Source organism: Mycobacterium yunnanensis (assembly GCF_025823185.1).
In the GTDB taxonomy this organism is placed as follows: Bacteria; Actinomycetota; Actinomycetes; order Mycobacteriales; family Mycobacteriaceae; genus Mycobacterium; species Mycobacterium yunnanensis.
Genome location: NZ_JACKVK010000008.1, coordinates 628,643 through 670,295, shown reverse-complemented (window position 1 = coordinate 670,295; position 41,653 = coordinate 628,643). Strand labels below are relative to the sequence as shown.

Below are 41,653 nucleotides of genomic sequence, written 5' to 3'. Positions count from 1 at the left end.
GGCCTCGCGCCAGGCGTAGGACACGTAGGCCGACCCGTTGTCGGACAAGACCCGTTCGACGGTGACGCCACGCTCAGCGAACCACGCCACCGCGCGGCGCAGGACACCGATCGCGGTGACGGCTTTCTCGTCGGACTGAATCTCGGCGTAGGCCACCCGGGAATGATCNTCAATGACTGTGTGCNGGAACGNAATTCCGATCCGGGGCCGCCAATCCCCCGCGCGTTCGCCGGTCCGATGCGCGGTCCGCTGTCTGTTGCGTCTGCCGTGCTCGCGACTCAAGAACCGATGTCCGCCGCCGTCGGGGATGTTGGCGAACTTGGTGACGTCGACGTGGATCAGCGAGCCGGGATGGTCGTGTTCGTAGCGGCGCAGGGGTTCCCCGGTGACCCGGTCAATGTAGGACAGCCGGTTGATNCGGCACCGGGTCAGCACCGCGTGCACCGTGGAAGCCGGCACGCCAAGGCGCCCGGCGATCTGCACCGGACCCAACCGCTTGCGCCACCGCACGTCAACGATTCGTCGCATCACCTGCTGGCTGGTCTTGTTCGGACTGTGGCGCGGCCGAGAACTGCGGTCGACCATCCCCACAGCGCCTTCGGCACGGAAGCGGTCCGCCCATTTCTTGGCGGTTCGTGGGGAGACCATGAACATCTTGGCCGCTGCGGCGTAGGTCCAGCCTGGCGCGGCCGAGAACTGCGGTCGACCATCCCCACAGCGCCTTCGGCACGGAAGCGGTCCGCCCATTTCTTGGCGGTTCGTGGGGAGACCATGAACATCTTGGCCGCTGCGGCGTAGGTCCAGCCNNNCTCGACGACGAACTNAGCGAGCCTCAAACGTGCACGAGGGGTCAAAGCAGCGTTAGCGTGGGACACGAAGGCCTCCTGGTTGATGAAGCGGTTCCTAGACAGCTCCACTTCACAACCGGAGGCCGCGTGGGACACGAAGGCCTCCTGGTTGATGAAGCGGTTCCTAGACAGCTCCACTTCACAACCGGAGGCCTTCTCTGTCACACAGGCTCACCGATACGAATCGGGACAACCTCCCTGGACATCACAAGTAGCGCGGGGAACTTCGGCTGGATGCGGATAGTTGACGGTCGAGGAACGCTACAAAGTTTCTTCATTCGACCCACGCTTGGCTTTTCCAGCAACTCTTGGCATAGTTGTCGGGGGGGCTGACGCAACGGAGTACATATGAAGCGATCGACCTCCCTCCGCACCGCCGGTCTTGGTGCAGCGCTACTCGGCTTGACCACCGTACTGAGATTGGCGCGCTGCTATGGCGACGTCGCGGCGAGCCTAGATGAACGTCGATCAGAGGACGATCTCGACGCTGCAATGGGCGGTCGAGCTGGCGTGAGTCGCTTGCCAGTACCGAAGCAGCAACGCTCGGGTGCAGCTGCGTAGAACGGCGACTTCGAATGCCGACCGTTTCGGCGCAAGCGGCGGCCAAGGTTTTTGAGCGCATTGCCCCGCATAATCGACAGACTTGTCAGAGACCCCTAACCCCAGCAGCACGTCTGCCTGGGCAGCGGCGACCGAGTCGCCAGCTGAGCTCAGCTCACCGGCACGTCCAAGATCGGCCGCGGGTCCTTCGCGCCCGGCCCGTCGAAGTGCCACCACTCCCCCACATATGGGGACAAGCCGCCGGCCTGCATCGCCGCACGCAATAGCGCCCGGTTGGCCTGCTGCCCGGCAGTGAGCCCGTCGGCGGCATAGGCCAGGCTCTTCGGCGTGAAATCGTCGAACCCCGTACCCATGTCGAGAAGCCACCCGTAGTGCCCGTCGGCGACGGTCACGTCGACCGACCGTCCCGCCTCGTGGCTGCGCGCATAATCGCTCGGCCGCGCCACCCAATTCGGGTTCGGCACCTTCTGGAACATCCGAACCTGTACGTCGTGCGGACGGTAGCAATCCCAGAACACCGACCGCATGCCTTGCGCCCGAAGCTGATTCGCCGCCGTCGCCAATCCGTCGGCCAACGACTCGTGCACCAGGCACCGCGCGTCAGCCGGGTAGAGCGCCACGCCGGTGAAGTTGTCGGCCGTCGCGTACCGCAGATCCACCATCGCGTCCGGCACCACCGTACGCACGTCGACCAGACCCGCCGCCTGCGCCAGCGCCGACACCGGCGGCGGATCGGCCCCCGCCGACCCCACGTTGATCATGGCGGCGCACATTACGCCGAACACGGCGGCAATCCATCTTCTGGGCGGGGTCACGGTACGAGTCTGCAGTGCCAGCGCGCCGAGACGCAGGGATACTTGTCTCGACACCGCGTCACTGCACGTGCGGCATGACGCCATTCGAGGAGGAAGCCTGACCACCGCACGTCGCGTCGCCGCCACTTGGCTAGGCGTCGGCCTCCTCCTCGCCGCCGCGGCAGCCCTCGCCGTGAGTTTCACGCCCATCCCCAGCCACCCGGTGCTATACCTGGTCATCGCCGCTCCGTACCTGATGCTCGCCGCACCCGTCGCCCTTCTGGTGCTGGCCTGGGTGCGGCGGTGGGTCCTCGCCGCCGTCGCCGCGCTGCTCACCGCCACGCTGGTCGCCCTTCAGGTGCCGTGGTTCCTCGCCGCCACCCCCGAGCGAGGATCGGTCGCCGTCCGGACGATGACGGTCAACATGCTCTACGGCCTGGCCGAGCCGGAAGCCGTCGCCGAGTCCGCCGCCCGCGACGCGGACGTCCTGATGGTGCAAGAGCTGACCCCGGAGGCGGCCCGCGGCCTGGCCGACGCGGGCATCCGCGACACCTTCCCGTACCAGGCCCTCGACGCGCGACCGGTGGCGGCGGGCGTGGGCATCTACAGCCGGCACCCCATCACGATCTCCACCCTTATCCCGGGCTACCGACTCGCCATGGTCAGCGCGAAGATCCGGGTCCCCGGCGTCGACCGCGACGTCTCGTTGCTCACCGTCCACCTCGACGCCCCCTGGCCGCGGCCCATCAGCGGCTGGCAGAGCGACATCGCGAAGTTCCCGGACGCGCTCAGCCGAGTAGCAACCGAGGCCGGCGACGGAGCAGTCATCGTCGGCGGTGACTTCAACTCCACGATCGACATGCGTCCGTATCGTCAGTTGCTCACCAACGGCTACCAGGACGCCACCGCGCAGTCGGGCTCGGGCCGCAACTTCACCTACCCCGCCGACAAGCCGTACCCGCCGGTGCTCGGCATCGACCATGTCCTGACGCGCAACGCCACCGGTGTCTCCACCGCGACCGAGAAGCTGCCGGGCACCGACCACCGGGCGCTGCTCGTCACGGTCATGGTGCCGGCTGGCTGACCAGACGGACTAGAGGAAGCCCAGGTCGGTGCGCCCGGCGCCCACAGACGGCTCGGGGTCGGCACCTACGGTGTGCACCAGCAGCGTGTGGTAGACGTCGCGAAAGTCGCTGGTGGTCTTCAGGTCTCCGTCGTCCAGGTAGGTCAGGCTGGGCTCGTCACCGTAGAAGCCGCCCTTGACCGGTGCACCGGCGACGAAGACCGGGCCCGCCGTGCCGTGGTCGGTGCCCTGCGAGGCGTTGGCAGCCACCCGCCTGCCGAACTCCGAGTAGGCCATCACCACCACGTCCTTGCCGTGCGGGTCGCCGGCCATGTCGGCCAGGAACGGCGTCAGCGCTTCGTCGAGGGTCTGCAGTTGTCGCTGCTGGGTGCCGCGCTCGTCGGCATGGGTGTCGAATCCGCCGAGCTGCACCATGTAGACCCGCGTGGGGACGACCGCCTTGACGCACTGGGCGACCACGGTCAGCTGCTCGGCCAACGAATTGCCACGGATCGCCGCGTTCTTGGCCTTCCCCGACTCGAAGCCGCCGAACGTCTTGTCGGCGGTCTGCGTGGCGCGGTAGGCCGTCCGCACCATCGACATCGCAGGGGTGTCGTGGGGGTCGTCGACGCCCAGCGCCGCCATGGTCGCGTCGAACTGCGCGGGCGCCAGCCCCGACGGCGACAGCGCTGCCGCGGTGGCCTTGGCCCCGACCGCCAGCGGCGGCAGCACTCCGCCGATGTTGACCGCACGCAACGGGTCGTCACCGGTGGCGTCCAACCACCGTCCGATCCAGCCGGTCGACACCGGCTCGGCCGGGGAGGCGGTCTGCCAGATGTCCATCGACCGGAAGTGGCTGTGGTCGGGCTTGGGGTAGCTCACCCCGCGCACGATCGCCAGCGTGCCGTCACCCCACGCCGTGGCCATGCCCTTCATGGCCGGGTTGAGCCCCAGCTGGTCGTCGAGGTGCAGCACCTCCTCCGGGGCGTAGGCCAGCTCGGGGCGCTTGTCGTGATAGGCGTTGTCCGCGTAGGGAATCAGGGTGTTGAGGCCGTCGTTGCCGCCGTACATCGTGACCAGGACGAGGATGCCGGTGCCATCGGCGAGCGGACGATCGTGGGCCGCCCTCTGCAGTTCGGGCCATCCGATGGCAGCGGCGCCGGACAACAGGCCGGCGGTGCCGATGCTGGCGATGAGGAATCTGCGGCGGGTGAGTTCAGGCATCTCGGTCTCGTCAGGAGGTCAGGTATTCGGGGGTGTTGACCGCGGCGGCAAGCAACTGCGGCGGGTTCTTCGTCATCGGTGCGAGTGCCTTGGCGGACTGGTCGGTCCACGATCCGACGCCGATCAGGTAGCCCGTCGCGTCGAGGCGGTCACCGGGTGCGGCCTCTTCGATGGTGGACAGGTTCCCGGACTTCGCCAAGTCGGCCGCGGTGCGCAGCCGCACACCAGCAGTCGCCGTCGACAGCCACGGTTGGCCGTGGGGCCAGCCGCCGACGTCGGGCGGGTAGAACGGCCGCTGACCCAAGCTTCTCAACGCCGTGGCGACGGTCTTGGCGTGCGCACCGGAGTCGACGGGTACCTTCAGCGTCCGCACCACCCCGACGAGCCACTCGACGGGAGTGTTCACGACGGTGTTGGTGCTGCCGAGGAATTGGGGGTCGGTGAGGATCGTCTTGGTCACCGCCGTCAGGTCGCGGCCGGGACCGTAGGCGGCGACCGCACGATCCAGCGCGGCCGGTGACGGTCCCGCGTCGGCGGCCAGCTGCTGCCACAGGCGACCGACGACGTACTTCGGCGAATTGGGTTGCGCCAGTACGATGTCGCAGTAGTCGGCGGCGCCCAGGTCACCCTTCACACCCAGCAGCGTCTTCTCTGCAGCGTCGTGACGATTGGCGACCAGTTGCGTCGTGCCGTCGTGTCCGATGGTCCAACCGGTCAGCGCCCTCGCGCCCACGCGTACGTCGTCCTCGGTGTATCCGTTGCCGTGCCCCAGGGCGAAGAGCTCCATGAATTCTCGGGAGAGGTTCTCGTTGGCCGCCTTGGCGGTGTTGTCTTGGCCGTCGAGCCAGCGCAGCATCGCCGCATCGGTCAACATCGCGTACGCCAGGGCGCGGAAGTCCCCCCGGTTCAATGTGCGGAGCTTCTGATTCTGCGCGGCCATGAACGCCGCGACCTTTACTTTGGTCGCCGAGGTGGCGAAGTGGTTGTGCCACAACAGGGTCAGCTTCTCGTGCAGCGGTTGCTCCACTGCCACCATGCGGTTCACCCACCACGCCGTCAGACTGGTCGCGTCCTCGGAAAGCTGGTGGTTGTATCGGGCATGGACGTCCTGACTGGCGTTCTTGCCCGGCGGCGTCGGCGGGGACAGCTGTGGCAACGGGGTGGCCAGGGCGCCGGGGTCCTGATCCGGGTCCGACGCCAACGCCGTGTCGAGGTAGGTCGAGAGATCCTGCCCGGTGAGCGCGTCGATCTGCGGACCGCTGGCCCCGAACCCCGCGCGGCGCAGCACGCGGGCCGTGGTGATCCACCGCGGTGACTGCATGCACCCCACTATCGGCACCTTGGCTGACAATTGCCCCCGCGTACCTGGGGAATGCGCTGCCGACCTCCATCGCGGTCCGAATGTCGCAGTGAACCGGCGGTGAAAGCCCGAAACAAGCTGACCAAATTCAAATCTCAACGAACACCTGACACCGCCATCGCCAGCCCTGTGTGCCTCTGCGCGTTGCGGTACTGTCCATCGACAGGCCATAGAGCAGGGTCTGTACCACCGGGGGATTTAAGTTCATGAAATGTCGGGGGGATTTAAGTTCATGAAATGTCGGCTGGAGTCTAGGGGTAGGCCTATGCGCCGCCCGCAATTCTCTGTATGGGGGCCGCATCGCTGCGAAGCCGCAATCCGCAAGGGGCGTCGATGACCAAGCGCGCGCTGATCACCGGAATTACCGGCCAGGACGGCTCGTACCTTGCGGAACTGCTGCTCGGCAAGGGTTATGAAGTCCACGGGCTAATCCGTCGTGCGTCGACGTTCAATACGTCACGAATCGACCACCTCTATGTCGATCCACACTCACCCGACGCCAAGTTGTTCCTCCATTATGGGGACCTCAGCGACGGCGCTAGATTGGTGACGTTGCTCGCTGCCATTGAACCCGACGAGGTCTATAATCTCGCGGCGCAGTCCCATGTGCGAGTCTCCTTCGACGAACCCGAACACACTGCCGACACCACTGGAACTGGCACGATCCGTATGCTCGAGGCCGTGCGGCTCTCGGGCATCGAGACCCGTTTCTATCAGGCATCGTCGTCAGAGATGTACGGGGCAACGCCGCCACCTCAGAACGAGAACACCCCGTTCTATCCGCGCTCTCCCTACGGGGCTGCCAAGCTGTACAGCTACTGGATTACGAGGAACTACCGCGAGGCCTACGGCATCTTCGCGGCCAACGGAATCCTGTTCAACCACGAATCACCGCGGCGCGGCGAGACGTTCGTTACCCGAAAGATCACCCGTGCCGTTGCCGCCATCAAGGCGGGCCAGCAGGACTTTCTCTACATGGGCAATCTCGACGCGGTACGCGACTGGGGGTATGCCGCCGAATACGTTGAAGGCATGTGGCGAATGCTGCAGGCCGACGAACCGGACGACTACGTCCTCGCCACGAACGAGGGATTCACCGTTCGCGAATTCTTGGAGATCGCCTTCGGGCATGTGGGGCTCAGTTGGGAGGACCATGTCCGGTTCGACGAGCGCTACCTGCGCGCCACCGAGGTCGACTCACTCATCGGCGACGCCTCGCGAGCACGCGACAAACTGGGTTGGGTTCCGACTATTCACGGCCGAGAATTGGCGCGCCTTATGGTTGACGCCGATGTCGAGGCTCTCGCGCATTCCGGTAGCCCCTGGATCGACACAGTGCATCTTGAGTCCTGGAGAACCGACGATGTCAGTGTCGGAGCGGCTGAATGACGGTTGCGCACGACTTTTCACCGGGAGAACTTAACCGTGAGGCAACTTTCTATGTTGCCGGCCATCGCGGCCTCGTTGGCTCTGCGATCGTGCGCCGACTCGAATCCGCGGGTTTCGAGAACATCGTCGGTAGGACGTCAGCCGAACTCGACCTGAAGAATCGCGACGCCGTCCTCGGCTTCTTCGCCGAACTCAAGCCAAGATATGTCGTCCTTGCCGCTGCGAAGGTCGGCGGGATCATGGCGAACAGCACCTACCCAGTGGACTTTCTCAGCGACAACATCCGGATTCAGGTCAACGTCCTCGATGCGTCTCGTCAGGTCGACGTCGAACGATTGCTGTTCCTCGGATCCTCTTGCATCTACCCGAAGTTCGCCGAACAGCCGATCCGCGAGGAATCACTGCTCACCGGCCACCTCGAGCCGACCAACGACGCATACGCGATCGCCAAGATCGCTGGAATCCTTCACGTGCAGTCGGTGCGAAGACAGTATGGCTTGCCATGGATCTCGGCGATGCCAACCAACCTCTACGGGCCGAACGACAACTTCTCGCCCGCGGGTTCCCACGTGCTACCCGCACTGATCCGACGCTACGACGAGGCGGTCGCGTCGGGCGCGGCGTCGGTGGTCAACTGGGGCTCGGGTTCACCGCGACGTGAATTCCTGCATGCGGACGACATGGCTGACGCATGTTTGCACCTGCTCGAACACTTCGACGGGCCCGACCAGGTCAACGTCGGCAGCGGAACCGACGTGACGATCCGTGAGATCGCCGAGACTGTTGCGTCCGTCGTCGGTTACACCGGTGAGACCGAGTGGGACACAACGAAGCCCGATGGGACTCCCCAGAAACTCCTCGACGTCTCGAAGCTCGCGCGGGCAGGATGGACCTCGAAGATTCCGTTGTCGGAGGGCCTAGAGCGCACAGTGGCGTGGTACCGAGACCATATCGGCTCGCTGCGTGAGAAGTAACGCGCCGAACGCTTGGTAAACAACGCACGTCAACCCTGCCCGAAGCAAAACCCCCGACACCGCGAGGGTGTCGGGGGCGTGCTCGATGCCGTGAGTTTTACGCCTGGCGGCCTACGCCTCCGCGAAGTTACGCGTGACGGCCGGATCCACCTGGATGCCGGGGCCGGTCGTGGTCGAGACGGTGACCTTCTTCAGGTAACGGCCCTTCGACGACGACGGCTTGGCGCGCATGATCTCGTCGATCGCGGCACCGTAGTTCTCGGCGAGCGACTTCTCGTCGAAGGACGCCTTGCCGATGACGAAGTGCAGGTTGGCCTGCTTGTCGACGCGGAAGTTGATCTTGCCGCCCTTGATGTCCTGCACGGCCTTGGCCACGTCGGGGGTGACGGTGCCGGTCTTCGGGTTGGGCATCAGGCCACGCGGTCCGAGGACGCGGGCGATCTTGCCGACCTTGGCCATCTGGTCGGGCGTCGCGATGGCGGCGTCGAAGTCCAGGAACCCGCCCTGGATGCGCTCGATCAGGTCGTCGCTGCCCACCTCGTCGGCACCGGCGGCCACGGCGGCCTCGGCCTTGTCGCCGACGGCGAACACGATGACGCGCGCGGTCTTGCCCGTGCCGTGCGGCAGGTTGACGGTGCCACGCACCATCTGGTCGGCCTTGCGGGGGTCGACGCCCAGGCGGATCGCGACCTCGACGGTGGCGTCCTGCTTCTTCGACGACGTCTCCTTGGCCAGCTTGGCGGCCTCGAGCGGCGTGTACAGGTTGTCGCGGTCGACCTTCTCGGCGGCTTCGCGGTATGCCTTGCTTGTCTTGCTCATTGGATTCCAATCACGTGCGTTGGGTCGTGGTTAGGTGCGGGCCGAAGCGGGCCCTCCCACGTCTAGCGGGGTACTGCCTAGGAGACCGTGATGCCCATCGAACGGGCGGTGCCTGCGATGATCTTTGCCGCGGCGTCGATGTCGTTGGCGTTGAGGTCTTCCTTCTTCTGCTCCGCGATCTCGCGGATCTGATCCCAGGTCACCTTGGCGACCTTGGTCTTGTGCGGCTCGCCGGAACCCTTCTGCACACCAGCGGCCTTGAGCAGCAGCTTGGCGGCGGGCGGGGTCTTCAGCACGAACGTGAAGCTGCGGTCCTCGTAGACCGTGATCTCCACGGGGATGACGTTGCCACGCTGGGATTCCGTCGCGGCGTTGTACGCCTTGCAGAATTCCATGATGTTGACGCCGTGCTGACCGAGCGCGGGGCCGATGGGCGGGGCGGGGTTGGCCGCACCAGCCTGGACCTGCAGCTTGATCAGCCCAGTGACCTTCTTCTTCTTGGGGGGCATGACGTGTTCTTTCCTGTTCTCGTTGTACTTAGATCTTGGAGACCTGGGTGAAGGCCAACTCGACGGGCGTCTCGCGACCGAAGATCGACACCAGCACCTTGAGCTTCTGCTGCTCGGCGTTGACCTCGCTGATCGAGGCGGGCAACGTCGCGAACGGGCCGTCCATGACGGTGACCGACTCGCCGACCTCGAAGTCGACCAGGATGGTCGGCCGCTCGAGACCACCGGACTCGGCAGCCGCTGCCGTGCTGCCCGAGGTGGACTTGGCGGGCTTCTTCGCCGCGCCAGGCGGGAGCAGGAACTTCACCACGTCGTCGAGCGTCAGTGCCGACGGCTTGGAGGTCGCTCCGACGAAGCCCGTGACACCGGGGGTGTTGCGGACCGCGCTCCACGACTCGTCGGTCAGGTCCATGCGCACCAGGATGTAACCGGGCAGCACCTTGCGGTTGACCTGCTTGCGCTGGCCGTTCTTGATCTCAGTGACCTCTTCGATGGGCACTTCCACCTGGAAGATGTAGTCGCCGACGTCGAGGTTCTGCACGCGCGTCTCGAGGTTGGCCTTCACCTTGTTCTCGTAGCCCGCGTAGGAGTGGATGACGTACCAGTTGCCGGGCTTGGACCGCAGGTCCTTCTTCAGCGCCACGGCGGGGTCGACATCTTCGTCCTCGACCTCTGCCGGCGTCTCCTCGGCGGCGGGAGCTTCTTCGACCTCGTCCACCGCGTCGTCGACGTCGGGGATCTCGGCGACGGCCTCGGCGGTCGACGACTCCAACGACTCCGCCGTCCGGCTCGCGATCACCGTGGTGGGATCGGCGTCCTCGATGCGTGCGTCGGACACAGCCGAAGCCGAAGGCGTGTCGCCCTCGAAGGAAGTCACGTGTCAGTCCTCTCTAGATTCTTTCGCTCGCGTGCGTGGCGGCCTCGTCAGCCGAAGACCAACGTCACGAGTTTGGCCAGGCCCAGATCGACGCCGCCGATCAGCGAGACCATGAACGCCAGGAACACCAGCACCACGGTCGTGTAGCTGATCATCTGCTTGCGGTTGGGCCAGATCACCTTGCGGAGCTCGGCCACGACCTGCTTCAGGAAGTTCACGACGTACAGGAACGGGTTGCGTGACGGGCCCGACTGCTTCTTGTCGGTCTTGGGCTTCTTGACGTCGCCGGACTTGGTGTCGTCCGAGTCCGTCTTCGCCTCGGGCTCGGCGCCGGCGGCGGTCCCGGTGACCGGGCGACGGGTGCGCTTGCCGGTGGGCCGCTGCGGACGGGTCGCCACGGCCGTCTGGCTGCGGGTACCGGTCACGCCGAGCTCTTCGGCAGTCGACTCGACGTCGACGACGTCGGAGTCCGCGTCGTCGACTGGTGAGCCGGCACCGTTGCGATCGTCGCTCACCGCATGCCTTTCGTCGGTTTCCTTGGTGGTCACCTTCCAGTGTCCACGCTTTGGGTCAGTGGAGCAGGGGCGACAGGACTTGAACCTGCAACCTGCGGTTTTGGAGACCGCTGCTCTGCCAGTTGAGCTACGCCCCTTCACAGACGGAACTGTTGGCAGCACCATCCACGTTCCGGGGTCTTACACAATTCACGCGCTCCCCGATCGGTCGATCAGTAACCGACGGACAGCGCGCATGATTGGGCAGAACCCCGAGGACCGAGTGTACAACGGCCCTATTGCGAGTTACTAATCCGCGGTGGCGGTCCGAATGACCTGACCGCTCGCCGCGTCCCACTTCATCGACACCGAATTGTCGCCCTCGTGACCCATCAGCGTGGTGAACGCTTCCATGACGACGGTGCCGTCGAGTTCGGCGCAGACGTTGCGGGTGGTCACGATGTCGGCCCCGAAGCGTTCGTCGACCGACTCGATGTGCATGGTCCCGGTCAGCTCGTCACCGACCCGAATGGGGCGATGGAAAAGGAACTTCTGGTCGACCTGCAGAATCTGCAGCGTCTCCAGTCCGATGTCCACGTGCTGGAAGAAGTGGTTCTGGATCATCACCGCGAAGATGGCCGCGAACGTGGGCGGGGCGATGAGCGCGTCGTGACCGAGTTCCGAGGCGGCGGCCTCGTCGACGGTCGCGGGGTCGTTGGCCTTCACCGCCGAGGCGTACTGCCGCACCTGTTCACGGCCGACGACGAAGGTGTCCGGGTACTTCCAGACCATGCCCCGGATGTCTGTCTTGAGCGCCACGGTTACGCCAACTTCGCCGTAGCGGTCGCCCGCCCGAAGATCTTCTTGCCGCCGGTGGTGGCCGAAAGCGCGATGACGACCGACTTGGCCTCCGGGTCGACCGACTTCACGCGTCCGTTGAAGACGATCTCGGCGCCGACGCCGTCGTTGGGCACGGGGACGACGGCGGTGAACCGCACGTTGTACTCGGTGACCGCGGCCGGGTCACCGATCCAAGAGGTGACGTACCCGCCACCGAGACCCATGGTCAGCATCCCGTGCGCGATCGCGGTGTCGAGGCCGACCTGCTTGGCGATGTCGTCGTCCCAGTGGATCGGGTTCAGGTCACCGGAGACACCGGCGTAGTTGACCAGGTCCATCCGAGTCAGGGGGATGACGCGCTCGGGGAGCTCGTCACCAACCTTGACCGAGCTGAACTCACGTAGCGCCATTGGAAAAGCCCTCTCCACTCTCGTCTGCACGACCAGCCAGGGTCGTGTACGTCTCCAATACGACCTCGTCGTCATCGGTGGTGATCATGGTCTTCAACACGATGATGTCGGTGCCGTGCGCCTGCCGGTAGGAATGTGCGTACACGTCGCAGAAGAGCCGGTCGCCCACCTTCACCGTCTGCAGGAACTTGAACTCCTGGTCGACCTGGACGATCTGCGCGTCGGTGATGCCGACGTTGACGCTCTCGAAGAAGGCGACCTGCGCGGTGTAGCCGAACACCGACATGAACGTCAGGGGCGCCAGCAGCGCCGAATGACCATGCGCGCCTGCGGCACCCTCGTCGTGGTAGACCGCGTCGTCGTTCTTGATCGCGCTGGCGTACTCACGAACCTTCTCACGGCCCACTTCGTAGAAGTCGGGATGACGGTAGTGCTTCCCGACGATCTCTGGAGACAGCGGCACGAATGGGTTCCTTGTCGGTCAACCCCGAGCCAGCGGCCCGGGCGTCGTCCCTAGCGCGATTCCTTGTGCGGACGGTGGGTGCCGCAGTTCGGGCAGAACTTCTTGATCTCGAGGCGGTCGGGATCGTTGCGCCGGTTCTTCTTGGTGATGTAGTTCCGGTGCTTGCACACCTCGCACGCCAAGGTGATCTTGGGCCGTACGTCTGTACTCGAGGCCACGTCAGTCGTCCTTCTTCATTCACTTGCATTGTCGTCTTGTAGCGGTGGGGGGGCTCGATCCCCCGACCTCACGATTATGAGTCGTGCGCTCTAACCAGCTGAGCTACACCGCCATGGGCACCACCCGGGCCCCCTAACGGAATCGAACCGTTGACCTCTTCCTTACCATGGAAGCGCTCTACCGACTGAGCTAAGGGGGCAACCGCCCGCGGCGGTCGGAAATTCCGCGCCGTGGGACTTAGAGAGGGTACAACCCGGGGTCGGGCGTCACCAAACCGCAGCTCCTCGCGGCCAATCCGGCCCGTACTTGCAGGGGACATGCGTCGGGGAAATAGGGTGACCCGATGACCGCCGACCGCCTCTACTTCAGGCAACTGCTGTCCGGCACCGATTTCGCCGCCAACGACGCGATCGCTCAGCAGATGCGCAACTTCGCCTACCTCGTCGGTGACCGCGAGACCGGTGACTGCGTCGTCGTCGACCCTGCCTATGCCGCCAACGACCTGCTCGACACCCTCGAATCCGACGGCATGCACCTCTCCGGAGTGCTCGTCACCCACCACCACCCCGACCACGTCGGCGGGTCGATGATGGGGTTCGAGCTCAAGGGGCTGGCCGAACTGCTGGAACGGGTCAGCGTCCCGGTGCACGTCAACACCCACGAAGCCGAGTGGGTCTCGCGGATCACCGGCATCCCGCGCGGCGACCTGTCCGCCCACGACCACGGCGACACGGTGACGGTGGGGGCGGTCGACATCGAGCTGCTGCACACCCCTGGCCACACCCCGGGCAGCCAGTGCTTCCTGCTCGACGGCCGGCTCGTCGCCGGCGACACCTTGTTCTTGGAGGGGTGCGGGCGCACCGACTTTCCCGGCGGCAACGTCGACGACATGTACCGCAGCCTGCAGGCGCTCTCGCGGCTGCCGGGCGACCCGACGGTCTTCCCGGGACACTGGTACTCCGCCAAGCCGAGCGCCTCACTGTCGGAGGTGCGCGACACCAACTACGTCTACCGGGCCAGCAGCTTGGAGCAATGGCGTACCGCGATGGGGGGCTGACCTCGTGACGACACCACTTACACCGGCCAATTGGTATCCCGATCCGGAGGATCCCAACGTCCTGAGGTACTGGGACGGCTGGGCGTGGACCGAGCACCGGGCGCCGGCACCCGATGCGACGAACGAACTGGCGGCGACGGAGGCCGGCGAGCCAGACGCTGCCCCCGAGGGCGTCCAGGAACAACCCGTCCAGCCCTACGACACCCACCCTCCGGCCGCGGCTCAGCAGACCCTTCTGGACGAGGACGACCCGTGGAACCCGCCGCTGCCGTCGTGGGATTCGCTGTCCACCGAGCCGCTGAAGACCGAGGACCCCGAGACACCGGGTGCTCCCCCGACGTCTGAGATGCCCGAGGCACCTGCCCCCGAGGCGTCGTCGCAACCCGAGGCGACCGCCGTGGAGCCGGCCAACTTCGCCCCTCCGCCGGGACCACCGCCCGGGTACTACCCACCGCCCACCCCGCCCCCCGGCGGCACGTCGAACCGGAAGCTCGTAATCGGCGTCGTCGCCGGGGTCTTGCTGCTGGTCGTGATCGCCGTCGTCGTCGCACTCGTGACGCGGACCGACGAGCCCGCCGCGGCACCAAGCGTGTCGACCTCGTCGTCGTCGGAACCCTCACCTACGCCCCCGCCGTCGGACTCGCCGACCGCCGAAGCCACCCCGACCGAATCACTGACACCGCCGCCACCCGGCGCCGAGGGCAAAGACGGCGACTACACCTTCGCGGTGGCGGGTACCGAAACCGGTGACACCATCACCTCTCCCGCTGGCGACGCGGTGCGGACCGCCGCCGACGGCACGTACTACGTCGTCTACCTCGACGTCACCAACACCGGCGCCGCCCCGCTGACCTTCGTGGCCAATTTTCAGCAACTGAACGCCTCTGGCCAGACCTTCCCGCTCGACGAGGAGGCGACCGCCTTCCTCGGGGGCACCGTCGCCGACATCGTGCCCGGCGAGCAAAAGAAGACCCCGCTCGTCTACGGCGTGCCGGTAGGCACCGAGCCCGGCAGCATCGTGCTGCACGCCGACCCGTCGACCCCCGGCGTGGAGCTCCCACTGCGTTAGGTGCTTGCGCGACAAGGGTTTCACCGCGCACGACCCGCCGATGGATGCTTTAATTGACGCAACTGTCCATACGTGGGAGGGGACCATCTACCAAGTCCGCGGGACAGCGCGGAGCCGTGACAGTGCCCATTGGCCGGGTGTTCGACCAACTGCATCGGCGTAGGTCCCACACCACGACTCGGGCTGCCCCGACATGAACTCGGCCTCGCCACCAGGGGGGGAGGTGGCGAGGCCGATTCATTCGCGAGCCCGGGGGGAGGCTCGTCACTGAATGTAAACGAGGCGTCTTAGTAGACCCCGTGGCGAACCTGAGCGATTCGTGAGAAAAGACGGCCGGGCCGCTCCGCCGAGGCTAGCGCCGCAGCACCCCGGTTTCGTGGTGATCCCGGCCGACGTTGACCTGCCAGGGGTCGACCTCCTCGCCGAAGTACTTCGCCACGCTCTGCATGGCACTCATCATGGCGTGGTCCTGGTTGTCGTAGCGATGCATGCCGTTGCGCCCCATCGGATGAAGCGTGGGATAGCGGCGACGCAGGTAGTCGCGGATGCGACCAACGCTGCGTTCCCGCACCGGGTCGTAGACCGGATACGCACATTGCGATCGAAGCACCATGACCTGCTCGATGCGGGACGCACCAAGGCCCAACGCCCTGATGTCGGCCTCGACGATCTCGCTCAGCGAGCTCTCGTCGGCGGCCATGAGGTCACCGTCTGGCCTGACGAAGTATTCGAATCCCAGAAAGGTCCCGCCCCAGCCCGCCGGGTGCAGGTCCTCCGACCACCGGCCGTAGTTTTGGATGCGACCGCACGAGAATTCGCCGCCCGGGGTGTACACCCAGTTGAACGGGATCTCGTGATGGTCGCTCAACGCGACGGCCACGGTGATGAGGCCCCGGTGGCGCAGCGTGGACGCAGCCACGTGAACCTTTCGAGGTGCCTCCGGCAGCGCCTTGACGAGGGACTGCAGCGGCATGCTGGAGAACACCGCGTCACCCTTGATCACCTCACCACCGTGCAGCTCGACGTACCACGTCCCGCCGTGCTCCCAGAGCCGCACCACCCGGGTGTTGAGCGTTGGCGTCACCCCCGCGTCGACCAGCGCGGCGCCGGCGGCGTCCCACAACTGTCCGGGACCGCGCCGCGGGTACCGGAAGACGTCCTCGCTGGGGTGCCTTCGTGTGCGCCGCACCGCCCAGTCGATGGGCTTGATGCGCTGATTCGCCCAGTCGCTGGCCAGTTCCGCGGGATCGGCGAGCCAGGTCTTGCGGACGTAGCCGTCGAAGAACGTGGTGTACCAGTATCGACCAAACTCGTGTACCCCCCACTCCTCAAAGTTGGCCGGCTGCCCGCCGGGCGAGGTGCTGCGGAGCATCCGCCAGAGGGCGAAACTGCTGAGCCCACGCAACCCACGGCCGATTCCGAGCTTGGTCACGATGTCGCGCCCGACCAGTGGATACTCGACGTACTCCCCGTCGACCAGCATCGCCGAGCTCCGCGGTACCGACAGCCACTGGTCCGGCGGAAGCAACGCGTTCCAAAGGTCCATCACCTCTTCAGATTTGGTGAAGAACCGGTGACCTCCGGGGTCGATGCACCAGTCACCGCTGCGCGGCGTGCGGGCCAGGCCACCGACGTGGCCCGTCGCCTCGAGCAGCCGCGGCGTCACTCCCCGCTGCGCCAACCGCAGGGCTGCGGTCAGCCCGGCGGGGCCGGCTCCGATGACGATCGGGCTACGCCTGGACTCCACAGGGGTCACTTCCCATGGAGCTGCGGCGTTCGTCGGTAATCGGCCACCAACTCGTCGAGTTGCTGGTCCTGCAAGTCGATCAGCGGGGTCGCCAGGAAGCGCAGTTGGGCGTATTGACACTGCATAGGCAGGAAGCCGCTGAGCAGTGGCTCCGGTGAGGTCCTGATGACCAAGTCGACCTCGCCGATGTCGAACGCGTCGTTGACGTCGCACCCCAGGCTCTTGGCCTTGACGAACGCGTTGCGCAGTTCGTCGCGGGCGTCGTACGCGGCCAGCATGTTGATCGTGAAATCCTGGCCATTGAAGGCGTTTTCGGCGTCAAGCGCAGCGGTGAGATAGTTCTCGGGAAGCAACGCCCGATCGCCGTGCAGCCGCACGGCGCACACTGCGGGATCAAACCGGGCGGGGATCAACGTCGTGAAGAATTGCACGGACGCCGCGTAGACGGCCTCCAACTCCTCGTCGCGTCGCGCCAAATTCGCCCGGCTCAGGTTGTAGACCGTCACGGTCCGCACTCCAAGCCGCTGCAGCGCGAGCAGGACGTCGGCCACCCTGTTCGCCCCCATGAGGTAGGTCTCCCCGAGCCCGACCCCGTTGGACGTCGACCACCGCCGCAGCCCATCCGGGATCAAGCCCACGTGAGGTGGTGGGTCGTACACCGTGAACCTCCCCCCGTGACGTCCGCCATGTGACGGACCATGATCAAAGACATTGACGCTCAACAACACTGGCGAGCGACGATCAGTCCTCCACGCTACGCAACACCGCCAAGACGGTCAGCACCAAGACCTTGAAGTCCAACCGCAGGGACCAGTTCTCGATGTAGTAGTTGTCGAACTCGGCACGATCGGCAATGGAAGTCTGCCCGCGGAGGCCGTGCACCTGAGCCCACCCGGTGATGCCGGCCTTGACCCGGTGTCGATCACCGTAGCGCCGGACCTGCATCTCGAACAGCTCGACGAACGCCGGTCGCTCCGGACGCGGTCCCACCAGACTCATGTCCCCCTTGAGCACGTTGAGCAGCTGCGGCAATTCGTCCAACGACGTCTTGCGCATGATCTTGCCGATCTTGGTGCGGCGGTCGACGCCCTCCACCCCACCCGGGGCATCCCCGGCCTTGGGCGCGAAGCCCTCCTCCGACGGAAGCAACGGGCGCATGCTGCGGAACTTCAGGCAGTCGAACACCTTGGCGTCACGCCCAACTCGCTCCTGACGGTAGAACACCGGGCCGGGCGAGGTGACCTTCACCAGGAAGGCAAGGCCAAGGAACAGCGGCGAGATGAGTAGCAGGCCGATGGCGGCCGCCGTGCGGTCGAACCCGTGCTTGAGCGCGAATTGCCAACCCTTGGGGTCCACCCGGGTAAGCGCCAACAACGGTATGCCACCGAGGTGTTCGACCCGGGTACCCACCCCGACGGCGTCGAACATCCGCGGCACGACGAACACGCGGATACCCAGGTTCTGGGCCGCCTGTGCCGCGCGCGCCAGCTCCTCGTCCGACAGCGACGACGGAGCCACGATGAGGTCTTCGGCCCTGACGGCGCGCGCCGCGCTTTCGAGGTCGTCGGTCGTGCCCAGATACGGCAGGTCGAGCATCTCGGCCTCGGGCGGTTTCGCGGCGTCGAGTAGACCGACGGGGTTGAGTCCGTATTCGGGTACCTGCCGCATCCGCGCTACCAGCTGAGATGCAATCGGACCCGATCCGACGATGAGCGCCGGGGCACCGACTCGATGCTTCTTGCGTAGATATCGGTAGACGAGCGACCTGACGAGCCTCACCGTCGGTAGGAAGATTGCGGCGCTTACCCACAGCCGTACGACGAGATCGCTTGGGCGGACGTAGTTCTGGAGGATCTCACCCGGCGGAAGTGCGGGCACCGCCACCATCAGCAGCGTCAACGTGCCCAGCGCCGCCACTGCGACGGCGGTCTCGACCGGTTCGAAGTCGTCGAGGAACTTGAAGTCAAGCTTGCGCGTGTACAGGGAGCGGGTGCTCAGGACCACGACGACGAACGGCACGAAGGCCCAGGAGTAGACCAAGACGTTGCGATGATCCTCGGTGCTGGGCAACAACGCGTGCGACGCAGCAACCGACCCGGCGGCGGCAAACACGTCGAGGATGAGGGTGATCGAGATGTGCCAGCGGTCCGAGCGAAACCGATCCATCCAATGCGGGTTGTTCATGGGGGCGCGAGCAACGGGAATCTTTGGGCTCGAGGCCGTCGGCGACACCATGGCCCGCGCCCCGGACACGTGCGTCATCGCGTTCACGTCTAATTCACCCCGATCCCCCCGCTAACAATCGCCGGACCGACTCTAGTGGCGATTGACGCAGACGTAGGTATTTATCCCACAATTTGAGCGCGTTTGCCGCCCACCGCCGGGGAACCCCCTTCTAATGGCCCGGTCCGAAGGCCCTCTCCGCGGCGAGGCTGGCGAAGTCGCCCAGGATCTGGACGTGCCCGGTGGTCCACAGCCGGGGCTCCTTGTCGAAGACGCACAGCGTGCCGATGGCGTTCTGCTCATCGTCGACCAGAGGGATACCCAGGTAGGCCACCACGGTGCCGTCGAGCACGGCTGGGTGATTCTTGAAGACGGGGTGAATTCGAGCGTCCTCGATGATCAACGGGGTGCCCTTCGCCAAGGCGTATTGGCACACCGACCGGTCGAGCGGCGTCTGCCTTTGCTCGGGGGACAAATCCCCCATTCCCACCGTGCTCTTGAAGAATTGCCGGTCGACGTCCACCAGCGAAACCGCCGAACTCGGTGCGTCCAACGCAGCCGCGGCCGCCCGGGTAATGCGGTCGAACGCTTCGTCCGGCGGAGTGTCCAACAAACCGGTGGCATACAAGGCCCTCAGCCTCGACGGGTCGTTTACGGTCTCCGAAGTGTCCGGCATGGCGGACACAGCAAACACTCCGGACGCGGCGAGATGCGTCATCAACTCGATGAACCCGGGGCCGCCTGCCGCCCGCTGTTCGTTGACCATCCGCGACGCGACGGAGCGCGCCACGTACGTGCGGACGTCCTCACCGACGACGCGCGCACACTCCTCGAGCTCGCGGTTGAGCCAATCGTCGAATCCCGTCAGCGAGCTCGTCACCAGCTCACGGTATCTGAGCGCGGGGGTTCTGTGTCGGCCGACGACGAAGGTCGTAATTGCGACGAAGGGATGCCGGGGTCGCAAACCCGTCGTTGACTTGCAAAAGATTTCCGACGAGTCACCGTAAGATCCGCTTCTATGTCACGGGGCGCGGCACCGCCGCTCAAGGTGCCACGCCAGGCGTCCAGACGGCGGAGCGCACGGCTCGCGGCCGGAGTAGCCGTCGGCGCAGTCGTCGGAGCAGCCGTCGGCGGTCTGTGCTTCTCGGCATTGGGCACCGAGTCCACCGCCACTGCGCTGGTGCGAATTACCCCGCCGGCGGAGTTGACGGCATTGGCCACCGGTGCCGACCGCAGCACGCCCGACACCGAGGCCTACGTCACCCAGTACGTCGCGGGCGAAGTCGCCTTCCTGTCGGGAACCGGCTTCACCCGCGCCGTCGGTGCCAGCCTCGGACAGAACGACTCGGCCAAAGTCGACGTACTGCAGGAGAAGGGCTCGGCCGTCATCGACTTCAGCGGCAGCGCCGCGTCCGATGCGGAGGCAATCCGGTTGGTGCAGGCGGCCATCGACGTCTATCGCGGTCAGGTCGGCGAGCGGTCGAAGCGTCAGCTGCTGACCATCCTTCCCGCCCTCGACGCGTGGGAGGCCGAGGCCAACGCAGCGGGTGATCTGGCGCGCGTTCGCGACGTTCGGACGGTGCGCGAATCGATCGACCTCGCGGCGGGCACTCCCGCGACGATTGCGGTGCTCCAGGCACCCACCGCGCAAGGAGCCTCCGAGAGCAGGTGGCTGCTCGGTGCGGTCTTGGGTGCCCTCATAGGTGCCAGCCTCGTGCCGCTGCGCCAGTTCGCCCGCCGTCGCAAGACGGGATACTTGGCCGCGGCCAATGACGTCGTGGCCTACGTCGACCGTGTGATCGGGCCGACTGTCGACCTGGATGAGGTTGCGCGCCTTGACCAATCGGGCGTGTTGGGGCGAACGCTCCTTGCCCAGTGCACGTCACCCGGACCCGCTCGGATCGTCGTGGTCATCGGGGCGTCGTCGTCCTCCGGAGCGGAGGTCGTGGCCTCACTGCTGGCGGCTGCCGCCGCAGAGGGTGGCCCCGTGAAGTTCATCCGACTCCAGGATGAATCTTCGTCGCCATTCGGCGCGGTCGAGGACGGCGCAACGGTGGTCGTCGACGCTGGTGCCCTGGGAGATTCGTGGCTGCTGTCGGAAGCCGTGCGCCACGCCACCGACCTCATCGTCGTCGCAAGACTCGACGTCGACACCGTGCAACAGTTGTACTTGGTGCGCTCCGCCACCTCGGCGAGCAGTCGTGGACTGGCCGCCATCGTGACTTATCGCCCACGGCATCGACCCCCGCGTCACGGCAGCGGTGTGGTCGCGGCGACCACCTCGACGCACACCTGATGCCCGGCATCAAGCACGTGGCCGCAGTGGCCCAGGTGGTCGCAGGCTTGGCGCTCAACGCTTTTCCCGCAATCTTCCTCGCCGTATACGCGCGCATCGCGCCAATCGACGCCCAGGGTTTCCTCGCTCTGTCCCTGTCGATTGGTGTGTACGTGGCCCAACTGCTGAACGCCTTCATCGTCGAGGGACTCTTGGCGACACCAGGTGCCGACCATCGGTTGACCCTTCCGACGTGGACCGCTCTGCTCAGCGTGGCATCGGCAGCGGCTCTCATCGCCGGGCCCTCCGTCGCCTACCCCGTCGTGTTGATGTTCAGCTCGATAGGACTCATGTCGGGGTTGTTGATCACGAGGTCGATCGGAATGGTTCGCGGCGACTGGCAGCGTGAAGCGGTCGCGGCGACCGTCCTGATCGCCGCCGGGGCGGGCGCACTCGTCTTGGCGATCCACCACAACGAGCACTGCGTGCGAGTCCTCGCTGCTGGAGCATTGGTGGCCACACTGGCCCGTTATCGGCCTCGAAGCGCGCGCGGCTTTTCCGGAATGCCGCCCGACGTCCGGAAGTCGAGCTGGGTGACGGCCGAGACTGCGGTCGTGGGTGCGGTGCAGCCCGCGATCACATCCGTCGTCCTGGTGACCATGGGACCCGCCGCCTCCGTCGGATTCCGTGTCATCTCGACGGTCTCGAACGCGCTCGAACCGATCATCGCCTACGGTCGCTTCCGGCTACTTGCGCACGGCCATCACGGTGAGGTGTTGGTCGTCGTCGGTATCTTCGTCGCGGGTCTCGTCGGAGTCCTTGCAGGTGCGTTTGGTGGACTCGGCAGCCTCATCTTCGGCCCCGCATGGGCGAATGTCGGTGCAGTTGCATTGATCTTGGCATGCCTGTGGAAGGGCCTGATGCTGACGTCGACGGTGCCGTTCGCGGCATTACGACGCGCGGGCGAGACCACGATCGTGTTCTGGGTGCGAGCCGCCAGTACCGTCGTCTATCTGGTGATGGGTGTCGGCTTCTTGCTGGGATGGCATTCCAACACGGCCATCTTCATCGCGTTCGTCCTCTCCGAGTCCTTCACCGCAGTCCTGTATCACGTCGTGGCCCGACGGAGCGCTCCTGGATACGACATGAAGCTTTCCACGTCACTGGGCAAGAAGAATCATGCTCGCGACTGATCGCCACTGGTCGCCGGCCACTGACGTCGAGACGATTCCGCCCCCGGCCAAGTGGTTCACTCCGGTCGTCTTCATCCTGGCCCCCGTCCTCGCATCGTTCGGCGCGTGGATGGTGTTGGGCGGCCTCGCCATGATGGGATACGCAGGCGGGTCCTGGGAGAAGCTCGCTGGCTTCTCCGAACCGGCGAGTCTCACGCTGCGAAGCATTGTGCTGCTTGTCTTCTGGTACGCAGCGGTGACCGCCATGTCGATGGCGGGCTGGCGCCTCGGGCGCCAATCGAACCCGCGTCCGGCGAGGGTCGTCCTGACTACGTCACCCACGTTCGAGCGTCGCTACTTCTTCGTCATCCTGCTCGCCGCCACCGTGGGAATCGGCTACTCGCTGTACCAAATTGGCAGCCCACTCGCGATCATTTCCTCCCTCAGCGCTCAAACCGGCAACGACCTCTACAGCTCCCTGTCGAAGACGACCTCCCCCACGACCCTGCGGTACTCGACCATCCTGGCTGCGCCGGTGGGCGTCTACCTGTGGCGCCGGAAGCTGCTTGCCTGGCCGTTCATGGCCTTCGCGGTTGCATTGTTGCTCGCGAATGCCATGCTGGCGCACCGGCTCTCCCTGCTGATGGCGAGCGTGGTCTACCTCGCGATGTGGGCGCGCCAGCGGACGACGACGCGCCGTAGCGCGGCCACGACGACCAATCGATGGATTGCGATCGTCGCCATCGCGGTGGTCGGTTTCAGCCTGTTGGGCGCTCTCAACTACTTCCGGAACGCGAATTACTACCGCGACGCCGGCGTCTCCAACCCCGCGGCGATGAACCTCTACCAAATGGGCGCGTACCTCGCCGTGCCCGCGCAGGTGTCGATCGGCGTGTCCGATGCCGTCATGAGCGGCGCTTGGCATGTGCCGTCAGACCCGGTTCACGCCTTGACCGCGATCGAGCCGACCTTCCTCCAGTTCGAAAAGGTCAGCAAGGACGACAGCTGGAAGCGAGCCTCCGTCTTCGGCTATTCGGTCAAGTTCGCGCCGAACTTCTTCACCGTGTCGGTGTTCGCGGACACATACGCGCTGTACGGGACGTGGGGATGGATCTACACGTTCGGCTTGTACGCGTTCGCCGGCTACTTGCTGGCACGAATGACCAAGTATGGCACCGTCATCGCCGGTTCGGCGGGTGTCGTCGCCTACTGTTTCTCCGAGATGTGGCGGATCCAGATCTTGAGCTACGGCATCGTCATCTATCTGTTGCTTCTGACCTTCGGCAGCGCCTTGATCGCCGGCGTGGGCATGAAACGCGATATGGAACCATGAGCGTCGTTGCGAGAATACGCGGCCTCACGTCAAACGGCCTTCGAGCGCCGGCAGGAATTCCGGGTTCGCCCACGTCCGCGTCAAGGTCTCGTCCAGGTCGTGCGCCGGTCGCCAGCCGAAGACTTCGCCGATGTGGGTGATGTCCGCGCCCAGGAACGGCCGGTCGACCGCACGCATGCGGCTCGGATCTTGCCGAACCTCGAACTCCAAGCCCAGGACTGACCGCATTCGCGACAGGATCTCGTCGACCGAGTACTGCCGCCCACTGCCGAGGTTCACCGTTTCACAGGCCACTCCCTCGGGGTTGGTTCCAAGGGCCACGGACGCGAAGCCGTTGGCGGCGTCGAGGACGTCGATGTAATCGCGCTTCGGCCAGATGTTTCCGAGACTGATGGACTCCGGCCCCTCGCGCAGCTGGGCGACGATTGCAGGCAGTAGGTGCGGGTTGGTCTCTCCGGGGCCGATGACGTTGAAGAGTCTGACGATGGCCGCCGAGATACCCCGGTCGGCGGCGAAAGCACGCACGTACGCCTCACCCTGCAACTTGGTGATTCCGTAGATGTCGGCAGGACCGACCGTGGACTCGAACTCGCGGTGGTCCGCTTCGTCGGGCGTGTAGACCGCGCCGCTGCTGGCGAAGACGAAGCGCGTTCCCGCCGGGCAGCTCGCCAACAAGTTGACCGTACCCGCCACGTTGGTGGCAACCGCATTCGCCGGATCGGCATCGCATTCCGGAATGTAGTGAATCGCCGCCAGGTGGACGACGATGTCCGGCTGAAATTCTTCGACCACCGCCCGGGTGGCAGCGGGATCACGGATGTCCACCTGCTGAAGGCGGAACCCCGAGTCGGCCCTCTCGAGCCAATCGGGCATTCCGTATCGCAGCAGATCTGCCACCAGCACATCGGCTTTCGCGCTCAGAATGCTGACCAGCTGCTTGCCAACGAAGCCTGCGCCACCTGTGACCATTATCCGCACGTGCGTTCCCCCTGCCATTTGGATGAGTGCCATCCCGACGTGTTCTGCTCCCGAGACGGCACCTCACGGTACCCCCGCGGTGCGCGCGTCACAGGCAAACCGATCGGCGCCGTGCTGCTAGACAAGGTCTTTCGGCGCCGTTCAACAGGTGACTGCCCGGTTCGCGAACTCCGCGGGTTCGACGGTCAGAGCCTTCACCGCGAGAGCGGACGAGTCCGGATTGCAGTCCGTCGGTTCGTCGACGGTCATCGGCTGCCACGACTGAGGTGCGGCCGGCCAACGCAGTGCCAACGCGTCGATCACACCGGCGGTGCTCTCGAAGCGCGCACACGGCATCGGATTAGCGGCGGCATCCGGGTTGGTCACGGTCAGCTCCAGGTCCCCCACCGTGAGCCGGCTGGTGTTCTGCGCCGAGAAGAGCGTTACCGCCTGCGAATGGGCGACTGTCACGTGGTCCATGTGTACGTCACTGGTTCCGGCCAATCCGACACCTCCGTTGCCCCCAGCAGCGGACGTCGAGTCGACCGTGCAGGTTCCAAGGGTCACCCCCGTGACTCGTTGACTCGACAGCGATTCCACCCGCACTGCCCAATTCGTGCACCGCCGCAACCGAGCGTCACCCACGTCTACGGAGAAGTCGCTGAAGCGCGGATCGGCGTCCACGGGGGGACGCGCCAGCACGTGGATCCCCGTCTCACAATCATCGGCGGTGAGACCATGGACGGAGAGACCACGGGTGCTGAGGTAGTCCCACGCCACGTCGTATCCCGAGGTCGCGGAGTCGACCATGACCGCCGCCCCATACTGCTTGTCCGACACCGTCAATCCGTTGACGTCGACGCGCTGCGCACCAGCCACGCGAATGCCGTTGGCCCGCCCACCGGACACGGTGACGTTCTCGATCGCGAAGTCGGCATTCGACCAATCGGTCAGCTCGGGAAACGCGAACGTCTCCGCGGCTGGATCGAAGGACGGCTGGTCGCTGAAGTACGTGACGAGAGCAAGCCCGTCGTCACCGTTGTCGACGGCCACGTGACCGCTGACCTTTGCACGACGGCACGCGTTGAAGTGCAGACCGTCCGCCTGGGTCCCCTCGACCCGGAGGTCGGACACCGTGATGTCGGAGACGCCCAACATCACGACACCCGCCTGCGGGGCGGAACGAATGACGCACCCCGACAGACTGACTCCGCTCACCGGTGCGGGCGATCCACTCCACCCGTTCGGCACGCCGCCACCGTCTACTGCATACCCGACGATCCTGACTCCGTCGCCCATGGAGCGTTTGGTGGAACGCGCCCATCGGACCTCGACGTTGCGCAAGGAGACGTTCGTGGCCGGCCCCCGAACGAGGACGCCATGACTGGTGCCGGTGGCAGTTCGTGGATCCACGTTGTCCATCACCAGTTCTGCGCCCGGTTCGAAGTTCACGTCGACGTCGGACAAGCCCGCGATGCAGACGGCCGCTCCAGATCGTGGATGGGCCTGCGCGAAGCGATAGCTTCCGGCCGGAAAGTGCAGCACGCCGCCCGATGTCAGGGCTGCGACGGCCGCGGTGATGGCCGCCGAGTCGTCTCGGCTGCCATCACCGACGGCACCGTGGTCGCGGACGTTCACCGTGGACCTCGACGCGGACGGTGCACAGGCCATGGCGACGATCGCCGGTGGGGCAACGAGAAGCAAGCTGCGCCTCGAGATCGTCATACCCGACATTGATCGAGTTTCGCCACGATCGTCGACGCCGCGGCGTCGAGCGAGATGTGCGCTTGACGCTGTGTGACGTGCGCCCATCCTCTCGACGTCAACTCGGCGCGAGCGGAGTCGTTCAGGCAAAGGGTGCGAATCAGTGTCGCGAGTTCTCGGTGGTCGTGCGGATCGAAGTAGTCGGCACCGGTCCCGCACGTCTCTCGAAGCGACGGGATGTCCGAACAGATGACCGCCGTATGCGACGCCATTGCCTCCAAAGGCGGAAGCCCCGCGCCCTCGTTGAACGACGGCATCACCAAGACGTCGGCGCCCGCGACCAGTGCACGGAGATTCTCGAAGTCGAGCCGTCCAATCATGCGGACACGCTCCCCGAGAGCACTCGCCGCGGCATGCACCCGTTCGTCGAGCATCTTGACCGACGCGCCACTGCCCGCAATGACCAAGCCTTGCGGGACATCCTGCTGCACTTGGTCAAAGGCCTCAAGCAGGGCCGGCAAGTTCTTGTGACGCTTGACGTTGCCGAGGTAGAGGACGTACCGGCCCTGCACCGGCGACAGCCCGGCGTCGACCGGCTCGAGCCACTCCTCGCCAACCGGAATGGGCGTGACGACGAACTCGGCCGACGGAACGAATCGAGCCAGCGCTTCAGCGGCGGCCTGCGTCGGACTGAAGACCGTGCTCGACCTACGTGCGTCGACTTCGAGCATCGCACGTGCGTACAGGCGTCGGCCCACGCCTTGACCACTGACGTCCTTCGCCAAGAGGTGGTTGTCGTCGTGGACCGTGACGAAGCTCAACACATGCCGATTGGCCCGACGCAGGAGGGTGAACGGGAACGGATAGTGGGGCACCCAAAGCGCCTTGGGTTGGGTGTCGCGCACGGCCGCATCCCAGGCGCGTTGCTCGTCAACGGAATACATGGGGGCACCCGGAAATTCGGAGAAGACGACCCTGGTTGCCTCGCCGACGGCAGGCGCGTTGTCCCGATCCACCAACACCGTGAGTGCGCGACGATGCTCGGCCAGCATCGATTCGAGACGGGAAAGCTGGGTGCGAATGTAGGTGCCTACTCCGCTCTGATCGATGTGTCTGGCATCGAACAAGAGGTCGGTCATCCGACCATCGTCGCCCATCCGGGCGTTCGCGGTCGGTCAATCCGTGCCAAACATCCGAGTCCACGGCCGGCGACGATAGGTGAACACGGCCATCAGCGGGATCTCGCGAGACGCACCCCTGATGTTCAACCCGCGCTCTGCATTTGCTGCATCGTCGAAGGCAAGTCGTGCGACCAATACGACCGTCGTCGCCGTGTCGACGAGGTCGGGGGTCAGGCCCTCGTCGCCAATCACTCCACCGTCGACGATCCGCGTCGTCGTCCCAGGTCGATCCGGGCTGAGCTCGACGGCGAGCGCCAACAACGACGAGACGGCGGACGCACCCGATGCGCCCGACGTGCCGACGACGAGAATGACGCGAGATTCACTGCCAGAAGGGCAAATTGCATGAAGAGTGCTGGCGAGGCGCGTCTGCTCGGTCGACCATTCGTCTCGCGCCGGCATGTCGAGGTCGACGGCGGGAAGGAGGACTCCATCGGCGTTGTCGGCGATCACACCCGCAAGCGTCCCCACTCCAGACCGCCGCCAGCGGATGAGCAGCCCGACGGCCGCACAGGACCCACCTACGAGTCCACCAAGAACCACCCCCGCAACCCACGGTTCGACACCAGGCCCGCCGACTGTCGGCGGCTGCATCACGAGGAGGTCTCGCGCCATGTCCGCCTGCAGCTGCACGCTGTCACGCAACCGTTGAATGTCCCGCATACGTGAGGGGTCGGGCCCGCTGCGTGACTCCCACAGGGCGAGCCTCGGCAGGATGGTTCGCATCTCCTGGTCGACGCGCTGTTCGAGTTGTTGGGCATACAGATCCACGGCTGCCTGGACGGTCCTCTTGGCCTCGTCGCCGGACGAGCCGCTGAAGCTCACCGACACCACAGCAGATTCGTTCTCCTCGATGACCTTTACGTGAACGGGCTGGTCCTTCGCCAATTTCCTGGCAACGGCTCGCGCGAAGCCGTCGCCGGACAGGTAGGCGACCTCACCTTTCACGAACTGCGTCGTCCCGTCCTGATTGTCCGGGGTCACCTGACGCGCCCCTCCCGCAACGGCAGTCAGGTCCGCGGGATCCTGGAGTCGCAAAAGCGCTGTCGCGGTGACGTTCTTGTCCACACCAACGAAGGCCAGCCCGCCCACCAACGCCCCCAGGAGAGCCCCGAGGAGGGCGCCGACGATCAGCTTGGCCATGAGCAGCCGTGTTTCGAGCGACGACAGCCGGTCGATCGCGCTCGCGGGGACTCTCGACGCGTGGGGGCCCAACAGCGGCGCTCCGTCCTTTAGCCGTTGCGGAAGTCATGGTAACTGCGCCGAGTCGTTCCTCGGACCGGACACCGCGCGACACAGCCTGACACCAGAGGGCCGCCACGGCGCCTCGCCAAACGGCGCGTTGTCCTCCACGGACCTTGGTTTCCCAGTACCGTGCGTCTGCAAAGACGATCAAGAGGCACTTACTCGAGGCGGGAGCGACGGTGTCTTCTCGGCACGTTCACGGGATCGGTACGGCGGCGAGCGCAGGGGCGGGGCGTACGCCGTTGCGGCGAAACGTCGGACCGGCCTTGAGGCTGTTGCTGGCGGTCGCGCTGGCAGGCACGCTGGCGACCCCGCTTTCCGCTCGAGCCGATCCGCTCAACGCCGATCCCGCGACGGTCGACGACTTGGCGTTGCCGTGGAGTGATCTGGGCCTCAACCCGTCGATGACGCTGGTCGGTGCAAACACCAATCAGGACTTCACGATTCCCGTCCAACCCGGCATGACGGTCCGACGCCTTCGCGGCCTCATCCACGCACCCGTGGACTTCGGAGCAGGATTCGTCGAAATCGACGACACGATGGGCCGATTCCTGGCGACGGTGGAATTGCCTGCCGTCAGCTCAGCGCAAGCCGTCGTGCCGTTCGACGTCGACGTCTCGGCAGCACAACCCAGCCGATCTGGCACCGGACTGTCCTTTACGGTCCGAGAGCCTTCCGTCCCCCCGGACCAGCGGTGCGGTCGGGCGGAGCAAGTACAGCTCAGCGACCTCACCGCCGTCTTTGCCGGAATCGAGCCAGCTCCCAACACCCTTGCCGATTTCTTCCCACCGATCCTCCGCGCCTTGACCATCTACGTTCCCCAGAATGCCGATCAGTCCGAGCAGCAGGCGGCACTGACGATGGCCTCGGTCGTCGCGCGAACATACGCGCCCCAGAAGACCGCGATCACGGTGGTGAAGCAGCCTCGCGGTGCGACGCCTCCGCCGGCGCCACAACTCACCCGTGCAGTGGTGATCGAATCCGGCGACGCGACGCTCAGCGTCGTGAACGCAGGCAGGTCCGACGTATACCTCAAGGTCGCCGGACGAGGTGACCAACTCGCCGATCAGCTGTCACCCGTCGTCAACCAGCTGCAATCCCTACTGCAGATTCCCAACGCACGGGTCGAAAAGGCCGGGTCGCGTTCGGAAACCGCCTCGGACGAGCTGACCTTCGGACAACTGAACATCAAGGGCGAGAGCACCGTACTACGCACGTCGAAGCTCACGGTGGGGGTCGACCGCTCGGCCCTCGGGGCGCGCATCGACGGCGTGCAGGCACACCTCCTCGCCAACTACACGCCGGTCGCGTCACTCGACTCTGCGAGTGTGATGGTGCGAGCCAACGGCCAGGTGGTGTACACGTCCCCTCTGAACGAGAGCGGTCGCCTCGACGCCACCTTCGACGTACCCTCCGAGTTCCTCAAGCAGAGAATCGATCTCGAGTTCGATCTGACATTCAGTCCCCGGCAGCTGTGCAGCCCCACGATTGCCCCGTTGACCTTTCAGCTCGACCCCCGTTCGACGTTGACGGCGCGACGAGGCGGCCCGGCGTTGGGCGGGTTCAGCTCGGTCCCTTCGGAGTTCAGTCCCGAATTCCTGGTCGCGTTCGACGGCTCGAACCCCGATGAACTCGACTACGCGGCCCGGCTCGTGGCGGACATCGCACGCACCAGCGGCACGCCGATGATGCCACGGGTGGTCGACGTGGACTCGGCTGCCGACTCGACGACGGGTGCGCTGATCCTGGCCAACGCTGCCACGATCGGCAAGACGTCGCTGCAGCCGCCCGTAAGCGGCGAGAGCACCGACGTACGAATCGATTTGAGCGACCAACTGCGCACAGACATCGACGGCGGCTTGGGATCCGTTCAAGCCTTCGCCGACCAGCCGCGAAACCGTACCGTCATCCTCGTCACCACGAGCGGCGCGTGGTCGCTCGTCGAGCCCATTCTGGACTACGTCGACGGGCTACCCGGAGGATGGTCTCAATTGGAGGGCAACGTCGCGGCCGCCGGAGCCGCGGGCGTCGTCGACGACCTGACGATCGATCCTGACCGGACCGCACCGGCGGTGTCAGCAGACGACGCGAGCTGGCTGACGTGGGTCGCCGTCGGTGCGGGGTGTGTGGCGCTCGCGGTGGTGATCGGAGGGACGATTCTCGTGCGTCGCCGCCGCCGACGCAATGCGACGGCCCCCTAGGAGACGGCCTCAGCGCCCCGACCGCGGGCCGTCACACATCATGTCGAGATGGTCTGTCGGACTCGGTCTTCGAACGTGGCGGCGATGCCCGACCAGTCCAGTGACTTGGCGCCCGTCAGTCCGGCCTGGGAGAAGCCGTCCCAACCCTCCTCGGCCGCCAGCAGTGCGTCGGCGACGTCGGCCGGTGCGGTGCCGCACACGATGCCCGCACCGTACTGCGCTACGACGTCCTTGCCGCCGTTCTCCTCGAAGCGGGGCGTGACGACCGGAAGCCCGCTGGCCATCGCCTCGGCGATCACTCGGGGAAACCCTTCCCGAGTACTGGGCATGCCCAATACCGAGGCCTGCGAGAGCAGCTCGATCTTGCGATCCTCGTCGATCGCACCGAGCACCTTGATTCGCGCGGCGTTGGGTGACCGGCTCGCGTATGCGGCGACGTCGGCGCGCGACGGTCCGTCGCCGGCGATCACCAGGTCTCCGGCCAAGCCGCGGTCGACCGCCAGGTCGAACGCGTCGACGAGTAGGGGCATGTTCTTGTGCGGTGCCAGCCGGCCGACGTAGAGCACCCCTGAGCGTGTGCCGCGTTCCGCCGATCGGTAGCGGTCGAGTTCGATGCCGCTCGGCAGCACCGTGAAGTCCCGGCCCGACTGGCGACCGATGGTGGCGGCCACGGCCTCACCGACCCCGAAGTTCGTGGCGACCATCCGAGGGAAGATCCGCTGCAGGATGAGTACCGGGTCGGCAGTACGCACCTCGCACCAGTGAATCGCACTGCGGGCCCTGGCGCGCTTGCTCAGCGCAGGCACGTGGAACAGCGGCCACTGGTTGAGCAGGTGGAAGTCGTACCCGCCGGTGGCGGCGACCCGTCGCACGTCGGCGCTGTACCGAAAGATGTCGGACCAATTGCGGCGCAGGACGGGGATCACCGGTTTCGGGTAGACGCCGCTGCCCTGCGTGCGGTGGACGTGGACGCCGTTGATCCATTCGTCCGCCGGCAGCGCCGCGTCGTGGGAGATGCAGAAGACGTCCACCGCGTGCCCGCGGCGGACGAGTGCCTCGGCAAGCTCTTGGAAAAACACTTCCTGCCCGCCGACGTGGGGATGGTAGAGCTCGGTGAGGAAGGCCAGTCGCAACGGCGTGACGCCACCGTCGCCGGGTTGGGAATGAACGCTGCTCATTTGCGCAGCAATGCTATCAGCGCGAGGGTAAATTGCCTCCCAAAGCGGAAGGTCGACGTCGGCGATCCTGGTGCGTCGTAATCTCCTGCCGCGCTTGACCTCCGGAGATGGCCGACGTTGACGTCGTCATGGGTCTCCGGTGTTGCACCTAATGCCGCTCGGTCGCCGGGCTGCGCGAGCAAAGTGTTCACAGGATGGCGTGCCACGATGGACGGCGCGGCGATGGCTAACAACCGCGACCGCTGAGGTTTACGCCAACTTGGGTGACCGATTAAGGTCTCGGGCAAACGAAAGTAGACGAATCGGGCACGCATGGACTGGATCAACGAACGGCTCGCGGATCTGAGCAATCTCGGATCCGGCGGTTGGCTGGCGATCGCCGCGTGGGCCGCCCTGATCCTGGGCATCGTCGTGCTCTTCTGGGCAAACCGCCAGCTCAAGCGCAATCGCGACCTCCGCACCGAGCAGGTGCGCCCTCAGGTCTCGATGTACATGGAGCCGCACGCCTCCGACTGGCACGTCATCGAGCTGGTGGTACGCAACTTCGGTCAGACCGCCGCCCACGACATTCGCCTCGACTTCGTCGACCACCCCACCGTCGCCGCCTACGAGGACGCCCATCCCGACAGGGCGCCCGAGGTTGCCGAGCTCGACCTGCCAGGCGACCTTCTGTACCTGGCGCCCGGGCAGGAGTGGCGTACGGTCTGGGACTCCGCGATCAGCCGCGCGGAACTCGGTGGATCGATTCAGGACCGGTTCGACGGATCGCTGACCTACTCCGACAAGCCCCGGGCCGCCTCGAGAGCGAAGAAGTCCAAGGGGCACACCTTCGAGACCCCGTTCCGGCTGGACTGGGGGACGCTGCAACCGGTGCAGCGCATCGAGTTGATGACCACCCACGACCTGGCCAAGCGGGAGAAGCAGAAGCTCGAACTGCTCCGCAGCGTGCTGTCCTACTTCCACTACGCGTCCAAGGAAACCCAGCCCGACGTATTCCGCGCCGAGATCGACCGGATGACCAAGGCCGTCGCCGAAGTGCAGGACCGCTGGCGGACCCGACAGTCCGACGAGACCACCGAACTGGACTTCCCCTGGATCCAGAACGGAACGCCTGGGCGTCATTCCGCGCGGACCCGCTAAGTACCATCGGGCGCATGACGAGCACCGTTGCTTACGCCCAAACCGAATCCGTCGCCACGATCACGCTCGACGACGGCAAGGTCAACGTGCTGTCGCCGGCCATGCAGCAGAACCTCAACGAGGCCCTCGACCGCGCCGAGGCGGCCGCCGGCGACGGCGAGGTCAAGGCGCTGGTGCTCGCCGGCAACTCGCGGGTGTTCAGCGCCGGCTTCGACCTCAGCGTGTTCAACTCCGGGGATGCCGCCGCGGCCCTTGGCATGCTCGCGGGCGGGTTCGAGCTGTCGATCCGCCTGCTGAGCTTCCCGGTGCCGGTCATCATGGCTGCCACGGGTCCTGCCATCGCGATGGGCTCGTTCTTGATGCTCAGCGGTGACCACCGCGTCGGCTCGCCCAGCTCGCGCTGCCAGGCAAACGAGGTCGCGATCGGCATGGTGCTGCCGATCTCAGCCATCGAGATCATGCGAAACCGCTTGACGCGAGCGGCATTTCAGCGAGCGGTCTCCCTGGCGGCGGTGTTCGCCGGTGACGAGGCCGTCCGCGCCGGCTGGCTCGACGAGATCGTCGAGGACGGCAACGTGCTGGCGCGCGCCCACGACGTCGCCGCCGAAGCCGCCGCGGGTGTGAATCCCAAGGCGCACCGGGCCAGCAAGCTCAAGGCCCGGATGGACGTGGTCGCCGCCATTCGGGCGGGCATCGACGGCCTGCCCGACGAGTTCACCCGCAGCTAGCCCTCTCCCGCGACGCTGCGCAACCACGTCTGCGCCTGATGGGCCGCCCCCAGCTGGGCCTCGGCGGCCCGCCCGAGCGCGCCGTAGGCCTGCCGCAGCCGCGGAAGGGCGGCGGCCACCTGCTCGGCCCTGGCCACGTCGTCGTTGGCACCCGGTGCGGTGAACACCTGATGGGCCGCGCGGGCCTCGTCGACGCCCGGTAGTCCGGCGTCCTGGGTCGGGGGCGCCTGCACGGCGCGGACCAGGGCGGTCACCGTCTGGCGGGCTCGATGTGCCGCCGACCGGGCGACCCTGAGCGCTCCCGCGGCGTCCTTCTCGGCGGTCAGCGCCGCGCGCGCTCGCACCACCCACTCGTCGTCCAGGGTGCTCGCGGCGCACACCGGACACGGCTGCGCCCCGTGCCGATCGTGGAACTCCAAGCTGGTCTCGAGGAATTGGATGCGATCGGCGGCCAGCGCGTCCGCGACGCGTTCGGCCTCGGCCTGCGCGGCAGCCGCCGAACGCAGTGCATCGCAGGCAGTCTCGACCTCGTCGGCCCCCGGCGCGGACGCAGCGGCCGCACGGTAGCCCTTCAGGATGTCCACCGCGGCGTCGACCCGACGAATCGCATCGGCCGGCGAGGCGTCGGGCGGGAGGTCGCGGCACGCCGCGGACAGCACCCGTCGTACGGGTTCGTCGAGGTGGGCCCACTGGTCGCTGCGCGGAATCTCGGCCATCGACAGGGACCCTAATGACGATCTCGGCCCCGTCACCACAGGGGGGAGGTGTGACGGGGCCGAGCCATCTGGGAGCTCGGGGGGAAGCTCCACCGATGACGGTAGGCGTCGCTCCTGGGCGTTTCCTGTGGGCCCACCGCCAGTGCGGTGGGAATTCCCGCGGCCCGTGTCGGCGGCTCCCCATAGGCTGACGTCAAATGTCGCTTCACCTCCACCGCGCCGAGCGGACCGACCTCCTCGCCGACGGTCTGGGCGCACTCCTCGGCGATCCACTGGACGACCCGTTTGCGATGGAGCTGGTGCTGGTGCCCGCGCGTGGTGTCGAGCGATGGCTCAGCCAGCGCCTGTCCCACGTCCTCGGCCGCGCCACGGGGACTGACGGCATCTGCGCGGGGGTCGAGTTCAGAAACCCGCATTCGTTGATCGCCGAGATCACCGGCACCGACCAACACGACCCATGGTCGCCGGACGCCATGGTGTGGCCGCTGTTGGAGGTCGTCGACGAGAGCCTCGACCAGCCGTGGTGCCGCCCGCTGGCCACCCACCTCGGCCACTTCGCCAGCGGTGAGGAACGGGAGCTGCGGCAGGGTCGGCGCTACGCGGTGGCCCGCCGGATCGCGGGCCTGTTCGCCTCCTACGCCAGGCAACGGCCGCAGCTGCTGGCGCAGTGGCGCGACGGCGTCGTCGACCTAGACCCCGACCTGCAGTGGCAACCTCCGCTCTGGCAGGCCCTCCTCGACCGCGTCGATGCCGACCCGCCGCACGTACGCCACCGTGAAATCGTTGCGCGCCTAAGTGTCTCGCCGTCCGACCTGCCGCCGCGGCTGTCGCTGTTCGGCCACACCAGGCTGCCGGTCACCGAGATCGAACTGCTCGCCGCCCTGTCCACCCACCACGACGTGCACCTGTGGTTGCCGCACCCCAGCGACGACCTGTGGCGCGCGCTCATCGGTGCCCGCGGTCCCGTGCCTCGTCGCGACGACACCAGCCATCGCGCCGTGCGTCATCCACTTCTGGCCACCCTCGGCAGAGACCTGCGCGAGCTGCAGCTCATCCTGCCCGCCGAGCTGCGCACCGACGAATACCTGGCGGGCCGGGACCATCCGCCGACTCTGCTGGGGTGGCTGCAGTCCGACATCGCCGCCAACGACGTCCGGCCGACCGGCCGCGCGGTTGCCGTCGACGACCGATCCGTTCAGGTGCACGCCTGCCACGGCCAGGCGCGTCAGGTCGACGTGCTGCGCGAGGTGCTGCTGGGTCTGTTGGCGGACGATCCGACGCTGGAACCCCGCGACATCTTGGTGATGTGCCCCGACGTCGAGGCGTACGCGCCGCTGATCAACGCCGACTTCGGTCTCGGTGACGTCCTGCGCGGTGCTCACCCAGCCCACCAGCTGCGCGTGCGACTCGCGGATCGCTCACTGGTGCAAACCAATCCGCTGCTGGGGGTGGCGTCGCAGCTGCTCGCACTGGCCGGCAGTCGGGTCACCGCCAGCGAGGTGCTCGACCTCGCGCAGTCCGCTCCGGTGCGGGCCCGCTTCGGGTTCACCGACGACGCCTTGGAGGACGTCACCCGCTGGGTCCGTCAGGCGAACGTCCGCTGGGGGTTCGACCAGGAACATCGCCAGCCCTACGGCGTCGACTTCGTCCACAACACCTGGCGGTTCGGCGTCGACAGGGTGCTCGCCGGGGTCGCCATGTCCGACGACGCACACGCCTGGGTCGGCGCGACCCTTCCGCTGGATGACGTCGGCAGCAACCGCGTCGAACTCGCCGGCCAGCTCGCCGAGTTCGTCGACCGATTGCAGCGCACCGTCGACGCGCTGACCGGCGACCACCCGCTTGAGCATTGGCTGCAGGCGCTGAGCTCAGGCATCGAGACGATGACGCGCGTCGACGACGCCGACTCCTGGCAGACCAGTCAGATGCAGCGCGAATTCGGCAAGGTGCTCCGCGACGCCGGGGACCGCCGCTCCACGGTGATGCGCCTGCCCGACGTCACGGCCCTGCTCTCCCGGCACCTCGCGGGACGCCCGACGCGCGCGAACTTCCGCACGGGCACCCTCACGGTCTGCACCATGGTGCCCATGCGGTCGGTCCCGCACCGGGTGGTCTGCCTGGTCGGCCTCGACGACGGGACGTTCCCGCGGCAGGGAATCACCGACGGGGACGACGTCCTGGCCCGCCAGCCGCTGACCGGTGAGCGCGACACCAGATCCGAGGACCGCCAACTGTTGCTCGACGCCATCGGGGCGGCGACCGAGAAATTGGTGGTCACCTACACCGGCGCCAACGCTTACTCTGGACAGCCGCGGCCTCCTGCGGTGCCGCTGGCCGAACTGCTCGACGCCCTGGACGCGACCACCCCGCAGCCCGTTCGCGAACGGGTCGTGGTCCACCATCCGTTGCAGCCCTTCGACATTCGCAACGTCATGCCGGGACGGTTGGTGCCCGACGTGCCGTTCACGTTCGACTCGACGGTGCTCAGCGCCGCGAGAGCGAGCACCAGCGAGCGCTCGGAGCAGCCGGCGTTCGTCTCGGGTCCGCTGCCCGCGCAGCCGCACGACGACGTCGCGCTCGCCGATCTGGTCACCTTCTTCAAGGATCCCGTGAAGGGCTTCTTCCGGGCGCTGGAGTACACCTTGCCGTGGGACGTCGACGGCGTCTCCGACGAGATCTCGGTCGACATGGACGCACTGGAGCAGTGGGCCGTCGGCGACCGCATGCTGACCGACATGATGCGCGGGATGAGTCCCGACGACGCGCGTCAGGCCGAGTGGCGCCGCGGCACCCTGCCGCCCGGGCAGCTCGGGTGGCGCAAAGCCGGTGAACTGCGCGAGCAGGCGACCCTGCTGGCCTCGACCGCCCTGGCCTACCGCACGGCCGACGCCGAGGCCCACGACGTGGACGTCGACCTGGGGGCCGGACGCCGGCTGACGGGCACCGTGTCCCCGGTCTTCGGTGACAGGCTGGTGTCCGTCACCTACTCCAAGCTCGACGGCAAGCATCTGCTGGCCTCCTGGATTCCCTTGTTGGCGTTGTTCGCTGCGCACCCGGACCGGGACTGGTCGGCCATCTGCATCGGCCGTGCCAGGCGGTCGAGCCGACCCAACCAGCGCGCGCTCGCGCAGCCACCCGAGCCAGCGACCGATCTGCTGCGCGACCTGGTGGCGATCTACGACGCCGGGCGTCGCGAGCCGCTACCGCTGCCCGTCAAGACGTCCTATGCGTGGGCCAGTGCCCGTCACGAGGGCGCCGACCCCGAGCGCGAGGCGGCCTTCCGGTGGCGGACGGGCAACTACCCGGGCGAGGACCAGGACCCGGCGCAGGTTCGTGCGTGGGGTGCCAACGCGTGGCTGTCCCGACTCATGCAACCCCTGCGGCCGGGCGAGGAGGTCGACGGCGAGACGCATCGTCTCGGCGCGTACTCCGCCCGGCTGTGGCTGCCGATGCTGCGCGCCGAGGTGGGCATCTGATGGAGCGCTTCGACCTGACCGGCGATCTGCCCGCCGTGGCGTCCACCACGGTGCTGGAGGCCAGCGCGGGCACCGGCAAGACGTTCGCTCTGGCCGGGTTGGTCACGCGCTACGTCGCCGAGGGCGTCGCCACGCTCGACCAGATGCTGCTGATCACCTTCGGCCGGGCGGCCAGCCAAGAACTTCGCGACCGTGTTCGGCGCCAGATCACCGACGCGGCAAGGGCTTTCGACGATCCGACCGACACCGGTTACGACGACCTGGTGACGCACCTGCTGAGGGGCACCGACGCCGACCGCCGCGATCGCAGGCAGCGCTTGCGCGACGCGCTGGCCGACTTCGACGCCGCGACGATCGCCACCACCCATCAGTTCTGCCAGCTGGTGCTCAAGTCCCTTGGTGTCGCGGGAGATTCGGATTCGCGGGTCACGCTGGTGGAGAGCCTGACCGACCTGGTCACCGAGGTCGTCGACGACCTCTATCTGGCGCACTTCGGCCAACTCCGCGACGACCCCGTGTTGAGTTATCCCGATGCGCTCAAGCTGGCCCGCGAGGTCGTGGGCAACCCGGCCACCGAGTTGCGCCCGCTCGACCCGCCGCCGGAGTCCCGCGCCGCGGTGTGCGTCGCCTTCGCCAAAGGCGTTCTCGCCGAGCTCGAGACGCGCAAGCGCAGGCAGGGCATCCTCGGTTACGACGACCTGCTGACCCGGCTCGCCGACGCGCTGGACGCCGAGGACTCCCCCGCCCGAGTCCGCATGCACCGCCGGTGGCCCATCGTGATGGTCGACGAGTTCCAGGACACCGACCCCGTGCAGTGGAAGGTGATCGACCGCGCCTTCAGCGGCCGGTCGACGGTCATCCTCATCGGTGACCCGAAGCAGGCCATCTACGCCTTCCGCGGCGGCGACATCGTCACCTATCTGAACGCGGCCGAGACGGCGGGTGCCAAGAAGACCCTCGGCACCAACTGGCGCAGTGACAGCGCTCTGGTGGGCCGGCTGCAGGCGGTGCTCGGGGGCGCCCAGCTCGGGGACCCCGCGATCGTGGTCCACGACGTCGACGCCGCCAATCAGGGGTGCCGGCTGGTCGGCGCGCCGAACGACGAACCATTCCGGCTGCGCGTGGTCAACCGAACCACGTTCGGCCGCGGCGGAACTCAGAACGTGTCGATCAACGACCTCCGTCAGCACATCGGAAGAGACCTCGCCAACGACGTCGGCGCCCTGCTCGCCGGCGGGGCGACCTTCGACGGCCGACCCGTGCAGGCCGGCGACGTCGCCGTCATCGTGGAGACCCACAAGGACGCCCGGGTGTGCCAGCAGGCGCTGGGCCGCGCCGGCATCCCGGCGGTCTACACCGGCGACTCGGACATCTTCGCCTCGCAGGCTGCCGACGACTGGCTGTCGCTGCTGGAGGCCTTCGACCAGCCGCACCGCGCTGGTGTGGTGCGCGCGGCAGCGGCGACGATGTTCTTCGGCAAGACCGCCGAAGACCTGGCGCGAGGCGGCGACCAGCTGACCGACGACATCGCGGAGACGTTGCGGGAGTGGGCTGCTCATGCCCGCGAACGCGGTGTCGCGGCGATCTTCGAGGCCGCCCAGCTCAACGGGATGCTCGAACGCGTACTGGGCTGGCGGGACGGTGAACGGCACATGACCGACCTGGCGCACATGACGCAGCTGCTGCAGGACGTCGCCCATCGTGAGCACCATTCGCTGCCTGCCCTGCGCGACTGGTTGCGTACCGAGCGCGAGGACCGTGGCGGCGCGGGCGAACGCAACCGCCGACTCGACAGCGACGCCGCGGCCGTGCAGATCATGACGGTGTGGGTCAGCAAGGGACTGCAGTACCCCATCGTGTACCTGCCGTTCGCCTTCAACCGCTGGGTGCCCGAGCGCGACCTCATTCTGTTCCACGACGGACCCACCCGCTGCCTGCACGTCGGCGGCAAGGACAGCCCGGACTACCGCGAGGTGGAGCGGCTGGGCCGGGAGGAAGCCGCCGGTGACGACAGCCGCCTGACCTACGTGGCGATGACCCGCGCGCAGTCTCAGGTGGTGGCGTGGTGGGCGCCGGCCAACGACGAACCCAACGGCGGGTTGTCGCGGCTGCTGCGGGGCCGTCAGCCCGGCCAGCCTGTGGTGCCCAACCGATGCGTGCCCAGCAAGATCACCGACGACGACGCCCTGGCGCTGCTCCGTCAGTGGGAGGCCGTCGGCGGGCCCATACTGGAGGAGTCGGTGCTGACCCCGGTGCCCCCACTGCCCGTCGATCCACCTCCGACGGGTTTGGACGCCAGGCACTTTCACCGCTCCATCGACACCACGTGGCGTCGCACGTCGTACTCGGGTTTGATTCGCGGGGCCGAGACCTCCGGCGTCGGCAGCGAACCGGAGGTGGTCGCCCTCGACGACGAGGTGGGCGACCTCCCCCTGCTGAAGCCACCGACCGGACCTGCCCTGCCGTCACCGATGGCCGATCTGCCCAAGGGCGCGACGTTCGGCACCCTGATGCACGCGGTGCTGGAGACCGCCGACCCCTTCGCCGCGGACCTGGCCGCCGAACTCCAGGGTCAGATCGTCGAGCACTCCGTGTGGTGGCCGGTCGACGTGCCACCGGCCGACCTGGCCGCAGCCATGGTCCCGATGCACGACACGCCCCTGGGTCCGCTGGCCGGCGATCTGACGCTACGCGAGATCGGCCTGCGAGACCGGTTGCGAGAGTTGGACTTCGAATTTCCGTTGGCCGGCGGCGACCTACGGGCCGCGGCGCCGAGGATCGCACTGCGCGACGTGGGGCGGCTGGTCGCCGAGCACCTGCCCGACGGGGATCCGCTGGCGAGCTACGCCGAGCGGCTGACCGGTGACGCCCTGGGCAGCCAGACGCTGCGTGGATACCTCAACGGGTCCGTCGACGCGGTGCTGCGCGTCCCGTTCCAGGGGAGCCACCGCTACGTGGTCGTGGACTACAAGTCGAACTGGCTTGGCGACGGCGACGGGGCGCTGACGTCAGCAGACTACGAGCGCGAACGCCTGGTCGAGGCGATGCTGCACTCGGACTACCCGTTGCAGGCGCTGCTGTACAGCGTTGTGCTGCACCGCTTCCTGCGGTGGCGCCTGCCCGGCTACGCACCCGAGGAACACCTCGGCGGCGTGCTGTACCTCTTCGTCCGTGGCATGTGCGGGGCCGACACTCCGGTGGTCGACGGGCACCCGGCCGGGGTCTTCGACTGGAAACCGCCCAGCTCGCTGGTCGTCGCGATGTCCGAATTGCTCGACGCGGGGAGGGTGACCTCGTGACCACGGTCGAGCCGGTCGACGACGCCGCCAGCTGGCGCCGTGCCGTCGGCGCCACCGGGCTCCTGGCGGTGTTCAACGAAGCTGCCGTCGTCGACGCCGCGGACGTGC

General features: G+C 66.7%; 35 protein-coding genes, 3 tRNA genes and 2 pseudogenes (1 of these 40 only partly in view). 14 read left to right on the top strand and 26 right to left on the bottom strand.

The window, feature by feature from the left end:
- From H7K45_RS13225 to H7K45_RS13215, 3 genes and pseudogenes are all read right to left on the bottom strand, one after another.
- Positions 1-681: pseudogene (locus tag H7K45_RS13225) on the bottom strand (helix-turn-helix domain-containing protein); the annotation flags it as partial.
- Positions 660-875: pseudogene (locus tag H7K45_RS31775) on the bottom strand (leucine zipper domain-containing protein); the annotation flags it as partial. The pseudogenes H7K45_RS31775 and H7K45_RS13225, both read right to left, overlap by 22 nt.
- Positions 876-1,558: 683 nt before the next feature.
- Positions 1,559-2,182, bottom strand: a complete 624-nt coding sequence (locus tag H7K45_RS13215) for a M15 family metallopeptidase (RefSeq protein WP_263996991.1) — start codon at positions 2,180-2,182, stop codon at positions 1,559-1,561.
- A 214-nt stretch (positions 2,183-2,396) separates the two neighbouring features.
- On the opposite strand from H7K45_RS13215, the gene H7K45_RS13210 reads away from it, so the two are divergent.
- Entirely contained in the window at positions 2,397-3,287 is an 891-nt protein-coding gene (locus H7K45_RS13210) for an endonuclease/exonuclease/phosphatase family protein (RefSeq protein ID WP_263996256.1), read from the top strand.
- A gap of 9 nt (positions 3,288-3,296) precedes the next feature.
- Here the strand turns inward: H7K45_RS13210 and H7K45_RS13205 are convergent, their stop codons facing one another.
- Together H7K45_RS13205 and H7K45_RS13200 are read right to left on the bottom strand one after the other, a co-directional pair.
- Entirely contained in the window at positions 3,297-4,490 is a 1,194-nt protein-coding gene (locus H7K45_RS13205; RefSeq protein WP_263996255.1) for a DUF1501 domain-containing protein, read from the bottom strand.
- Between the two features lie 10 nt (positions 4,491-4,500).
- The gene (locus H7K45_RS13200) at positions 4,501-5,811 is read right to left on the bottom strand and encodes a DUF1800 domain-containing protein (RefSeq protein WP_263996254.1); all 1,311 of its coding nucleotides are present in this window, start codon (positions 5,809-5,811) and stop codon (positions 4,501-4,503) included.
- A 372-nt stretch (positions 5,812-6,183) separates the two neighbouring features.
- On the opposite strand from H7K45_RS13200, the gene gmd reads away from it, so the two are divergent.
- Together gmd and H7K45_RS13190 are read left to right on the top strand one after the other, a co-directional pair.
- Positions 6,184-7,239 carry a GDP-mannose 4,6-dehydratase gene (gmd, locus tag H7K45_RS13195; RefSeq protein WP_263996253.1) on the top strand — a complete coding sequence of 352 codons (1,056 nt, stop codon included), beginning with the start codon at positions 6,184-6,186 and terminating at the stop codon, positions 7,237-7,239.
- Positions 7,236-8,213 (top strand): GDP-L-fucose synthase family protein, encoded by a 978-nt coding sequence (locus tag H7K45_RS13190; protein ID WP_263996252.1) that lies wholly within the window; start codon positions 7,236-7,238, stop codon positions 8,211-8,213. The genes gmd and H7K45_RS13190 overlap by 4 nt, the downstream gene beginning before the upstream one ends.
- Before the next feature lie 111 nt (positions 8,214-8,324).
- Here H7K45_RS13190 and rplA read toward each other — a convergent pair whose 3' ends face one another.
- From rplA to H7K45_RS13135, 11 genes are all read right to left on the bottom strand, one after another.
- Positions 8,325-9,032, bottom strand: a complete 708-nt coding sequence (gene rplA, locus H7K45_RS13185) for a 50S ribosomal protein L1 (protein ID WP_263996251.1) — start codon at positions 9,030-9,032, stop codon at positions 8,325-8,327.
- 77 nt (positions 9,033-9,109) lie between these two features.
- Positions 9,110-9,541, bottom strand: coding sequence for a 50S ribosomal protein L11 (gene rplK, locus H7K45_RS13180; RefSeq protein WP_263996250.1), 432 nt, complete (start codon positions 9,539-9,541; stop codon positions 9,110-9,112).
- A gap of 28 nt (positions 9,542-9,569) precedes the next feature.
- On the bottom strand, positions 9,570-10,280 hold the full coding sequence (gene nusG, locus H7K45_RS13175) for a transcription termination/antitermination protein NusG (RefSeq protein ID WP_372512561.1): 711 nt from the start codon (positions 10,278-10,280) through the stop codon (positions 9,570-9,572).
- A gap of 185 nt (positions 10,281-10,465) precedes the next feature.
- Positions 10,466-10,966 carry a preprotein translocase subunit SecE gene (gene secE, locus H7K45_RS31500; protein ID WP_263996249.1) on the bottom strand — a complete coding sequence of 167 codons (501 nt, stop codon included), beginning with the start codon at positions 10,964-10,966 and terminating at the stop codon, positions 10,466-10,468.
- 31 nt (positions 10,967-10,997) lie between these two features.
- A tRNA-Trp gene (locus H7K45_RS13165) sits at positions 10,998-11,070 on the bottom strand.
- Positions 11,071-11,221: 151 nt separating this feature from the next.
- Entirely contained in the window at positions 11,222-11,731 is a 510-nt protein-coding gene (gene hadC, locus H7K45_RS13160; protein WP_263996248.1) for a (3R)-hydroxyacyl-ACP dehydratase subunit HadC, read from the bottom strand.
- A gap of 2 nt (positions 11,732-11,733) precedes the next feature.
- Positions 11,734-12,162 (bottom strand): (3R)-hydroxyacyl-ACP dehydratase subunit HadB, encoded by a 429-nt coding sequence (gene hadB, locus H7K45_RS13155; protein WP_263996247.1) that lies wholly within the window; start codon positions 12,160-12,162, stop codon positions 11,734-11,736.
- The gene (gene hadA / locus H7K45_RS13150; protein WP_263996246.1) at positions 12,149-12,625 is read right to left on the bottom strand and encodes a (3R)-hydroxyacyl-ACP dehydratase subunit HadA; all 477 of its coding nucleotides are present in this window, start codon (positions 12,623-12,625) and stop codon (positions 12,149-12,151) included. The genes hadB and hadA overlap by 14 nt, the downstream gene beginning before the upstream one ends.
- A 50-nt stretch (positions 12,626-12,675) precedes the next feature.
- A complete protein-coding gene (gene rpmG / locus H7K45_RS13145) occupies positions 12,676-12,843 on the bottom strand; it encodes a 50S ribosomal protein L33 (protein WP_056550495.1) in 168 nt (55 codons plus the stop codon).
- Positions 12,844-12,882: 39 nt separating this feature from the next.
- Positions 12,883-12,956: transfer RNA gene (locus H7K45_RS13140), tRNA-Met, on the bottom strand.
- Positions 12,957-12,970: 14 nt separating this feature from the next.
- Positions 12,971-13,043: transfer RNA gene (locus H7K45_RS13135), tRNA-Thr, on the bottom strand.
- A 144-nt stretch (positions 13,044-13,187) separates the two neighbouring features.
- On the opposite strand from H7K45_RS13135, the gene H7K45_RS13130 reads away from it, so the two are divergent.
- Together H7K45_RS13130 and H7K45_RS13125 are read left to right on the top strand one after the other, a co-directional pair.
- Positions 13,188-13,901 (top strand): MBL fold metallo-hydrolase, encoded by a 714-nt coding sequence (locus H7K45_RS13130; RefSeq protein ID WP_263996245.1) that lies wholly within the window; start codon positions 13,188-13,190, stop codon positions 13,899-13,901.
- Positions 13,902-13,905: 4 nt separating this feature from the next.
- A complete protein-coding gene (locus H7K45_RS13125; RefSeq protein ID WP_263996244.1) occupies positions 13,906-14,970 on the top strand; it encodes a DUF2510 domain-containing protein in 1,065 nt (354 codons plus the stop codon).
- A gap of 352 nt (positions 14,971-15,322) precedes the next feature.
- Here H7K45_RS13125 and H7K45_RS13120 read toward each other — a convergent pair whose 3' ends face one another.
- The 4 genes from H7K45_RS13120 to H7K45_RS13105 all read right to left on the bottom strand — a co-directional run bounded on the left by H7K45_RS13120 (position 15,323) and on the right by H7K45_RS13105 (position 19,820).
- Positions 15,323-16,717: an FAD-dependent oxidoreductase gene (locus tag H7K45_RS13120; RefSeq protein ID WP_263996243.1), complete on the bottom strand. Its 1,395-nt coding sequence runs from the start codon at positions 16,715-16,717 to the stop codon at positions 15,323-15,325.
- A 5-nt stretch (positions 16,718-16,722) separates the two neighbouring features.
- Entirely contained in the window at positions 16,723-17,376 is a 654-nt protein-coding gene (locus H7K45_RS13115) for an undecaprenyl diphosphate synthase family protein (RefSeq protein WP_263996242.1), read from the bottom strand.
- A gap of 82 nt (positions 17,377-17,458) precedes the next feature.
- On the bottom strand, positions 17,459-18,979 hold the full coding sequence (locus H7K45_RS13110) for a sugar transferase (protein WP_263996241.1): 1,521 nt from the start codon (positions 18,977-18,979) through the stop codon (positions 17,459-17,461).
- Between the two features lie 133 nt (positions 18,980-19,112).
- Positions 19,113-19,820, bottom strand: coding sequence for a GAF domain-containing protein (locus tag H7K45_RS13105; protein ID WP_263996240.1), 708 nt, complete (start codon positions 19,818-19,820; stop codon positions 19,113-19,115).
- Between the two features lie 138 nt (positions 19,821-19,958).
- Here H7K45_RS13105 and H7K45_RS13100 point away from each other — a divergent pair, with 138 nt between their 5' ends.
- The 3 genes from H7K45_RS13100 to H7K45_RS13090 are packed head-to-tail and all read left to right on the top strand — an operon-like array spanning position 19,959 to position 23,720.
- A complete protein-coding gene (locus H7K45_RS13100) occupies positions 19,959-21,236 on the top strand; it encodes a hypothetical protein (RefSeq protein ID WP_263996239.1) in 1,278 nt (425 codons plus the stop codon).
- Positions 21,236-22,408: a hypothetical protein gene (locus tag H7K45_RS13095; protein WP_263996238.1), complete on the top strand. Its 1,173-nt coding sequence runs from the start codon at positions 21,236-21,238 to the stop codon at positions 22,406-22,408. Before H7K45_RS13100 ends, H7K45_RS13095 begins: the two co-directional genes overlap by 1 nt.
- Positions 22,395-23,720, top strand: a complete 1,326-nt coding sequence (locus H7K45_RS13090; RefSeq protein ID WP_263996237.1) for a hypothetical protein — start codon at positions 22,395-22,397, stop codon at positions 23,718-23,720. Before H7K45_RS13095 ends, H7K45_RS13090 begins: the two co-directional genes overlap by 14 nt.
- 24 nt (positions 23,721-23,744) lie before the next feature.
- Here the strand turns inward: H7K45_RS13090 and H7K45_RS13085 are convergent, their stop codons facing one another.
- From H7K45_RS13085 to H7K45_RS13070, 4 genes are all read right to left on the bottom strand, one after another.
- Positions 23,745-24,689: an NAD-dependent epimerase/dehydratase family protein gene (locus H7K45_RS13085; RefSeq protein ID WP_263996236.1), complete on the bottom strand. Its 945-nt coding sequence runs from the start codon at positions 24,687-24,689 to the stop codon at positions 23,745-23,747.
- Positions 24,690-24,839: 150 nt separating this feature from the next.
- Complete coding sequence (locus H7K45_RS13080; RefSeq protein WP_263996235.1) at positions 24,840-26,402, bottom strand: glycosyl hydrolase family 28-related protein; 1,563 nt, start codon at positions 26,400-26,402, stop codon at positions 24,840-24,842.
- A complete protein-coding gene (locus tag H7K45_RS13075; RefSeq protein ID WP_263996234.1) occupies positions 26,399-27,520 on the bottom strand; it encodes a glycosyltransferase family 4 protein in 1,122 nt (373 codons plus the stop codon). The genes H7K45_RS13080 and H7K45_RS13075 overlap by 4 nt, the downstream gene beginning before the upstream one ends.
- Before the next feature lie 36 nt (positions 27,521-27,556).
- Positions 27,557-28,705, bottom strand: coding sequence for a hypothetical protein (locus H7K45_RS13070; protein WP_263996233.1), 1,149 nt, complete (start codon positions 28,703-28,705; stop codon positions 27,557-27,559).
- A gap of 368 nt (positions 28,706-29,073) precedes the next feature.
- Between H7K45_RS13070 and H7K45_RS13065 the strand changes: the two genes are divergently transcribed.
- Positions 29,074-31,008 carry a cellulose biosynthesis cyclic di-GMP-binding regulatory protein BcsB gene (locus H7K45_RS13065; protein ID WP_263996232.1) on the top strand — a complete coding sequence of 645 codons (1,935 nt, stop codon included), beginning with the start codon at positions 29,074-29,076 and terminating at the stop codon, positions 31,006-31,008.
- Between the two features lie 38 nt (positions 31,009-31,046).
- On the opposite strand, the gene H7K45_RS13060 is transcribed toward H7K45_RS13065, so the two are convergent.
- Positions 31,047-32,186, bottom strand: a complete 1,140-nt coding sequence (locus H7K45_RS13060; protein ID WP_263996231.1) for a glycosyltransferase family 4 protein — start codon at positions 32,184-32,186, stop codon at positions 31,047-31,049.
- Between the two features lie 312 nt (positions 32,187-32,498).
- Between H7K45_RS13060 and H7K45_RS13055 the strand changes: the two genes are divergently transcribed.
- A complete protein-coding gene (locus tag H7K45_RS13055; protein ID WP_263996230.1) occupies positions 32,499-33,326 on the top strand; it encodes a DUF8453 domain-containing protein in 828 nt (275 codons plus the stop codon).
- 14 nt (positions 33,327-33,340) lie between these two features.
- Positions 33,341-34,054 carry a crotonase/enoyl-CoA hydratase family protein gene (locus H7K45_RS13050; RefSeq protein ID WP_263996229.1) on the top strand — a complete coding sequence of 238 codons (714 nt, stop codon included), beginning with the start codon at positions 33,341-33,343 and terminating at the stop codon, positions 34,052-34,054.
- On the opposite strand, the gene H7K45_RS13045 is transcribed toward H7K45_RS13050, so the two are convergent.
- Positions 34,051-34,770: a hypothetical protein gene (locus H7K45_RS13045; protein WP_263996228.1), complete on the bottom strand. Its 720-nt coding sequence runs from the start codon at positions 34,768-34,770 to the stop codon at positions 34,051-34,053. The two genes, H7K45_RS13050 and H7K45_RS13045, sit on opposite strands and share 4 nt — an antisense overlap.
- 197 nt (positions 34,771-34,967) lie before the next feature.
- On the opposite strand from H7K45_RS13045, the gene recC reads away from it, so the two are divergent.
- From recC to recD, 3 genes are all read left to right on the top strand, one after another.
- Positions 34,968-38,246, top strand: coding sequence for an exodeoxyribonuclease V subunit gamma (gene recC / locus H7K45_RS13040; protein ID WP_263996227.1), 3,279 nt, complete (start codon positions 34,968-34,970; stop codon positions 38,244-38,246).
- On the top strand, positions 38,246-41,545 hold the full coding sequence (recB, locus tag H7K45_RS13035; protein WP_263996226.1) for an exodeoxyribonuclease V subunit beta: 3,300 nt from the start codon (positions 38,246-38,248) through the stop codon (positions 41,543-41,545). The genes recC and recB overlap by 1 nt, the downstream gene beginning before the upstream one ends.
- A 62-nt stretch (positions 41,546-41,607) precedes the next feature.
- On the top strand, positions 41,608-41,653 hold the start of the coding sequence (recD, locus tag H7K45_RS13030) for an exodeoxyribonuclease V subunit alpha (RefSeq protein ID WP_263996989.1). The gene runs 1,628 nt beyond the window's last position; the window shows 46 of its 1,674 coding nt (coding positions 1-46); its start codon is at positions 41,608-41,610; its stop codon lies off the right edge, out of view.

Coding starts and splice junctions, on each gene's coding strand:
- H7K45_RS13060 (WP_263996231.1), bottom strand. CDS start 32,186: ATGAGCAGCGTTCATTCCCAACCCGGCGACGGTGGCGTCACGCCGTTG.
- H7K45_RS13045 (WP_263996228.1), bottom strand. CDS start 34,770: ATGGCCGAGATTCCGCGCAGCGACCAGTGGGCCCACCTCGACGAACCC.
- H7K45_RS13085 (WP_263996236.1), bottom strand. CDS start 24,689: ATGGTCACAGGTGGCGCAGGCTTCGTTGGCAAGCAGCTGGTCAGCATT.
- rplK (WP_263996250.1), bottom strand. CDS start 9,541: ATGCCCCCCAAGAAGAAGAAGGTCACTGGGCTGATCAAGCTGCAGGTC.
- H7K45_RS13070 (WP_263996233.1), bottom strand. CDS start 28,705: ATGGCCAAGCTGATCGTCGGCGCCCTCCTCGGGGCTCTCCTGGGGGCG.
- H7K45_RS13100 (WP_263996239.1), top strand. CDS start 19,959: ATGTCACGGGGCGCGGCACCGCCGCTCAAGGTGCCACGCCAGGCGTCC.
- H7K45_RS13110 (WP_263996241.1), bottom strand. CDS start 18,979: ATGACGCACGTGTCCGGGGCGCGGGCCATGGTGTCGCCGACGGCCTCG.
- H7K45_RS13130 (WP_263996245.1), top strand. CDS start 13,188: ATGACCGCCGACCGCCTCTACTTCAGGCAACTGCTGTCCGGCACCGAT.
- rplA (WP_263996251.1), bottom strand. CDS start 9,032: ATGAGCAAGACAAGCAAGGCATACCGCGAAGCCGCCGAGAAGGTCGAC.
- recC (WP_263996227.1), top strand. CDS start 34,968: ATGTCGCTTCACCTCCACCGCGCCGAGCGGACCGACCTCCTCGCCGAC.
- recB (WP_263996226.1), top strand. CDS start 38,246: ATGGAGCGCTTCGACCTGACCGGCGATCTGCCCGCCGTGGCGTCCACC.
- H7K45_RS13190 (WP_263996252.1), top strand. CDS start 7,236: ATGACGGTTGCGCACGACTTTTCACCGGGAGAACTTAACCGTGAGGCA.
- gmd (WP_263996253.1), top strand. CDS start 6,184: ATGACCAAGCGCGCGCTGATCACCGGAATTACCGGCCAGGACGGCTCG.
- H7K45_RS13055 (WP_263996230.1), top strand. CDS start 32,499: ATGGACTGGATCAACGAACGGCTCGCGGATCTGAGCAATCTCGGATCC.
- H7K45_RS13215 (WP_263996991.1), bottom strand. CDS start 2,182: ATGTGCGCCGCCATGATCAACGTGGGGTCGGCGGGGGCCGATCCGCCG.
- H7K45_RS13095 (WP_263996238.1), top strand. CDS start 21,236: ATGCCCGGCATCAAGCACGTGGCCGCAGTGGCCCAGGTGGTCGCAGGC.
- H7K45_RS13050 (WP_263996229.1), top strand. CDS start 33,341: ATGACGAGCACCGTTGCTTACGCCCAAACCGAATCCGTCGCCACGATC.
- H7K45_RS13090 (WP_263996237.1), top strand. CDS start 22,395: ATGCTCGCGACTGATCGCCACTGGTCGCCGGCCACTGACGTCGAGACG.
- H7K45_RS13080 (WP_263996235.1), bottom strand. CDS start 26,402: ATGACGATCTCGAGGCGCAGCTTGCTTCTCGTTGCCCCACCGGCGATC.
- H7K45_RS13205 (WP_263996255.1), bottom strand. CDS start 4,490: ATGCCTGAACTCACCCGCCGCAGATTCCTCATCGCCAGCATCGGCACC.
- hadB (WP_263996247.1), bottom strand. CDS start 12,162: ATGGCGCTACGTGAGTTCAGCTCGGTCAAGGTTGGTGACGAGCTCCCC.
- H7K45_RS13200 (WP_263996254.1), bottom strand. CDS start 5,811: ATGCAGTCACCGCGGTGGATCACCACGGCCCGCGTGCTGCGCCGCGCG.
- H7K45_RS13075 (WP_263996234.1), bottom strand. CDS start 27,520: ATGACCGACCTCTTGTTCGATGCCAGACACATCGATCAGAGCGGAGTA.